The 55,676-nt window shown below is 68.7% G+C and carries 54 protein-coding genes (1 of these 54 running past the window's edge); 42 read left to right on the top strand and 12 right to left on the bottom strand.

Translation table 11 applies throughout. From position 1 onward, the window contains the following. From AC1D2O_RS14555 to AC1D2O_RS14460, 20 genes are all read left to right on the top strand, one after another. Window positions 1-1,156 carry the 3' portion of an aromatic ring-hydroxylating dioxygenase subunit alpha gene (locus AC1D2O_RS14555; RefSeq protein WP_478089412.1) on the top strand. 158 nt of this gene lie to the left of the window's left edge, so the window shows 1,156 of its 1,314 coding nt (coding positions 159-1,314); its start codon lies beyond the left edge, outside the window; the stop codon is at window positions 1,154-1,156. Beyond that, entirely contained in the window at window positions 1,156-1,641 is a 486-nt protein-coding gene (locus AC1D2O_RS14550) for an aromatic-ring-hydroxylating dioxygenase subunit beta (protein ID WP_478089411.1), read from the top strand. The genes AC1D2O_RS14555 and AC1D2O_RS14550 overlap by 1 nt, the downstream gene beginning before the upstream one ends. Before the next feature lie 7 nt (window positions 1,642-1,648). Beyond that, entirely contained in the window at window positions 1,649-3,280 is a 1,632-nt protein-coding gene (locus AC1D2O_RS14545; RefSeq protein ID WP_478089410.1) for an AMP-binding protein, read from the top strand. After that, window positions 3,277-4,446 carry a thiolase family protein gene (locus tag AC1D2O_RS14540; protein ID WP_478157264.1) on the top strand — a complete coding sequence of 390 codons (1,170 nt, stop codon included), beginning with the start codon at window positions 3,277-3,279 and terminating at the stop codon, window positions 4,444-4,446. The genes AC1D2O_RS14545 and AC1D2O_RS14540 overlap by 4 nt, the downstream gene beginning before the upstream one ends. Next, window positions 4,443-5,693 carry an SDR family NAD(P)-dependent oxidoreductase gene (locus tag AC1D2O_RS14535; protein ID WP_478157262.1) on the top strand — a complete coding sequence of 417 codons (1,251 nt, stop codon included), beginning with the start codon at window positions 4,443-4,445 and terminating at the stop codon, window positions 5,691-5,693. The genes AC1D2O_RS14540 and AC1D2O_RS14535 overlap by 4 nt, the downstream gene beginning before the upstream one ends. Before the next feature lie 16 nt (window positions 5,694-5,709). Beyond that, a complete protein-coding gene (locus AC1D2O_RS14530) occupies window positions 5,710-6,522 on the top strand; it encodes a cyclase family protein (RefSeq protein WP_478093785.1) in 813 nt (270 codons plus the stop codon). Continuing rightward, complete coding sequence (locus AC1D2O_RS14525; RefSeq protein ID WP_478093783.1) at window positions 6,519-7,244, top strand: SDR family oxidoreductase; 726 nt, start codon at window positions 6,519-6,521, stop codon at window positions 7,242-7,244. The genes AC1D2O_RS14530 and AC1D2O_RS14525 overlap by 4 nt, the downstream gene beginning before the upstream one ends. 147 nt (window positions 7,245-7,391) lie before the next feature. Then, window positions 7,392-8,549: an ABC transporter substrate-binding protein gene (locus tag AC1D2O_RS14520; RefSeq protein WP_478093782.1), complete on the top strand. Its 1,158-nt coding sequence runs from the start codon at window positions 7,392-7,394 to the stop codon at window positions 8,547-8,549. 153 nt (window positions 8,550-8,702) lie between these two features. Beyond that, complete coding sequence (locus AC1D2O_RS14515; RefSeq protein ID WP_478157260.1) at window positions 8,703-9,845, top strand: ABC transporter substrate-binding protein; 1,143 nt, start codon at window positions 8,703-8,705, stop codon at window positions 9,843-9,845. Next, window positions 9,846-11,171 carry an aromatic ring-hydroxylating dioxygenase subunit alpha gene (locus AC1D2O_RS14510; RefSeq protein ID WP_478092047.1) on the top strand — a complete coding sequence of 442 codons (1,326 nt, stop codon included), beginning with the start codon at window positions 9,846-9,848 and terminating at the stop codon, window positions 11,169-11,171. Further along, a complete protein-coding gene (locus AC1D2O_RS14505; protein WP_478092048.1) occupies window positions 11,168-11,638 on the top strand; it encodes an aromatic-ring-hydroxylating dioxygenase subunit beta in 471 nt (156 codons plus the stop codon). Before AC1D2O_RS14510 ends, AC1D2O_RS14505 begins: the two co-directional genes overlap by 4 nt. Before the next feature lie 39 nt (window positions 11,639-11,677). Further along, complete coding sequence (locus AC1D2O_RS14500; RefSeq protein WP_478092050.1) at window positions 11,678-12,835, top strand: ABC transporter substrate-binding protein; 1,158 nt, start codon at window positions 11,678-11,680, stop codon at window positions 12,833-12,835. A 147-nt stretch (window positions 12,836-12,982) separates the two neighbouring features. Further along, window positions 12,983-14,038 (top strand): branched-chain amino acid ABC transporter permease, encoded by a 1,056-nt coding sequence (locus AC1D2O_RS14495; protein ID WP_478092052.1) that lies wholly within the window; start codon window positions 12,983-12,985, stop codon window positions 14,036-14,038. A gap of 56 nt (window positions 14,039-14,094) precedes the next feature. After that, a complete protein-coding gene (locus AC1D2O_RS14490; protein WP_478092054.1) occupies window positions 14,095-15,879 on the top strand; it encodes a branched-chain amino acid ABC transporter ATP-binding protein/permease in 1,785 nt (594 codons plus the stop codon). Next, window positions 15,876-16,607: an ABC transporter ATP-binding protein gene (locus AC1D2O_RS14485; RefSeq protein ID WP_478157258.1), complete on the top strand. Its 732-nt coding sequence runs from the start codon at window positions 15,876-15,878 to the stop codon at window positions 16,605-16,607. The genes AC1D2O_RS14490 and AC1D2O_RS14485 overlap by 4 nt, the downstream gene beginning before the upstream one ends. Next, entirely contained in the window at window positions 16,597-18,192 is a 1,596-nt protein-coding gene (locus tag AC1D2O_RS14480; RefSeq protein ID WP_478157257.1) for an ATP-dependent acyl-CoA ligase, read from the top strand. Before AC1D2O_RS14485 ends, AC1D2O_RS14480 begins: the two co-directional genes overlap by 11 nt. A 3-nt stretch (window positions 18,193-18,195) precedes the next feature. Then, window positions 18,196-18,945, top strand: a complete 750-nt coding sequence (locus tag AC1D2O_RS14475; RefSeq protein ID WP_478087174.1) for an SDR family NAD(P)-dependent oxidoreductase — start codon at window positions 18,196-18,198, stop codon at window positions 18,943-18,945. Window positions 18,946-18,993: 48 nt separating this feature from the next. Then, window positions 18,994-19,767 (top strand): SDR family NAD(P)-dependent oxidoreductase, encoded by a 774-nt coding sequence (locus AC1D2O_RS14470; RefSeq protein ID WP_478087176.1) that lies wholly within the window; start codon window positions 18,994-18,996, stop codon window positions 19,765-19,767. Then, window positions 19,764-20,303, top strand: a complete 540-nt coding sequence (locus AC1D2O_RS14465; RefSeq protein ID WP_478087178.1) for a MarR family winged helix-turn-helix transcriptional regulator — start codon at window positions 19,764-19,766, stop codon at window positions 20,301-20,303. Before AC1D2O_RS14470 ends, AC1D2O_RS14465 begins: the two co-directional genes overlap by 4 nt. Then, window positions 20,300-20,734, top strand: coding sequence for an acyl-CoA thioesterase (locus tag AC1D2O_RS14460; RefSeq protein WP_478087180.1), 435 nt, complete (start codon window positions 20,300-20,302; stop codon window positions 20,732-20,734). The genes AC1D2O_RS14465 and AC1D2O_RS14460 overlap by 4 nt, the downstream gene beginning before the upstream one ends. Before the next feature lie 8 nt (window positions 20,735-20,742). On the opposite strand, the gene AC1D2O_RS14455 is transcribed toward AC1D2O_RS14460, so the two are convergent. Together AC1D2O_RS14455 and AC1D2O_RS14450 are read right to left on the bottom strand one after the other, a co-directional pair. Continuing rightward, window positions 20,743-21,804, bottom strand: coding sequence for a phenylacetaldoxime dehydratase family protein (locus AC1D2O_RS14455; RefSeq protein ID WP_478087182.1), 1,062 nt, complete (start codon window positions 21,802-21,804; stop codon window positions 20,743-20,745). 25 nt (window positions 21,805-21,829) lie between these two features. Continuing rightward, on the bottom strand, window positions 21,830-22,879 hold the full coding sequence (locus AC1D2O_RS14450; RefSeq protein WP_478087183.1) for a carbon-nitrogen hydrolase family protein: 1,050 nt from the start codon (window positions 22,877-22,879) through the stop codon (window positions 21,830-21,832). A gap of 162 nt (window positions 22,880-23,041) precedes the next feature. Between AC1D2O_RS14450 and AC1D2O_RS14445 the strand changes: the two genes are divergently transcribed. The 5 genes from AC1D2O_RS14445 (at window position 23,042) to AC1D2O_RS14425 (ending at window position 26,834) form a co-directional block, all read left to right on the top strand. After that, window positions 23,042-24,007, top strand: a complete 966-nt coding sequence (locus AC1D2O_RS14445; RefSeq protein ID WP_478087184.1) for an AraC-like ligand-binding domain-containing protein — start codon at window positions 23,042-23,044, stop codon at window positions 24,005-24,007. 68 nt (window positions 24,008-24,075) lie between these two features. Further along, a complete protein-coding gene (locus AC1D2O_RS14440; RefSeq protein WP_478087186.1) occupies window positions 24,076-25,530 on the top strand; it encodes a DUF2252 domain-containing protein in 1,455 nt (484 codons plus the stop codon). Window positions 25,531-25,568: 38 nt separating this feature from the next. After that, window positions 25,569-26,030 carry an N-acetyltransferase family protein gene (locus tag AC1D2O_RS14435; RefSeq protein ID WP_478087187.1) on the top strand — a complete coding sequence of 154 codons (462 nt, stop codon included), beginning with the start codon at window positions 25,569-25,571 and terminating at the stop codon, window positions 26,028-26,030. A 136-nt stretch (window positions 26,031-26,166) separates the two neighbouring features. Beyond that, window positions 26,167-26,598, top strand: coding sequence for a hypothetical protein (locus AC1D2O_RS14430; RefSeq protein ID WP_478087189.1), 432 nt, complete (start codon window positions 26,167-26,169; stop codon window positions 26,596-26,598). A gap of 8 nt (window positions 26,599-26,606) precedes the next feature. Further along, window positions 26,607-26,834 carry a toxin-antitoxin system YwqK family antitoxin gene (locus AC1D2O_RS14425; protein ID WP_478087191.1) on the top strand — a complete coding sequence of 76 codons (228 nt, stop codon included), beginning with the start codon at window positions 26,607-26,609 and terminating at the stop codon, window positions 26,832-26,834. A gap of 103 nt (window positions 26,835-26,937) precedes the next feature. Here the strand turns inward: AC1D2O_RS14425 and AC1D2O_RS14420 are convergent, their stop codons facing one another. Both AC1D2O_RS14420 and AC1D2O_RS14415 read right to left on the bottom strand, forming a co-directional pair. Further along, window positions 26,938-27,855, bottom strand: coding sequence for an N-acyl homoserine lactonase family protein (locus AC1D2O_RS14420; protein WP_478157255.1), 918 nt, complete (start codon window positions 27,853-27,855; stop codon window positions 26,938-26,940). Between the two features lie 141 nt (window positions 27,856-27,996). Continuing rightward, window positions 27,997-29,427 carry a mannitol dehydrogenase family protein gene (locus AC1D2O_RS14415; protein ID WP_478157253.1) on the bottom strand — a complete coding sequence of 477 codons (1,431 nt, stop codon included), beginning with the start codon at window positions 29,425-29,427 and terminating at the stop codon, window positions 27,997-27,999. A gap of 126 nt (window positions 29,428-29,553) precedes the next feature. On the opposite strand from AC1D2O_RS14415, the gene AC1D2O_RS14410 reads away from it, so the two are divergent. From AC1D2O_RS14410 to manD, 8 genes are all read left to right on the top strand, one after another. Beyond that, a complete protein-coding gene (locus tag AC1D2O_RS14410) occupies window positions 29,554-30,294 on the top strand; it encodes a FadR/GntR family transcriptional regulator (RefSeq protein ID WP_478157251.1) in 741 nt (246 codons plus the stop codon). 132 nt (window positions 30,295-30,426) lie between these two features. Continuing rightward, on the top strand, window positions 30,427-31,197 hold the full coding sequence (locus tag AC1D2O_RS14405) for a substrate-binding periplasmic protein (protein WP_478087217.1): 771 nt from the start codon (window positions 30,427-30,429) through the stop codon (window positions 31,195-31,197). Window positions 31,198-31,302: 105 nt separating this feature from the next. Further along, complete coding sequence (locus AC1D2O_RS14400; protein ID WP_478087199.1) at window positions 31,303-32,142, top strand: transporter substrate-binding domain-containing protein; 840 nt, start codon at window positions 31,303-31,305, stop codon at window positions 32,140-32,142. A 29-nt stretch (window positions 32,143-32,171) separates the two neighbouring features. Beyond that, window positions 32,172-33,209: an L-idonate 5-dehydrogenase gene (locus AC1D2O_RS14395; protein ID WP_478087201.1), complete on the top strand. Its 1,038-nt coding sequence runs from the start codon at window positions 32,172-32,174 to the stop codon at window positions 33,207-33,209. A 17-nt stretch (window positions 33,210-33,226) separates the two neighbouring features. Beyond that, on the top strand, window positions 33,227-33,892 hold the full coding sequence (locus AC1D2O_RS14390; RefSeq protein ID WP_478087203.1) for an amino acid ABC transporter permease: 666 nt from the start codon (window positions 33,227-33,229) through the stop codon (window positions 33,890-33,892). A 15-nt stretch (window positions 33,893-33,907) separates the two neighbouring features. Beyond that, window positions 33,908-34,567 carry an amino acid ABC transporter permease gene (locus AC1D2O_RS14385; protein ID WP_478087205.1) on the top strand — a complete coding sequence of 220 codons (660 nt, stop codon included), beginning with the start codon at window positions 33,908-33,910 and terminating at the stop codon, window positions 34,565-34,567. Then, on the top strand, window positions 34,564-35,358 hold the full coding sequence (locus tag AC1D2O_RS14380; protein ID WP_478087207.1) for an amino acid ABC transporter ATP-binding protein: 795 nt from the start codon (window positions 34,564-34,566) through the stop codon (window positions 35,356-35,358). Before AC1D2O_RS14385 ends, AC1D2O_RS14380 begins: the two co-directional genes overlap by 4 nt. 31 nt (window positions 35,359-35,389) lie before the next feature. Continuing rightward, window positions 35,390-36,601 (top strand): D-mannonate dehydratase ManD, encoded by a 1,212-nt coding sequence (gene manD / locus AC1D2O_RS14375; RefSeq protein ID WP_478087209.1) that lies wholly within the window; start codon window positions 35,390-35,392, stop codon window positions 36,599-36,601. A gap of 57 nt (window positions 36,602-36,658) precedes the next feature. Here the strand turns inward: manD and AC1D2O_RS14370 are convergent, their stop codons facing one another. The 3 genes from AC1D2O_RS14370 to AC1D2O_RS14360 are packed head-to-tail and all read right to left on the bottom strand — an operon-like array spanning window position 36,659 to window position 41,556. Further along, window positions 36,659-38,149 (bottom strand): class I adenylate-forming enzyme family protein, encoded by a 1,491-nt coding sequence (locus tag AC1D2O_RS14370; protein ID WP_478087210.1) that lies wholly within the window; start codon window positions 38,147-38,149, stop codon window positions 36,659-36,661. Between the two features lie 4 nt (window positions 38,150-38,153). After that, window positions 38,154-39,176 carry a Bug family tripartite tricarboxylate transporter substrate binding protein gene (locus tag AC1D2O_RS14365; protein ID WP_478087211.1) on the bottom strand — a complete coding sequence of 341 codons (1,023 nt, stop codon included), beginning with the start codon at window positions 39,174-39,176 and terminating at the stop codon, window positions 38,154-38,156. A 37-nt stretch (window positions 39,177-39,213) separates the two neighbouring features. After that, window positions 39,214-41,556, bottom strand: a complete 2,343-nt coding sequence (locus AC1D2O_RS14360) for an acyl-CoA dehydrogenase (RefSeq protein WP_478087213.1) — start codon at window positions 41,554-41,556, stop codon at window positions 39,214-39,216. Window positions 41,557-41,718: 162 nt separating this feature from the next. Between AC1D2O_RS14360 and AC1D2O_RS14355 the strand changes: the two genes are divergently transcribed. The 9 genes from AC1D2O_RS14355 (at window position 41,719) to AC1D2O_RS14315 (ending at window position 51,051) form a co-directional block, all read left to right on the top strand. After that, window positions 41,719-42,501, top strand: a complete 783-nt coding sequence (locus tag AC1D2O_RS14355; protein WP_478157250.1) for a citryl-CoA lyase — start codon at window positions 41,719-41,721, stop codon at window positions 42,499-42,501. 32 nt (window positions 42,502-42,533) lie between these two features. Continuing rightward, window positions 42,534-43,394: an HTD2 family dehydratase gene (locus tag AC1D2O_RS14350; protein WP_478092400.1), complete on the top strand. Its 861-nt coding sequence runs from the start codon at window positions 42,534-42,536 to the stop codon at window positions 43,392-43,394. Window positions 43,395-43,429: 35 nt separating this feature from the next. Further along, window positions 43,430-44,590 (top strand): acyl-CoA dehydrogenase family protein, encoded by a 1,161-nt coding sequence (locus AC1D2O_RS14345; protein WP_478092401.1) that lies wholly within the window; start codon window positions 43,430-43,432, stop codon window positions 44,588-44,590. After that, window positions 44,590-45,780, top strand: coding sequence for a CaiB/BaiF CoA transferase family protein (locus AC1D2O_RS14340; RefSeq protein ID WP_478092403.1), 1,191 nt, complete (start codon window positions 44,590-44,592; stop codon window positions 45,778-45,780). The genes AC1D2O_RS14345 and AC1D2O_RS14340 overlap by 1 nt, the downstream gene beginning before the upstream one ends. A gap of 88 nt (window positions 45,781-45,868) precedes the next feature. Beyond that, window positions 45,869-47,224: an MmgE/PrpD family protein gene (locus AC1D2O_RS14335; protein WP_478092404.1), complete on the top strand. Its 1,356-nt coding sequence runs from the start codon at window positions 45,869-45,871 to the stop codon at window positions 47,222-47,224. Between the two features lie 9 nt (window positions 47,225-47,233). Continuing rightward, the gene (locus AC1D2O_RS14330) at window positions 47,234-48,085 is read left to right on the top strand and encodes an HpcH/HpaI aldolase/citrate lyase family protein (protein ID WP_478092406.1); all 852 of its coding nucleotides are present in this window, start codon (window positions 47,234-47,236) and stop codon (window positions 48,083-48,085) included. Window positions 48,086-48,184: 99 nt separating this feature from the next. Next, window positions 48,185-49,177 carry a TRAP transporter substrate-binding protein gene (locus tag AC1D2O_RS14325; RefSeq protein ID WP_478092409.1) on the top strand — a complete coding sequence of 331 codons (993 nt, stop codon included), beginning with the start codon at window positions 48,185-48,187 and terminating at the stop codon, window positions 49,175-49,177. Between the two features lie 27 nt (window positions 49,178-49,204). Beyond that, window positions 49,205-49,774, top strand: coding sequence for a TRAP transporter small permease (locus AC1D2O_RS14320; protein WP_478157248.1), 570 nt, complete (start codon window positions 49,205-49,207; stop codon window positions 49,772-49,774). Further along, complete coding sequence (locus AC1D2O_RS14315; protein WP_478092730.1) at window positions 49,771-51,051, top strand: TRAP transporter large permease; 1,281 nt, start codon at window positions 49,771-49,773, stop codon at window positions 51,049-51,051. Before AC1D2O_RS14320 ends, AC1D2O_RS14315 begins: the two co-directional genes overlap by 4 nt. A 119-nt stretch (window positions 51,052-51,170) precedes the next feature. Here AC1D2O_RS14315 and AC1D2O_RS14310 read toward each other — a convergent pair whose 3' ends face one another. The 5 genes from AC1D2O_RS14310 to AC1D2O_RS14290 form a co-directional block, all read right to left on the bottom strand. Continuing rightward, a complete protein-coding gene (locus AC1D2O_RS14310; protein WP_478092728.1) occupies window positions 51,171-51,671 on the bottom strand; it encodes a hypothetical protein in 501 nt (166 codons plus the stop codon). A 557-nt stretch (window positions 51,672-52,228) separates the two neighbouring features. Beyond that, a complete protein-coding gene (locus tag AC1D2O_RS14305) occupies window positions 52,229-52,936 on the bottom strand; it encodes an arylmalonate decarboxylase (RefSeq protein ID WP_478092726.1) in 708 nt (235 codons plus the stop codon). A gap of 2 nt (window positions 52,937-52,938) precedes the next feature. Then, on the bottom strand, window positions 52,939-53,955 hold the full coding sequence (locus AC1D2O_RS14300) for a Bug family tripartite tricarboxylate transporter substrate binding protein (RefSeq protein ID WP_478092723.1): 1,017 nt from the start codon (window positions 53,953-53,955) through the stop codon (window positions 52,939-52,941). 44 nt (window positions 53,956-53,999) lie between these two features. Continuing rightward, the gene (locus AC1D2O_RS14295) at window positions 54,000-55,154 is read right to left on the bottom strand and encodes a mandelate racemase/muconate lactonizing enzyme family protein (protein ID WP_478092721.1); all 1,155 of its coding nucleotides are present in this window, start codon (window positions 55,152-55,154) and stop codon (window positions 54,000-54,002) included. Window positions 55,155-55,437: 283 nt separating this feature from the next. Beyond that, window positions 55,438-55,676 (bottom strand): IS30 family transposase (locus tag AC1D2O_RS14290; protein WP_478157247.1); only part of this gene is annotated, 239 nt, incomplete at its 5' end.

The raw sequence follows: 55,676 nt of genomic DNA, 5'->3' as shown, positions 1-55,676 counted from the left end.
GAAGTCCGGCGATTACCTCCACACCGAGCTCGCGGGGCGTCCGCTGATCATCGTGCGCCACACCGACGGCTCGGTGCGCGCGATGATGAACCGCTGCGCGCACAAGGGCTCGCGCCTGGTGACCGCGCCCTGCGGCAACACCGGCAAGTTCTTCCGCTGCCCCTACCACGCCTGGACCTTCAAGACCGACGGCTCGCTGCTGTCGATCCCGCTCAAGAACGGCTACGAAGGCACGCAGCTGCACGAATGCGAATCGGCCAAGGGACTGACCACGATCCGGAACGTGCGCAGCCATCGCGGCTTCATCTTCATCAAGATCAACGACGTCGGACCCGACTTCGAGGAGTTCTTCGGCGACTCGCTGAGCTCGATCGACAACATGGCCGACCGCTCGCCCGAGGGCGAACTCGAGATCGCCGGCGGCTGCCTGCGCTTCGTGCACCAGTGCAACTGGAAGATGTTCGTCGAGAACCTCAACGACACCATGCATCCGATGGTGGCGCACGAATCCTCCGCCGGCACCGCCAAGAGCATGTGGGCCGGCAAGCCCGAAGACGAGCCCAAGCCGATGGCGATCGAGCAGTTCGTGCCCTTCATGTCGGACTACAAGTTCTTCGAGGACATGGGCGTTCGCACCTACGACAACGGCCACAGCTTCACGGGCGTGCACTTCAGCATCCACAGCAAGTACAAGGCGATCCCCGCGTACGACGACGCAATGAAGGCCAAGTACGGCGAGGAGCGCACCGCGCAGATCCTCGGCATGGCGCGGCACAACACCGTGTACTACCCCAACCTCACGATCAAGGGCGCGATCCAGGCGATTCGCGTGGTGCGGCCGATCGCGGTCGACAAGACGCTGGTCGAGAGCTGGACCTTCCGCCTCAAGGGCGCGCCGCCCGAGCTGCTGCAGCGCACGACCATGTACAACCGGCTGATCAACTCGCCGTTCTCGGTGGTGGGGCATGACGACCTGCAGGCCTACCGCGGCATCCAGGCCGGGCTGCACGCGAGCGGCAACGAATGGGTGAGCCTGCATCGCAACTTCGACCCTTCGGAAACCAAGGGCGGCGAGATCACGACGGTCGGCACCAGCGAGCTGCCGATGCGCAACCAGTACCGCGCCTGGGCCAAATTCATGACGGAGACGATGTGATGCCGGACGACGTGACCCGCCAGGACCTGATCGACTTCGTGGTGAACGAGGCGCGCCTGCTCGATGCCAGGCGCTACGAGGAATGGAACGCGCTCTTCACCGACGACGGCTTCTACTGGGTGCCGCTGGTGCCCGACCAGGAGGACGGCCTCAACCACACCTCGCACATGTACGAGGACAAGTTGCTGCGCGAGCTGCGCATCGAGCGGCTCAAGAGCCCGCGCGCCTTCTCGCAGCTTCCGCCCAGCCGTTGCCACCACCTGCTGCAGACGCCGACGGTCGAGAGCTTCGATCTCGAGGGCAAGCGCTTCGTGGTGCGCAGCGAGTTTCACTACACGGAGTCGCAGGGCGACGAACTGCAGTTCTACGTCGGCACCTTCTTCCACCACCTGACGCTGCAGGATGGCGCGCTGCGCATGACGCTGAAGCGCGTGAATCTGCTCAACTGCGACGCCGCGCTGCCCGCGGTGCAGCTGTTCATCTAGGGACGCCATGCCTTACGCCACCGTCCACGATGCCTTCCGTGCGAGCGCCCGGCGCACGCCCGACGCCGAGTTCCTGTTCACCGAGGCGGTCACCGCTGCGGCCTACGGCATGGCGCCGGGTGCGATTCACTGGGGCGAAGCCGCCGCACGGGTGGAGCGCCTGCGCACTGCCTTCGCCGACGCCGGCTACGGGCACGGCCACCGCGTCGGCCTGCTGCTCGAAAACCGCCCGGAGTTTCTCCTCCACTGGTTTGCGCTCAACGCACTGGGCGTGAGCGTGGTGCCGATCAACGCCGACATGCGTTCGGCCGAACTGAGCTACCTGATCGGCCACAGCGAGATCGCCCTGGTGGTGACGCTGCCTCACCGCGCGGCCGACCTGCGGGCCGCGGCCGAAGCCGCGGGCCGGCCTTTCGAGACGATGGGGCCTGATGAGCTCGACGCCGTGCCGCCGTCGAAGACGCCGCCGCCGCGTGTCGCCGAGCCGATCGGCCTTGCGACCGAATGCGCGCTGCTCTACACGTCCGGCACCACGGGCCGCCCCAAGGGCTGCATGCTGGGCAACGAGTACTTCCTGCGCGCGGGCCAGTGGTACGCGGAGCTCGGCGACCTCTGCCCGGTCCGGCCCGATGCCGAACGCATCATCACGCCGCTGCCGCTCAACCATGTGAACGCGATGGCGTTCTCCACCATGGTGGTGCTGGTCGCGGGCGGCTGCCTGGTGCAGCTCGACCGCTTCCATCCCAAGACCTGGCTCCAGAGCGCGCGCGAGAGCCGCGCCACCATCGCGCACTACCTCGGCGTGATGCCGGCGATGCTGCTGTCGGCGCCCGCATCGGCGTCGGACCGCGAGCACGCCATCCGCTGGGGCTTCGGTGCCGGCGTCGACCGCAAGAACCATGCGCCGTTCGAGGCGCGCTTCGGCTTTCCGCTGGTCGAGGCCTGGGCCATGACCGAGACCGGTGCCGCCGCCTGCGTGATGGCCAACCACGAGCCGCGGCACGTCGGCACCAGCTGCTTCGGCCGCCGCGAGGATTTCGTCGAGATCCGCCTGGTGGACGACGAAGGCCGCGAGGTCGCCGACGGCACGCCGGGCGAACTGCTGGTGCGAGCCAGCGGTGCCGATCCGAAGCGCTATTTCTTCTCCGGCTACCTGAAGGATGCGGACGCCACGCGCGAGGCCTGGGCCGACGGCTGGTTCCATACGGGCGACATGGTGCGCCGCGATGCCGGGGGCAACTTCTACTTCGTCGACCGCAAGAAGAACGTGATCCGGCGCAGCGGCGAGAACATCTCGGCGGTGGAGGTCGAGAGCGTGCTGAACCAGCATCCGGCCGTGAAGACCTCCGCCGTGGCCGCCACGCCCGATGCGGTGCGCGGCGACGAGGTGCTGGCCTGCATCGTCATGCGCGAGGACGCCGATGCCTCCGAGCCGGAGCAGCTGGCGGCCAGCATCGTCGCGCATGCGCTGGCGCAGCTGGCCTACTACAAGGCGCCGGGCTACGTGGCTTTCGTCGATGCGCTGCCGCTCACGGCTTCGCAGAAGATCCAGCGCGGGCAGCTGCGCGAGATGGCGCATGCGCTGCCGGGCCAGGCACACTGCATCGACACGCGTGCGATGAAGAAGAGGCAAGCATGACACGTCGAATGTCCTATGAAGGCGTGGCGGTTGCCGTGCCCATCACCGTGCCCTACCAGCGCTATTCGACGCTCGGCGCCCACTGGTTCCTCGGCCAGGCGATGGAGGCGCTGGTCCAGGCCAGCGGCCTGAAGAAGGAACAGATCGACGGCCTGTGCGTCAGCAGCTTCTCGCTGGCGCCCGACACCGCCGTCGGCGTGACGCAGCACCTGGGCCTGTCGCCGCGCTGGCTCGACCACATGCCGACCGGCGGCGCCTCGGGCGTGATGTGCCTGCGGCGCGCGGCGCGCGCGGTGCAGGCCGGCGATGCCGACGTGGTGGCCTGCGTCGCGGCCGACACCAACCATGTGGATTCGTTTCGCCAGACGCTGGGCGCCTTCAGCAACTTCGCGCGCGACGCCACCTATCCCTACGGCTCGGGCGGGCCGAACTCGATCTTCGCCTTCATCACGGCGCACTACATGCGCACCTTCGGCGCGACGCGCGAGGACTTCGGCCGCATCGCGGTCGACCAGCGCAGCAACGCCCTGAAGAATCCGAACGCGATGTTCAAGAAGCCGCTCGGCCTCGACGAGTACATCGCCGCCAGGCCGATCTCCGACCCCATCCATCTGTTCGACTGCGTGATGCCCTGTGCCGGCGCCGAGGCCTTCCTGGTTATGAGCGAGGAGCGCGCGCGCGACCTCGGCCTGCCGCATGCGGTGATCCGCGGCGCGATCGAGCGCCACAACGCCTACTCGGAAGACCCGGTGATGGTGCGCGGCGGCTGGCGTGTCGATCGCGATGACCTCTACGCGCAAGCCGGCGTGCAGCCTACCGACATCGACTTCGTTCAGACCTACGACGACTACCCCGTGATCGTGATGATGCAGTTCGAGGACCTCGGCTTCTGCGAGAAGGGCGAGGGGTCGGCCTTCGTGCGCTCGCACACCATGACCCACGACGGCAGCTTCCCCAACAACACCAGCGGCGGTCAACTCTCTGCAGGACAGGCCGGTGCCGCCGGGGGCTTCCTCGGCATGACCGAGACGATCAGGCAACTGACGGACACAGCTGGTCCTCGTACCGTGCCGGATGCCAGGTTGGGCCTGGTCGCCGGCTTCGGCATGGTGACTTACGACCGCTGCCTGTGTACGGGCGCCGTGATTCTTGGGAGACCTTCATGACCATGCCGCTCATGCGCCCCAAGCGCAAGAACCCGGTGCTGCGCACCCGGCAGATGAACCTGCCGCCCTGGGCGCGCGGCCGTGTCGCCCTCGGCATCACCGCGGCCGCCGCCGAGGGTCGCTTCGAACTGCAGACCTGCGAGGACTGCGGCACGGTGCAGTACCCGCCGCGCGAGGCCTGCCACAAGTGCCTGTCGCCGCACCTGCACTGGCGCGAGCAGGGCGGCGAGGGCGAGCTGCTCAGCAGCACCACGCTGCATCACAGCAACGACCTGTTCTTCCGCGAGCGGCTGCCCTGGCGGCTGGGCCTGGTGCATCTCGATGCCGGCCCGACGCTGATGGTCCACCTGCACGGCGAGGTCGGCGAGGCGCCGTCGCGGGTGCGCGTGGGTGCCCGGCTCGACCGCGCGGGGCAGGCGGTATTGATTGGATTTCCGAACGAAGGGAGCGCCCACATGGCCGACGACAAGATGCTCAGAGAAATGACCAGCGATCCGAAGTTCCGCAAGGTGCTGGTCACCGACGGCAAGACCGAGGTGGGCCAGGCGATCGTGCGCGCGCTGGTCAAGGCCGGCGCCGACATCGTCTGGGTCGGCCATGCCGAGCCCTGGAAGAAGATGGGCGGACTGGACGACATCACGGCGCTGCCGCAGGTCACGCTGGTGCCGCTCGACCTGACCAACGGCCGCTCGGTGACCGAACTGGCCGGCGAGATCGGCGGCAAGGTCGACATCGTGATCAACAACGCCGAGGTGCATCGCAGCTTCGGCATCGGCGCGCGGCGCGGCACCGATGTCGCGAAGGCCGAGATGGACATCAACTATTTCGGGCTGCTGCGGCTCGCCCAGGAGTTCGGTCCGGCGCTCAAGGGGCGCTCGGCCGACGGCGTGACCGGCGCCACCGCCTGGGTCAACCTGCTGTCGGTCTACGCGCTCAGCAACTTTCCGCCGCACGGCACCTTCAGCGCCTCGAAGGCGGCGGCACATTCGCTCGCGCAATGCCTGCGCGCCGAGATGCGGCCGGCCGGCATTCGCGTGATCAATGTGTTCCCGGGTCCGATCGACGACGAATGGAACCAGCACACGCCGCCGCCCAAGCTCGGCGCCGGTGCGCTGGCGAACGCCATCGTGAAGGCGCTGCGTGACGGCATCGAGGACGTGTACCCGGGCGACGTGGCACAGGAATGGCTGGAGCGCTGGCGCGACAACCCGAAGATCCTTGAACGCGAACTCGCGGCGGGCGGCTGAAAGCAGGAGCAACACGATGACGACGACAACCGAACTGATGTCCGCCGCCGAGATCCTCGGCGGCCTGGTGAGCGCGATGGCCAGCGGCCGCATCCGCGTGGTCGACCTCACGCAGACCCTGACGCCCGAGTTCCCGCAGATCGCGCTGCCGCCCGAGATGGGCCAGTGCTGGCCCTTCCGGATCGAGGAGGTGTCGAAGTACGACGAGCGCGGGCCGGGCTGGTACTGGAACAACTTCTCCTGCGGCGAGCACACGGGCACCCACTTCGACGCGCCGATCCACTGGATCTCGGGCCGCGACCTGCCGAACAATTCGGTCGACACGATTCCGGTGCAGCACTTCGTCGCGCCGGCCTGCGTGATCGACTGCTCCGAACAGGTCAAGGCCGACGACGACTACCTGCTGAGCATCGCGGACATCGAACGCTACGAGAGCCGCCATGGCCGCATCCCGAAGGGCGCCTGGGCGCTGATGCGCACCGACTGGTCGAAGCGCCAGGACCCCGAGGCCTACCAGAACTTCGACGAGACCGGCCAGCACACGCCGGGCCCAAGCACCGAGGCGGTGCGCTTCCTGGTCGAAGAGCGCGACGTGATCGGCTTCGGCTCCGAGGCCATCGGCACCGATGCCGGCCAGGGCTACCACCTGCGGCCGCCGTATCCGTGCCACTACTACATGCACGGGGCCGGGCGCTACGGCCTGCAGTGCCTCAGCAACCTCGACCTGCTGCCGCCCGCGGGCGCGGTGCTGATCTGCCCGCCGCTCAAGATCGAGAAAGGCAGCGGCAGCCCGCTGCGCGTGCTGGCGCTGGTTGGAGCCTCGGCATGACGGCCCGGGTCGCGGCCGTCACCGGCGGCAGCGCCGGGATCGGCAAGGCTATTTGCGAGGACTTGCTCGCGCAAGGCTACGAAGTCGTCTCGCTCGCGCGCCGTCGCAGCGACGTCGAGCATCCGAAGCTGCACAGCATCGAGGTCGATCTCGCCGATCGCGCGGCCACCGCGCAGGCCGCGGCCGAACTGGTGCGGCGCTTCGAGGTGACCACCGTGGTGCACAACGCCGGCGTGATCCGGCCGGCGCTGATCGCCGACGTCAAGCTCGACGACCTCGATGCGCTGGTCGACCTGCACCTGGGCTGCGCGATCCAGCTGGTGCAGGCGGCGCTGCCGGCGATGCGCGCGCAGCGCTTCGGTCGCGTGGTGCTGCTGTCGTCGCGCGCGGCGCTGGGTCTCGCCTCGCGCACCAGCTATTCGGCCACCAAGGCCGGCATGCTGGGCATGGCGCGCACCTGGGCGCTCGAACTCGCGCCCGAGGGCATCACGGTGAACGTGGTCGCGCCGGGCCCGATCCGCACCGACATGTTCTACGACGTCGTCGAGGCCGGCAGCGACAAGGAGCGTGCGCTCGCGGCCTCGGTGCCGGTCAGGCGGCTCGGCGAATCGGCCGACGTGGCACGGGCCGTGCGTTTCTTTGCCGACCCCGCGAACAGTTTCGTCACGGGGCAGGTGCTGTACGTGTGCGGTGGCACCAGCGTCGGCAGCCTGGCCCTTTGACGCCAAGCACCCGCCACTCATCGTTCCCACCCTTGTCAGCGCGCCACAGCTTCACTAGCATTATTGACACTTAAACATTTCACAAATCATGTTTTTGTTCGACGCCCTCGGTTCTTCTTCGTTTGGCTCCAACCTCAGGAGGTTTGCATGAAAGTCTTGACCCGAATCTGCGCACTGGCGGGCCTTGTGGCCGGCTTCAGCGCCCTGACCGCCGCCAGCGCGCTGGCGGCCGATCTCAAGGTGGGCTTCATCACCTCGCTGTCGGGGCCGGTGTCCTCGCTGGGCATCCCGTACGAGAAGGGCATGAAGGCCGCGCTGGCCTACAAGTCGGAGCTCAACGGCCGCAAGATCCAGCTGGTGCAGCTCGACGATGCCTCGGACCCGTCGACCGCCGCACGCAACGCGCGCAAGATGATCGACGAGGACAAGGTCGACGTGATCATCGGCACCGCGGGTTCGCCCGGCGCGCTGGCCATCGCCGCGGTCGCGCGCGAGACCAAGACACCGCTGATCTCGATCGCCAACGCCAACCTGCCGGGCGACGACGGCGCCTGGATGGTCACCTTGCCGCAGCCGGCGCCGCTGATGGTCAGCGCAGTGGTCGAGCGCATGAAGAAGTCGGGCGTGAAGACGGTCGGCTACATCGGCTTCTCCGACGCCTGGGGCGACCTGGTCTACGACGCGCTCAAGAAGAGCGCCGAGCCGGCCGGCATCCAGGTGGTGTCGAACGAGCGCTATGCGCGCGCCGACACTTCGGTCACCGGCCAGGTGCTGAAGATCGTGGCGCTGAAGCCCGACGCGGTGATCACCGGCACCTCGGGCACGCCCGGCGCCTTGCCCTACCTGGCGCTGGCCGAGCGCGGCTACAAGGGCCAGATCTACGGCATGCACGCGCTGATCAATCCCGACTTCGTGCGCGTGGGCGGCGCGTCGGTCGAAGGCCTGCTGGCGCCGACCGGCCCGGTGATCGTGGCCGAGCAGCTGCCCGATTCGAACCCGATCCGCAAGGTCTCGATGGACTTCCGCGCGGCCTACCAGAAGGCCAACGGCGCGCCGCCGACCGATGCCTTCTCGGCCTACACCTTCGACGCCTGGCTGCTGTTCCTCGACGCCGCCGCGCGCGCCAAGGGCGAACCCGGCACGCCGGCCTACCGCGTGGCGCTGCGCGACGCGATCGTGAGCACCAAGGAGCTGACCGGCACGCACAGCGTCTACAACTTCAAGCCCGACGACCGCTATGGCTCGGACGAGCGCTCGCGCGTGATCGTCAAGCTCGAGAAGGGTCAATGGAAGCTGGTGCCATAGCTCGCCCCCAGGTTGGCTCACTTCGTGTAGCCGCCCACCCCCTACCGGGGGCAATACCAGCGGCCCGGCGGAGCCGGTTCCGCGGTATTCCTGAAATGTCCCTTGCATCTGGTGCGGGACTTTGATCGCATCGCCTTTCGGAACTCATTGATCATGCGCACATCCATTCGAACCCTCGCCGTCGGCGCCGTGGCTTTTGCCGCAGCGCAGGCCATGGCCGCCGACCTCAAGGTCGGCTTCATCAGCTCGCTCTCGGGCCCCGTGTCGGCGCTGGGCATTCCCTACGAGAAGGGCATCCGCGCCGCCATCGCCGAGCATCCGACGCTGGCCGGCCACAAGGTCGAGCTGATCGTGCTCGACGACGCCTCCGACCCGACCACCGCCGGGCGCAATGCCCGCAAGCTGGTGGTCGAGGACAAGGTCGACGTGCTGATCGGCACTTCGGGCGTGCCCGGTGCGATGGCGATCGCGGCCGTGGCGCGCGAGCTCAACACGCCGCTGATCTCGCCGACGCCGGTCACCATCCCGGGCCCCGAAGGCGCCTGGACCGTGACCGTGTCGCAGCCCTTTCCGATGATGGTCGCGGCGGTGGTCGAGCGCATGAAGAAGTCGGGCGTCAAGACGGTGGCCTTCATCGGCTTCTCGGACGCGCTGGGCGACCTGGCCTACGACTCGCTCATGAAGAGCGCCGAAGCCGCCGGCATCAAGGTGGTCGCCAACGAGCGCTATGCGCGCAGCGACTCGTCCGTGGCGGGCCAGGTGCTCAAGATCATCTCGGCGCGGCCGGATGCCGTGTTCGCCGGCAACTCCGGCACGCCGGGCGCGCTGCCCTATCTTGCGCTCGCCGAACGCGGCTACAAGGGCCAGATCTACGGCACGCACGGCCTGATCAATGCCGACTTCGTGCGCGTCGGCGGCGCGTCCATCGAGGGCCTGCAGGTGCCCAGCGGCCCGGTGCTGGTGGCCGACCAGCTGCCCGACAGCAATCCGATCAAGAAGGTCTCGATGGCCTTCCGAAGCGCCTACCAGAAGGCCAACGGCGCGCCGCCGAACGACGCCTTCTCGTCCTACACCTACGACGCCTACCTGCTGCTGGCCGACGCCGCCTCGCGCACCAAGGGCGAGCCCGGCACGCCGGCCTACCGGACGGCGCTGCGCGACGCGATCGTGAGCACCAAGGAGCTGACCGGCACCCACGGCATCTACAACTTCAAGCCCGACAACCGCTATGGCTCCGACCAGCGCGCGGTGGTGATCGTGCGCAGCGAAAAAGGCCAGTGGAAGCTGGTTCCGTAGATGACCACCTATCGCGACCGACCGGATGCGATCCGCGCGCTCGTCCAGGACGATCGCGTGCACCGCGACCTCTACCTGAGCGAAGAGCTGTTCGCGCTCGAGCAGGAGCGGTTCTTCGCCAACACCTGGCTCTACGTGGGGCACGCGAGCCAGGTGCCGAACACCGGTGACTTCTGGTCGCTGGATCTCGCGGGCCGGCCGGTGATGATGGTGCGCCAGCCCGACGGCGCGGTGCGCGTGTTCTACAACCGCTGCGCCCACAAGGGCAGCCGGCTGGTCACGGACGAGAGCGGCAACACGGGCAAGTTCTTCCGCTGCCCGTACCACGCCTGGACCTACAAGCTCGACGGCGCGCCGCTCGCGATCCCGCTCAAGAGCGGCTATGAAGGCACGCGCCTGAGGGAATGCGAATCGGGGCAGGGGCTCACGGAGCTCAAGCACGTGGCCGTGTACCGCGACTTCGTGTTCGCGCGGCTGGCCGATCAGGGTCCGGGCTTCGAGGACTATTTCGGCGAGGTGCTGCAATCGATCGACAACATGGTCGACCGTTCGCCCGAGGGCCGGCTCGCGGTCGGCGGCGGCGTGCTGCGCAACATCATCCATTGCAACTGGAAGATGTACCTCGAGAACATCAACGACACGGTGCATCCGATGTCGACCCACGAGTCGGCCACGCAGGCGGCCGATGCGCTGTGGCAGGGCCGCGAACCCGACGCGCCCAAGCCGATGGCCATGGAGCAGATCCTGCCCTTCGGCTCCGGCTATGACTTCTTCGACCGGATGGGCGGCCGCGTGTTCGCCAACGGCCACAGCGTGCTGGGCGTCAACTTCAGCATCCATTCGAACTACGCGCAGCTGCCGGACTACGAGCAGGCGATGCGCGATGCGCATGGCGCCGAGCGCGCGATCGAGATCCTGCAGCGCTCGCCGCAGAACTCGGTGTTCTTCCCCAGCCTGTCGGTCAAGGGCTCGCCGCAGGCGATCCGCGTGATCCGGCCGCTGGCCGCCGACCGCACGCTGGTCGAGGCCTGGAGCTTCCGTGCCGCCGGCGCACCCGATCTGCTGTTCGAGCGCGCGATGACCTACAACCGGCTGGTCTTCTCGCCGATGTCGGTGGTGGCGCATGACGACGTGCACCTGTTCGAGAGCATGCAGCAGGGCCTGCGCGCCGAGGGCAACGAGTGGGTCAGCCTGCATCGCAACTTCGATCCGTCGGAGCTGCAGCAATCGACGATCACCACCAACGGCACCAACGAGCTGTTGATGCGCAACCAGTTCCGCGCCTGGAAGAAGTTCATGGCGGACGACGTGGAGACGAGCGCGTGACGACCCCCGAAGACTTCGTGGCCGCCGAGGCCGCCCTGCTCGACGCCGGCCGTTTCGACGACTGGCTGGCGCTGTTCGCCGAGGACGGCCACTACTGGGTGCCGCTGCAAGGCGCGGCGCAGGCCGATCCCTTCTCGCACAACTCGATCGCCTACGAGGACCGGCTGCTGCTGCAGCTTCGCATCGAGCGCCTGAAGAACCCGCGCGCGCATTCGCAGCATCCGGCCAGCCATTGCCAGCACGTGCTGCAGCTGTCGCGCATCGAACACCAGGACGATGCCGCCGGCGAGGTGTCGCTCAGCACGCCCTTCATCTATGTCGAGGCACGCGGCGAGCAGCAGCACCTGCTGGCCGGCACCTGCCGCCATCTGCTCCTGCGCACGCCCTCCGGCTGGGCGATCCGGCAGAAGCGCGTCGACCTTCTCCAGGCCGGGCGCGCGCTGCCGGCGATCCAGTTGTTCATCTGAGCGACCCGCTCATCTATTCCATCCACCAGGAGTCCCGACATGAAGAGCTTGATGCAGACCTTGACCCGCAGCGCACTGGCGGCCGCGCTGGGCGCCGGCCTCACGGCAGCGGCGTTCGCGGCCGACCTCAAGGTCGGCCTGAGCGTCTCGCTCTCCGGCCCCAACTCCTCGCTCGGCGTGCCCTACGCCAAGGGCATGCAGGCCGCGCTGGCCTACAAGCCGGAGGTCAACGGCCGCAAGATCCAGCTGATCGTGCTCGACGACGGCTCCGATCCGACCACCGCGGGCCGCAATGCGCGCAAGCTGGTCGAGGAGGACAAGGTCGACGTGCTGATGGGAACCTCGGGCGTGCCGGCCGCGATCGCGATGGCGCAGGTGGGCCGCGACGCCAAGGTGCCGATGATCGGCCTGACCCCGATCCAGCTCGACGCCGCCGAGAACGCCTGGGTGTTCACGGTCGCGCAGCCGACCCAGCTCATGATCGACGCGGTGGTCCAGCGCATGAAGAAGGACGGCGTCAAGACGGTGGGCTACATCGGCTTCTCCGACGCCTGGGGCGACCTGGTCTACAACGCGCTGATGAAGTCGGCGCCCGAGGCCGGCATCAAGGTGCTGGGCAACGAGCGCTATGCGCGCGCCGACGCCTCGGTCACCGGCCAGGTGCTCAAGCTGGTCGCGATGAAGCCCGATGCCGTGATGACCGGCGGCGCCGGCACGCCGGGCGCGCTGCCCTTCCTGGCGCTGACCGAGCGCGGCTTCAAGGGGCCCGTGTACGGGCAGCACGGCCTGATCAACCCCGACTTCGTGCGCGTCGTCGGCGCCTCCGGCCAGAACGCCCTGATGCCCACCGGCCCGGTGATCGTCGCCGAGCAGCTGCCCGACGGCTACCCGACCAAGAAGATCGCGATGGACTTCCGCGCCGCCTTCCAGAAGGTCAACAACGCGCCGACCAGCGACGCCTTCTCGGCCTACTCCTTCGACGGCTGGCTGGTCTTCACCGATGCCGCCGCGCGCGCCAAGGGCGAGCCGGGCACGCCCGAGTTCCGCCTGTCGCTGCGCGACGCCATCGCCAGCACCAAGGAAGTGGTGGGCACGCATGGCGTCTACAACTTCAAGCCGGGCAATCTCTACGGCGTCGACGAGCGCGCCCGCGTGATCGTCAAGCTCGACAACGGCCAATGGAAACTCGCCCCCTGAATGTGGCCCCCACGCTCCCTCACTTTGTGTGGTCGCTGCCCCCCGAGGGGGCCGCAGGCCGCCTTGGGAGCGGCCCGGCGGCGGCCTGATCCTCACGCACCTTTTCTTCAATAGCAACTTCAGGACGATCATGCGAAGGGCATTTCAATGACATGGGACGTGGCGCTCATCCTGGGCATCGACGGGCTAGCCAATGGCGCGGTCTATCTGCTCGCAGGGCTCGGGCTGGTGCTGATTTTTTCCGTCACGCGGGTGGTGTTCGTGCCCTTCGGCGACATCGCGGCCTTCGCGGCGCTGACGCTGGCGGCCTTCGAGACCGGCCGCCTGCCGCCGACGATCGGCCTGGTCATGGTGCTGGCCGCGCTCGCGGTGCTGACCGAGGTCGGCAGCCTGCTGCGGCGCGGCGAGGGCCGCAAGGTGCCCAAGGCCATCCTGGCCTGGGGCGTGCTGCCGCTGCTGCCCTGCCTGCTGGCCTGGGCGACCGCGCGGCCGGGCATGCCGGCGGCGGTGCAGATCGCGGTCACCGTGCTGCTGGTGGTGCCGATCGCGCCGCTGCTGGCGCGCGTGGTGTTCCAGCCGATCGCGGATGCCTCGGTGCTGGTGCTGCTGATCGTCTCGCTGGCGCTGCACTTCCTGCTGTCGGGCCTGGGTCTGCTGTTCTTCGGCCCTGAGGGTTCGCGCACCCAGCCGCTCGCCGGCGGTAGCATCGCGCTCGGCGACGGCTTCTCCGTGAGCGGGCAGGTGGTGCTGATGGTCGGTGCGGCCATCGTGCTGAGCGGCCTGTTCTTCCTGGTGTTCGAGCGCACGGTGGCCGGCAAGGCGCTGCGCGCCACCGCAGTCAACCGCGTCGGTGCGCGGCTGGTCGGCATCCGGCCGGCGCGCACCGCCTTGCTGGCCTATGGCAGCGCCTCGCTGCTGGCCGGCCTGATCGGGGTGCTGATCGCGCCCGTGACCACCATGTACTACGACTCCGGCTTCATCATCGGCCTCAAGGCCTTCGTGGCCGCGATCATCGGCGGCCTCGTGAGCTACCCGATGACCGCCATCGGCGCGCTCGCGGTGGGCGTGGTCGAGAGCTTCGCCTCGTTCTGGAGCGGCGCGCTGAAGGACGTGATCGTCTTCAGCCTGCTGATCCCGGTGCTGATGCTGCGCTCCTTCATGAGCGTGCATTCCGAAGAGGAAGAAGACGAGGTGGACCAATGAGCCGCCGGGCCGCTCCCAAGGCGAATACCGAAGCGCTGCCGCGCGAAGGTTTTTCAATGAGCCTCGTTCGGACTCGCAACTTCTGGATCGGCCTGGTGGTCGTGGTGCTGGCCGTCGCACCGATGCTGGCCGGCAATTTCACGGTCTCGCTGCTCAACGACATCGGCATCGGCGCGCTGGTCGCGCTGGGCCTGGTGATGCTGACCGGCATCGGCGGCGCCACCTCCTTCGGGCAGGCGGCCTTCGTCGGCATCGCGGCCTATGCGACCGCGTGGCTCACCACCGCCCAAGGCCTGTCGCCGTGGCTCGGGCTGCTGTTCGCACTGCTGCTGACCGGGCTCTCGGCGCTCGCCATCGGCATGCTCACGCTGCGCCTGGGCGGCCACTTCCTGCCGCTCAGCACCATCGCCTGGGGGCTGTCGATCGCGATGCTGTTCGGCAACGTCGATGCGCTGGGGCGGCACACGGGGCTGTCGAACATCCCGCCGCTGACGATCGGGACCTGGTCGCTGGCCGATCCGCGCGCCATCTACTACCTGATCTGGGCGCTGGTCGGGCTGGCCTTCCTGTTCAGCCACAACCTGCTGCAGTCGCGGCCGGGCCGCGCCATCCGCAGCCTGCGTGGCGGCGCGACCCTGCTCGCCAGCGTGGGCGCCGATGCCTATCGCGTGCGACTCTCGCTGTTCGTCACGGCGGCGCTGTTCGCAGGCCTCGCGGGCTGGCTCTATGCGCACATGAACCGCTTCGTGAGCCCGTCGCCCTTCGACGTCCGCGCCAGCATCGAGTACCTGCTGATGGCGGTGGCGGGCGGTCTCGGGCAGCTGGCGGGCGCGCTGGTCGGCTCGGCGCTGGTGCTGATCCTCAAGAACGGCCTGCAGGACGTGCTGCCGATGCTCACGCAGCGCGCCGGCCAGCTCGAGGCGGTGGCCTTCGCGACGATCTTCATCCTGCTGCTGCACTTCGCCCGCGGCGGCCTGATGGGCTTCGTGCGGCGCTGGACGCGCGGGCGCTTCGCCGCGGCGCCGTCGCGCGAGCCCGCGGTGCCGGTGGAGCCGCTGCCGCATCGCAGCCTGCCCGACCGCGGCTCGCCGATCCTCTCGGTGACCGGTGCGGTCAAGCGCTTCGGCGGCCTGGTGGCGGTCAACGACGTGAGCTTCGATGTCAAGGCGGGCGAGATCGTCGGACTGATCGGGCCCAACGGCGCCGGCAAGTCGACCATGTTCAACCTGCTGACCTGCACGCTGCCGATGACCGCGGGCCAGGTGCGATTCCTGGGCCAGGACATCGCGGGCCTGCCGCAGCGCACGGTGGCGCGGCTCGGTCTGGCGCGCACCTTCCAGCACGTGAAGCTGCGCCCGCACATGAGCCTGCTCGACAACGTCGCGCTCGGTGCCCACTCGCGCACCACCTCGGGCGTGCTCAAGGCCGGCCTGCGGCTGGACCGCACCGAGGAGCGCCAGATCCTGCAGGAAGCGCAGCGCCAGCTCGACCGCATCGGCCTCGGCGACCGCGCCCACGAGCTCGCCGGCAGCCTGCCGCTGGGCACGCAGCGCATCCTGGAGATCGCGCGGGCGCTCGCTGCCGACCCGGTGCTGCTGGTGCTCGACGAGCCCGCCGCCGGCCTCAGGCGCAAGGAGAAGATGGCGCTCGGCGACCTGCTGCGCAAGCTGCGCGACGACGGCGTGACCATCCTGATCGTCGAACATGACATGGACTTCGTGATGAAACTGGTGGACCGGCTGGTGGTGATGAACTTCGGCTCCAAGCTGGTCGAGGGCGTGCCCTCGGCGGTGCGCGCGGACGAACGGGTGCAGGCTGCTTACCTGGGGAGCGTCGTATGACCGCGATGCTGGAAATAGGCGACCTGCACGTGTCCTACGGTCAGGTCGACGCCGTGCGCGGCGTCTCGCTCAACCTGGAACACGGCCAGATCATTTCCGTGATCGGCCCCAACGGCGCCGGCAAGACCACGCTGCTGGCCGCGGCGATGGGCCTGTTGCCGAGCAAGGGCCTTCTGCGCTTCGAAGGCGAGGACCTGCACGGCCTCGACGTCGAGGCGCGCGTGGAGCGAGGGCTGTGCCTGGTGCCCGAGAAGCGCGAGCTCTTCGGCGAGCTCAGCGTGCTCGACAACCTGCAGCTCGGCGCCTTTTCCAAACGGCTGGGGAGCGCCGCGCTGAAGCGCCAGCTGCAATCGGTCTACGAGCGCTTTCCGCGGCTGGCCGAGCGGCGTGCGCAACGCGCCGATACCTTGTCGGGCGGCGAGCGGCAGATGCTCGCGGTCGGCCGCGCACTGATGTCGGCGCCGCGCCTGCTGATGCTCGACGAGCCCAGCCTGGGCCTGGCGCCGCTGATCGTGCGCGACATCCTCATGATCGTGCGCAAGCTGCGCGAGGACGGCGTGTCGATCCTGCTGGTGGAGCAGAACGCGCGCGCCGCGCTCGAGAGTTCCGACCATGGCTACGTGCTCGAGACCGGCGAGATCGCGCTGTCGGGCGCCTCGCAGGAGCTCGAGAGCGACCCGCGGGTCCAGGCCACCTACCTCGGCGGAGGCACCCACGATGATGAATGAGGTCCGCGCGCTGCCCGCCGCCGGGCGCACGCTGCCCGCGATGCTGCAGCGCCAGTCGGCCTTGTTCGCCCAGCGTCCGCTGCTGCGGGTGGCGGGCCGCGCGTGGTCRCATGCCGATGCGGCCGCAGCCGCCGCGGCGCGCGCCGCGGCCCTGGCGCAATCGGGCGTGGCGCGCGGCGACCGCGTGGCCCTGATGTGCGGCAACCGCATCGAGTTCCTCGAGGCCTTTCTCGGCGCCGGCTGGCTCGGCGCCGTCGCGGTGCCGGTCAACACGGCGTCGATGGGTCCGCAGATCGAGTACTTCCTCGCCAACAGCGAGGCGAAGCTGCTCGTGATCGAGGCGGATTGGCTGGAGCGTCTGCAGACCGCGGACCTGGCCCGAACCGCGCTGCGCGAGATCTGGGTCATCGGTGACGCGCAGGCCGCCTGGCAGCCGCCCGCGGGCATCCGGCTGGTGCCGTACCCGCTCGGCGGCGAGCCGATCGCGCCGGCGGCGGTCCAGCCCGGCGACCCGCTCGCGATCCTCTACACCTCCGGCACCACCGGCCCGGCCAAGGGCGTGATCTGCCCGCATGCCCAGTATTTCTGGTGGGGCGTGAACAGCGCCGAGGTGCTCGGTGTCGGCGCCGACGACGTGCTGTGCACCACGCTGCCGCTGTTCCACATCAATGCGCTCAACACCTTCGCTCAGGCCGCGCTCACGGGCGCCGAGGTGGTGTTCGAATCGCGCTTTTCGGCCTCGGGCTTCTGGCCCTCGATGCGCGCCAGCGGCGCCACCGTGGTCTACCTGCTCGGCGCGATGGTGCCGATCCTTCTGGCCCAGCCCGAAGGGCCCGGCGAGCGGGAGCACCGGGTTCGCACCGGGCTCGGCCCGGGCGTGCCGGCGGCGGCGGCCCAGGCCTTCCTGGCGCGCACCGGCGTGCGGCTGCTCGAAGGCTACGGCTCGACCGAGACCAACTTCGCGATCGCCACCGCCCCCGATTCGCCGCGCGGCGGCGTGATGGGCTGGCTGCGGACGGGCTTCCAGGCGCGGGTCGCCGACGAGGACGACGCCGAGCTGCCGCCGGGCGAGGCCGGCGAACTGCTGCTGCGCGCCGACGAGCCCTACGCCTTCGCGAGCGGCTACTTCAACATGCCGCAGAAGACCGTCGAGGCCTGGCGCAACCTGTGGTGCCATACCGGCGACCGCGTGCTGCGCGACGCCGACGGCGCCTTCCGCTTCGTCGACCGCATCAAGGACGCGATCCGGCGCCGGGGCGAGAACATCTCCTCCTTCGAGGTCGAGCAGGTGCTGCTGAGCCATCCGTGCGTGGCCGCCTGCGCCGTCTACCCGGTGCATTCCGAACTGGCGGAGGACGAGGTGATGACGGCGCTGGTGGCCCGGCCCGGCAGCCGCGTCGATCCCGACGAACTCATGCGCTTCTGCGAGGGGCGACTGCCTTACTTCGCCGTGCCCCGCTATGTCGACCTGCTGGACGACCTGCCGCGCACCGAGAACGGCAAGGTGCAGAAGTACAAGCTGCGCGAGCGCGGCGTGTCGGCCGCGACCTGGGACCGGGGGCCGGCCGCGCGGGCCAGGGGCTGAGCGATGTTCTCCCTCGACGGTCGTACGGCTTTCGTCACCGGCGCAGGGCAGGGCCTCGGGGCCGCGATCGCGCGCGGGCTGGCCGAGGCCGGCGCCAGCGTGGTGCTCGCCGATATCGACGGCCCGGGCGCCGATGCCGTCGCGGCGAGCCTGCGGGACGCCGGCCACGCGGGCTTATCGATGGTGCTCGACGTGCGCGACGAGGCCGCCTTCGTCCGCTGCTTCGAAGCGGCGGTGCAGCGCTTCGGCGCGGTCGACGTGATGGTCAACAACGCCGCCTCGACACCCGCCACCTCGCTCTGGGACATCACGGCCGGCGAGTGGGACGAAGTCATGGCGGTGAACCTGCGCGGCAGCTTCTTCGGCTGTCGCATCGCCGGGCGCCACATGCGCGCGCGAGGCTCGGGACGCATCATCAACCTGAGCTCGATCGCGGGCCAGCAGCCCAGCGCCGCGACCGGTGTTCACTACGCGGCCTCCAAGGCGGGCCTGATCGCGCTGACGCGTTCGTTCGCGCAGGCCCTGGCGGCCGATGGCGTGACGGTCAACGCGATCGCCCCGGCGGCGATCCGCAGCCCGCTGCTCGACGCCATGGACGCCCCGCACCGGCAGGCGCTGCTGAGCGGCATTCCGCTCGGCCGTTTCGGCGAGGCGCAGGAAGTGGCGGCGGCCGTGGTGTACCTCGCTTCGGCGGCGGGGGCCTTTGCGACCGGCACGACGCTCGACCTCAACGGCGGCCGCTCGATGCGCTGAAAAAGCACCGGTGGTTAAAATGTTTAGTTGTCAACGATTTATCCAGCCATGAAGAATGCACTGAATGGGCGCCACGCGGTCGTGACCGGCGCCGCACGCGGAATCGGCGCCGAGATCGCGCGCACCCTGGCGGCCGAGGGCGCACGCCTCGGCCTGATCGGCCGCGATCGCGCCGCGCTGGAGCGTGTACAGAGCGAACTGCCGGGCACGGGACACGCCGTGGCGGTGGCCGATGTCGGCGACGCCGACTCGGTGCGCGCCGCCTTCGAGGCCCTGCGCGCCGCGTCGGGCCCGGTCGCCATCCTGGTCAACAACGCGGGCCAGGCCGAGAGCGCGCCCTTCCTCAAGACCTCGGTCGAGCTCTGGCAGCGCATGCTGGGGGTCAACCTCACGGGCAGCTTCCTGTGCGCCCAGGCCGCGCTGCCCGACATGCTCGAGCTCGGCTGGGGCCGCATCGTCAACATCGCGAGCACCGCGGGCCAGAAGGGCTACGCCTATGTTTCGGCCTACACGGCGGCCAAGCACGGCGTGATCGGCCTCACGCGATCGCTGGCGCTCGAAGTGGCGCGCAAGGGCATCACCGTGAATGCGGTCTGCCCGGGCTACACCGACACCGACATCCTGCGCGCCAGCGTCGCCAACGTGGTCGGCAAGACCGGCCGCAGCGAGGCCGATGCGCTGGCGGAATTCGCGGGCGTCAATCCGCAGCGCCGCATCGTGCAGCCGGCCGAGGTGGCGGACGCGGTGCGCTGGCTGTGCGGCGAGGGGGCGGCTTCGGTCACCGGCCAGTCGATCTCGGTGTCGGGAGGAGAAGTGACATGATCGACAGCACCAACGACCCCTCGCACGCGGCGCTCAGCGACGCCGAGGAACTGGGCCACGAGGCCCGCGCGGGCAACGACGACCACGCCGTGCTCAAGCTCTGGCTGCGCATGCTGGCCAGCACCACGCAGATCGAGGCCGAGATCCGCAAGCGGCTGCGCGAGCGCTTCGACATCACGCTGGCGCGCTTCGACTACATGGCGCAGCTCTACCGCTACAAGGACGGCCTCAAGATGCGCGTGCTGTCGCGCTACCTGATGGTCACCGGCGGCAACGTGACCGGCCTCACCGACGAGCTGGAGCGAGAAGGCGTGGTCTCGCGCACCGCCAGCCCGGACGACCGCCGGGCCTGGATCGTGAGCCTCACGCCCAAGGGCCGCCGCAGCTTCGAGGCCATGGCCAGCGAGCACGAGCAATGGATCCTCGAGATGTTCTCGGGGCTGGACATGAAGACCGTGAAGCAGCTGCACAGCCAGCTGGGTCTGTTGCGGGTGCATGTGATGCGCAACGAGGCGGCAGGCGAGGAGTCGCCGTGAGCGAGTCGTTGGCCGGCGCGTTCCGCCGCGAGCGGCTGATCCGCTTCTCCGACTGCGATCCGGCGGGCATCGTCTTCTACCCGCAGTATTTCGTCATGTTCAACGGCCTGGTCGAGGACTGGGTCGACGCGCTGGGCATCGGCTATCAGCGGTTGATCGTGCAGCAGCGCATCGGCCTGCCGACGGTGCGTCTGGAGGCCGACTTCCGCGCCGTGAGCCGCTTCGGCGACCGCGTGACGCTGGCGCTCGCAGTCGAGCGCCTGGGCACGCGCTCGCTGACCCTGGCACTGCAGTGCGTCGACGCCGAAGACGAGCTTCGCATGCAGATGCGCCAGGTGCTGGTGACGACCTCGCTCGAGAGCCATCGCGCGCTCGAGATTCCCGCGGCGCTGCGCGATGCGATCGTGCGCGGCGTGCCCTCCGAGGGCTGAGCCTCCGCTCAGGCCGCCAGGCCGTTCATGAGCCCGGTGCGCGGGTGGCAGTTGATGTACTCGTAGCTCTGCGCGTCCGCCTTCAGTACCGACACCTCGTGGTACACGCGCAGCTGCAGCTCGAAGTTGAGCTCCTGCACATAGCGCATGAAACTGCCGAAGATCGCCACGTGCGTGGGGTGCGACTCGGCCCAGCGCTCCATGTCCGCCAGCGAGCGCCAGAAGCTCAGGCCGAAGGACTTCTGAAGCGGCGCGCCGCTGCCGTCGATGTGGTGCATGTAGCGGTTGCTGTAGCAGCCGATCGCGAGGCCCTGGTCGCGCAGGAAATCCATGCCCTCGCGCAAGGTCGGTTCCATGTCCTCGAGGTAGAGCGTGCGCTCGCGGCCGCTGGTGTCCGTCCATTCCTGGCCCGAGCGGATCATCGCCACGTTCTCGTGGCCGGCGATGCGCACGCGCCGCCCCGGCGCCGGCGCGCCCGAGATCGCGCTGCGGGCTCCCGAGGGCGCCATCGCGTCGGTCTGCGACAACGGGATCCGGTCGCGCATCGAACCCCAGTAGCCGTGCTCCTGGATCTCGCCGCTGACCCCGCCGCCCAACACGACGCCCACGCCTTCGAAGCGGTCGGGCGTGCTGAACATGGTCTCGTAGTGCTCGGCCCGCGGCGAGGCGATCTCGCGGAAGTAGCCCAGCCCGTCGTCGAGCCGCGCGGGCGAGCGCCACCAGTCGTCGATCTCGGGCGTGGCGCACCAGCGCGCGAAGGCCGCCGGGTCGCTCCAGTACGCGATCGCGATCATGTTGTCGAAGCCCTCGGCGTCGACGAAGTGCGCCAGGTCATGGTGGCCCGGCCCGTCGGCGAGGCCGAAGCTGCGCGCGATCTTCATCAGGGCGGCGCAGGCGCGGCCCTGCAATCCGGGCCCGCGCGACTGCACGCCGAAGTAGCCCATCACCACTTGGCCCACATCGGCGGCTGCGCGGGCCGACCAGACGGGGTAGGGCGGCGTGTAGTCGTCCTCCACCCGGCGGTGCCGGGTGCGCGGACATTTCAGATGCTCGGCAATGGCGGATTCCATGGCGCTTCCCCCGTGACGTGGCGGCTCAGGCCACGACCGGCTGGCGGGCGGCAGCCGCAGCCGGTTCGACCGGCGTGGACACCGGCTCGGCGACAGTCTTCTCGGGTTCGGCCGGCCCCTGCAGAACCACAGGCTCGCGCCGCTTCCTGTTGAACAGAAGCTGCGTCACGTCGGGCCGCGAATAGTGGCCGGCCGGGTCGCCCGCAGCCTTGGCCAGCGAGATCATGCCGAGGTCGATGTCGGCCACCACCAGGCCTTCCTCGTCCTCGGCCAGGTTCTTGCCCAGCGGCGATCCGTCGGGCCCGTAGATGCGCGCGAAGCCGCCGCCCACCAGCAGCATCTGCTGCTTGCCGGCGTCGGTGCACAGCATCTCGTGCATCGACTTCGAGACCGTGGCGCAGGGCGCGACCACGAAGCACTGGCCCTCGGCCGCATACACCTGGCTGGCCGCGTTGTTGACTTCGGCACCGAGCGCGTAGGCGGCGCCGCGGTAAAGCGAGAAGCTGGGCCAGGCGCCGCAGTGGATCTGCTCGTTCTGCGCGTACATCGCGTACTTGCTGAGCGGCTGCAGGTGCTCCCAGCACGACAGCGAGCCGATGTTGCCGATCGGCGTCTCGACCACGCTCAGATCCGAGCCGTCGCCCTCGCCGAACACGGTGCGCTCGACATGCGTCGGCTTGAGCTTGCGGCGCGTCTGCAGCGTGTGGCCCTGGTCGTCGATCAGCGCCTGGGCGATGTAGAGGCTGCCCGCGGCCTTCTCGCTGTAGCCGAGCGAGACCCAGATGCGGTGCTTGCGCGCGGCCTCTCGGATGCGGTCGAATTCGGCCGAACCGACCACCAGCGCGTTGTCGTGGTAGCGCTGCACGAACTGCATGCCCCAGGCCGGCGAATCGAGCCAGATCCACCACGGATAGCCGGGCACCCAGGTTTCGGGGAAGGCGATCAACTGCACGCCCTGGCCGGCCGCCTGTGCCATGAGTTCGATGGTCTTGTCGATGGTGCCGTCGAGGTCGAGGAAGACGGGCGCGGCCTGCACCGCGGCGACGCGCAGGCGGGGATGGGTGGTGCTGGACATGGTGTTTCTCCAAAGGGGTGGAAAGGAACCCGCGGCCTCCGGGTTAGCGCGGTGGCACACGGGTTGCTTGAAGCGTAAGTTCGCCGCCTGGAATCAGCTTGTCCGGGCTTCGCGGCGTTCTTGATCCAGCGTCGCAAGCCGCATGTCCCCGGAAGGACCCCCATGACACAACTGCTCACCACTGCCGTCGTCCCGCGCGAGCAGCGGCTCGCCTACTGGACCGACATGATCTGCAACGTCTATGTCCAGCTCGGCTGCGATCCGGTCGCAGGGGATCGCTCCAAGGGTGATTTCGAGGGCAGCATCCGCCAGCACACGCTGCCCAGCCTCGATGTCTCGGTCGTCAGCTCGGGGCCGCAGAAGGTGATGCGCACCGCCGGCCATATCGCGCGCTCGTCGGACGACTATTTCCTGGTCAGTATCCAGGCCCGCGGTCAGGGCGTGGTGCGGCAGGACGGGCGCGACGCCGTGCTGTCGGTGGGCGACTTCGCGCTCTACGACAGCACACGGCCCTACCAGCTGCTGTTCGACGATGCCTTCGAGCAGATCGTGCTCAAGCTCCCAGGCGAGCGCCTGCGCAGCGAGCTGCGCGAGACCCAGACCCTGACCGCCACCACGGTGTCGGGCCGCGAGGGTGCTGGCCACCTGCTGCTGGGCATGATCCGCACGCTGCACGAGGACATCGACGCGCTGCAGCCGGCCTCGGCGCTGGCGGTCGCCAACGGCGTGCTCAACATCCTGGTGGCCGGCCTGCAGACGCTGCCGGCCGCGCGCTCGCCGGGCCTGAGCAACCTGACGGCCTTCCACCTCGCGCGCATCAAGCGGCGCATCGACGAGCGGCTGGACGATCCGGCGCTGTCGGTCGGCACGCTGGCGGCCGGTCTCGGCCTCTCGGTGAGCCAGATCCACCGGGTGTTCAAGAGCGAGCCGGTGACGCCGGCGCAGTACATCTGGGAGCGCCGGCTCGAGGCCTGCAGCCGCGACCTGCTGGACCCGCGCGCGGCCGGCCGCACGGTCGGCGAGATCGCCTATGGCCGCGGCTTCAGCGATGCCGCGCACTTCAGCCGGGCGTTCCGCGACCGCTTCGGCTGCTCGCCGCGGGACTGGCGCCAGCGCGTCGCGCATTGATCTTCCGCGGCTGCCGCCACGGCGCGGGTTCCGGCATGATGTGCGGCGCAGCCCCACCGGAGAGAAGCATGGCACGTGCCGACAGAGCCGAACCCGAGAACGCGAACGAGAGCGAAGACACGACGCGAGCGCAGGCGCTGGCGAGCGCGTTCACCGCCGTGAGGCCGACCGTCGAGGAGCGCATGGCCGCCGGCAAGGCCTTGCGCGAGCGCGTGCCCCGGGCCAGCCACGGCGCCTTCGAGCGCCAGCCGGAGGTCGACCCCGTGGCCATCCTGAAAGCGCAGGCGGCCACCCGGCTGCAGGAGCTGGTGCCGGTGCGGCACGCACGCATGCTGCAGTCGCCGTTTGCCTTCCTGCGCGGCTCGGCGGCGGTGATGGCGGCCGATCTGGCCCCGAGTCCGACCACCGGGCTCCAGGTGCAGGCCTGCGGCGACATGCATGTGGCGAACTTCGGCGTCTTCGCGTCCGCCGAGCGGCAACTGGTGTTCGCCATCAACGATTTCGACGAGACCCAGCCCGGGCCCTGGGAATGGGACGTCAAGCGGCTGGCGGCCAGCGCCTTCGTGGCGTCGCACCATCTGGGCGGCGACCGGTCCGAGCGCGAGGCCGCGGCGCGCGCCGCGGTGGAAAGCTACCGCAGCCGCATGCGCCGCTACGCGGGCATGGGCGAGCTGGAGACCTGGTACGACACCATCCACAGCGCGCGGCTGATCGACTCGCTGCCGCCCGCCATGCGCCCGAGTGCGGAAGCGGCGCTGGACAAGGCGCGCAAGCGCACCCACATGCAGGTGCTCGACAAGATGACCGACCTGGTGGACGACCAGCACCGGATCGTCGAGCAGCATCCCTTCATCGTGCGTTCGCCCCTGACCTCGATGGGCCGTCCGGTGGGCGAGGCGATCGGCCATTGCCTGGCCCACTACCTCGATTCGCTGGCGCCCGAACGCCGGCTTCTGCTGTCGCGCTACCGGGTGGTCGATGCCGCGCAGAAGGTGGTCGGCGTGGGCAGCGTCGGCACCCGCTGCTGGATGGTCCTGATGCAGGGGCGCGACGAGGACGACCCGCTGTTCCTGCAGCTCAAGGAGGCCCAGCCCTCGGTGCTGGCGGGCTACGCGGGCGGCCCTGTCGCGGCCGACGGCCCGGCCAACCATGGCGAGCGTGTCGTCCGGGGACAGCGGCTGATCCAGGGTTCGCCCGACATCTTCCTGGGCTGGGGCGAGATCGACGGCGTGCACTTCTACATCCGGCAGCTGCGCGACATGAAGGGCGGCATGGACCTGGAGCCGGGCGGGACCACGCCGGGCGGCTTCGTCGAATACTGCCGGCTCTGCGGCTGGGCACTGGCGCTGGCGCACGCCAAGTCGGGCGATGCGGCAATGATCAGCGGCTACCTCGGCAAGTCGGATGTGTTCGACGACGCGCTGGTGAACTTCGCGGCCGCCTATGCGGTGCAGACCCGGGCCGACCACGAGCGCTTTGCTGCGGCGGCGAAGGAGGGGATGGTGGAGGTGGCTGCCGTGTAAACCTTGCGGTCTCCCCAAACCCAAGTTCACATCTTCCTATGCCCGAACAAATCCGCATCCGCCCGGCCGTTGAAAGCGACTTCGATGCCTGGCTGCCCCTCTGGGACGGCTACAACTCGTTCTACGGCCGAAGCGGAACGACGGCATTGCCGGTCGACATCACACGGACGACATGGTCGCGCTTCCACGACGTTGGCGAGCCCATGCATGCGCTGGTGGCTGAAGGCTCATCGGGCCTTCTCGGTCTGGCCCACTTTCTTTTCCATCGAAGCACGACTCAGCTCGGGCCGAGCTGCTACCTGCAGGACCTTTATACGGTCAAAGCCGCCAGGGGGAGGGGCGTCGCACGCGCGCTCATCGAGGAAGTCTATCGGCGGGCGAAGGCGGGCGGTTCCCCGAGGGTGTACTGGCAGACCCAGGAGACCAATGCCACCGCGATGATGCTCTATGACAAGGTTGCCGAGAAATCGGGTTTCATTGTCTATCGAAAGATGCTCTGACGAAGGACAGGCGCAGCGCATGGGAATCTGCTTCAGAATTCGGCCCATGAGCGGTCCTCCGAGACGGTCACCCAGTTCACCCGCAAACGGACCCCCGGGGGCACAGGTTTCGTTCAACTTCTCCGCTTGGCACACCATGCACTTCATGCACAAGAGGTCACTTTTGCCCACGCATATGTGGGTGCTGGTCGCGGTGTATTTCGTCGCAAGCCTGGCGCACTTCGCCCACAACGCCGAGTTCATCGCCTTCTATCCCAACATGCCAAGTTGGCTTACCCGGGAGTACGTATACCTTGCTTGGTTGTCCGTCACCAGCCTGGGTGTTGCGGGTCTCATCGTCGTTCGCCTCGGTCTTCATGCGTTGGGCGTGTTTGCTGTCGGCGCGTACGGGGCATTGGGCCTTGATGGCCTCGCTCACTACAGCCTTGCCCTTTGCTCCGCGCACACGTTCGCAACGAATGTCACCATTTGGTGTGAAGCGATCAGCGGACTTGTGCTGATGCTCGCGTCGGCAGTCTTGCTTGCTCGTCGCATTGCCCATGTCAGGCACGGCCATCAGCGGACCTAGGAGGCCCGATGCCAGTGCCGGAAGAACGAGTTGAGTACTTCAAGGACGGTACGGTCCGCGCGCGGGGCCAGATGGTCGACGGCTTGTTGAGCGGCTACTGGGAATGGTTCCGCAAGGATGGCGTTCGAATGCGCTCGGGCTACTTCGAGCTTGGAGCTCAGGTAGGAACGTGGACGACCTACGACAAGCATGGTGCGGTGCACAAGGTCACCACGATGAAGCCAAAGGGCAAGTGACGGCCATTCACAGTCCTTCGCGACCGGGCAGTCGGCGGTGACGTTCGCGATCCCGGGGAACGTCGAGCCCGGAACATGCGCACGAGAACGCGCCCATGTCGCCCTACTCGTAGAACGCGGGCGACAGCTTCTGTCCGTCGCGCTGCGCCTTGTCGTGGTTGATCCAGAGCTGGGCGTTGTCCCTGGCCATGATGTTCGCGATCCGCTGCATCGAGGCGGCAGTCTGCTCCGCGTTGAAGTTGATCGAGGGAACGCGTCTGTGGTCCCAGTTGCCCTTGAAGTGGACGGCATCGCCGGAAAGCAGGACTGCGCCGGTTCGGGGTAGCTTCACGACCAGCGATTGGTGCCCCACAGTGTGCCCGGGCGTCGAGATGATGGTGACACTGCCGTCGCCGAACACGTCGCGGTCGCCTTCGAATGCGGTCACCGTTGTGCTGGGCCGGGCCCGAAGGGAGCTTCCGTTCGGGGACTCGTATTCGGCTTTTTGCACCAGCAGCATCGAGTTCGGGAACATGTCGACATTGCCGATGTGATCGGGGTGGCCATGAGAAACCGCGACGAACTTGATGTCCGACGGCGACAACCCGAGTTCGTCAATCTGCGCCGCGAGCTTCTTCGGCAGGTGCCAGGTGATCGCGCGCGGATCCGAGGGTCGCAAGCCCTCGGGCATGGCCGCGACTGAGTCGGCGAGGCCCGTGTCCCACAGCAGCCAGCCCTGCGCGTGCTTGATGAGGTAGCAGCTGCCGGCGAACGGCATCGACTTGCCCACATCGACGCCCGGCGACCAGCGCGAGATGTCTCCCGCGACGCCTTCGCCACAGTTCAGGATGTAGAGGCGCTGAACGCCGGACGGCCGCGTTTGTGAAACGATGGGCTGCGCGCACGCCTGCAAGAGGGACAGGGCCGCTGCGAGACTGGCCACCATCAGCCCGAGGCGCCTGATACAGGACATCATGCTGTTCCCTTTCGTTTGACGCGACGAGGAGGGAACGCTTGTAGCAGTTCGCCAGCGAAACGGCAACGAAGTGCGCAGAAGGCGCAGTGTGACTCTCCTCCTTCTGGCCAGGGTGCGACGATCGGCTGCCAGGCCTCGAAACCGAGGATCGGAGGAGCCAGACGGCAAGCTCGACGCTTCGCACCGAACAGGCCATGGTGCAAACGATCAAGGTGAAGCCGTGATGTCGTCGAGCGCCGCTGCCAGGCCGGCAGACTCGATGCGACGCAGCCAATGGACCACGCGCGGCGCCCAGCGCGCATCGTCCGCACAGCCGGACGGCCAGATGGATGCGACCGACAGCAGCGCGCGCACGGTGCCTTCGGCATCACCCGCATGCTGGCGGGCCATCGCCTGCAGGGCAGCCGCCTGTGGGTCCGACATGTCGTAGGCACGCCCGGCTTCGTCTTCGCCGCGCAAGTAGCGCATCCAGGCCGCGCAGGCCAGCGCCAGGGGCTCCAGCTCGCGTCCCGCCGCCAGGGCATCGACGAGCGGCGGTCCCCAGCGCAGCGGGATCTTCAATGAACTGTCGCTCGCGATCTGGTGCACGCGGTGACGCAGGTGCGGATTGGCAAAGCGCTCGATCAGCGCGTCGCGGTAGGCGGGCAGCCCGGGCCGGCTCAGGCTGGGCATGGCCACGCGCGACATGAAGGCGTGCACGAAGCGCCGCACGCCGGGCTGCGCGATGCCGTCGGCCACGGTGGCCCAACCCTGCACGGCTCCGATCATGGCCAGCGCCGTGTGGCTGCCGTTGAGCATGCGCAGCTTGGCATCCTCGAAGGGTTTGACGTCCTCCACCACCGTCACGCCGGCCCCGGCCAGCAGTTCAGCGTCCGATGGGTCGGCCATGCGCCGCTCGATCACCCATTCCCAGAAGGCCTCGGTGCTCAGAGCGCCGCGGTCCTCCACCCCCAGCGCGGCCGCGGCCGCGTCGCGCTGCGCGTCGGTGGCGGCGGGGACGATGCGGTCGACCATGCTGTTCGGGAATGCGCATTGCGCCTCGATCCAGGCGGCCAGCGCGGGGTCTCGCGCGGCGGCATCCGACAGGCACAGCGCCTGCAGCTTGCGGCCGTTGTCCGAGAGGTTGTCGCACGAGGCCACGGTCACGCCGGGCAGGCCCGACTTCAAGCGCTGCGCCAGGCCGTCCACGATCAGCGCCGCCAGATCCGGCGTGTAGCCCTTTTCAGTCACGGTCAAGGTGATCCAGCGGGTCTGCGGCGCCGCCATGGCGTCGACGACCTGCTGCCGCTCGCGCGCGGCGACGCAGGTGCGCAGCAGAGCGCCGGGGATCTGCCAGCGCACCGAAGCGGCGTCCGCGATCTGCACCGCGTAGAGGCCGTCCTGCGCCGCCAGTGCATCCGCGGGCTGCGTGCTTCGCATGGCCACGCCGACCACCCCCCAGCGCGGATCGCCGCCCGCGATCAGGCGTTCGTAGACCAGCGCCTGGTGCGCCCGATGAAAGGCGCCCAGGCCCAGATGCACCACACCCGGCTGGGCGCTGTCGCGCCCGACATCTGGTAAGACCACCTGGGCCCCCGTGTCGAGCGCGCGCGCGGGCAGTGAGCCGAGAAGACGAGATCCAAGAGAGGGGAGGGACATGGGCGGAAGCAGGCGGCAGAATGGAAAACGGGAATTAGATCTCTGGATAGACCAATCCCTATTCTGGTAAACCACTATGGGCCATACGGCTCACCAATCTAATAATTGGTCCAACCACTTTCAGCCATGAACCTCAAGCTCATTTCCGGTAACGCCCAGGTCGAAGGCTCTTCCAAGGTCGCGGAGCGCTCCTACATGCGTCTGGCCGCGCAGATCATGGAGCTCATCCAGCACGGCGAGATCAAACCCGGCGAACGCCTTCCCGCAGAGCGCGTGCTGGCGGAGCGTTTCGACGTGAGCCGCACCGCCGTGCGCGAGGCAACGATCTCCCTGGAAATCCAGGGCGTGGTCGAAGTGCGCGGCGGCTCGGGCGTGTACGTCACGCAGACGCCGACGCCAATCAGGAACGTGGTCGTCTCCCCCTTCATGCCTGCGTCCGAGCCCGGCCCCTTCGAGCTTCTGCGCGCGCGCTGCCTGATCGAGGCCGAGATCGCCGGCCAGGCAGCGCAGGTGCGCAAGGACTCGGACCTCGACCGCATCTTCTCGGCGCTGACCGAAATGCACGAGCAGATGGACAACAAGGAGGCCAATGCCGAAGCTGACCGCCTGTTCCATGTGCGCATTGCCGAATCCACCGGCAACAGCGTGCTCATGCAGATGGTCACCGCCCTCTGGGCACAGGCCCGGGGACCGATCTGGACCAAGATCGAGCACCACTTTCACACGCCCGAACTGCGCCTGGCCTCGCATGCGGACCACCAGCGCATCTTCAACGCGCTGCTCGCGCGCGACGCGGATGCTTCGCGTGCTGCGATGCGCGCGCACATCGAGCGCGTGATCACCGAATTCACCCAAGCCTGGCGCTAAGACCAGGTCCATCCGTCAACAGCAGGAGACAAGCCCGTGCATTCCATTTCTCAGCCTGACCTCGGTGCGAATCTGCGCCGCGTCCTTGCCTGCGCCGCCGTCGCCATCGCAAGCTCCGTGCCCCTCCTTGCCATGGCGCAGACACCACCGGCCCAAGGCGTCAGCCCGCGCATCGACGCCATCCGCAAGTCGGGCGAACTGCGCGTGGGCGTGCTGCAGAACGCACCCTGGCTGCTGGAGAACACCAGCGGCACCGGTGAGCCCTGGAGCGGCCCGGCCTGGCTGCTGGCCAACGAATACGCACGCCTGCTCGGCGTGAAGCTGCGCACGGTGGCCGTGTCGCACGAGACCAAGGTGCCGGTACTGGCGGCCAACCAGGTCGACATGACGCTCAGTCCGCTGGGCGAAACGCCGGAGCGGCTCAAGGTGGTGGACTTCGTTCTTTACTCGAGCACCAGCATCTGCATGTTCGGGCGGGCGGACAACGCGCGCTTCTCCAAGGCGACATCGGTCGACGACCTGAACAATCCCGAGGTGACCATCGCCTACTTCACCGGCGGCGCCGAGGAGAACTGGGTCAAGGAGCGCTTTCCCAAGGCCCGCCTGCGCGCGGTGGCCAGTTCGGGCGCCACGGCGCCGGTCGAGGAAGTCATGGCCCGCCGCGCCGATGCAGCACCGATCAACCGCGTGCCGTGGGTCGGCCTGCAGCGCAAGGTGAAGGGGCTCGCGGTCCTGCCGAGTGCCGACAACTGCCAGCACAGCACCGAGAAGGCATCGCCGGTCGGTCTGGCCATCGACAAGAACCAGGCGCCTTACCTCGACTGGCTGCGCCAGGTCGCAAAGACCGTGAAGCCGAAGCTCGATGCCGACGAAGCGCGCGTGATCCAGGCTCAGCAGCCCTGACGGGCCCGGGCCCACCCCAACCTACCTCGCAAGACAAGCCAATCAACGCCGCGTGGCGGCGTTGGGGAATACCTCACCCATTTTTTTCCAGAACGGGAGACACACATGAAGACACTCGGCAGCACCGCCCTGCGCGGCATCGTCTCGGTCGCGCTTGCATTCGCCGCCACGGCGGCCCTGGCACAGACGCCACCCCCGCCCGGCGCCAGTGCGCGCATCGACGCCATTCGCAAGGCCGGCGTGCTGCGCGTGGGCGTGGTCAACAACCCGCCCTGGCTCTCGCAGAACACGACTGGCAGCGGCGAGCCGTGGTCGGGCCCTTCCTGGACGCTGGGCAACGAGTTCGCCAAGCTGCTGGGTGTGAAGATCGAGCCGGTGATGGTCAGCCATGAAACCAAGGTGCCGTCGCTGGTGGCCAACCAGATGGACATCATGATCGGCCCGCTGAACGAAACGCCCGAGCGCGCCAAGATCATCGACTTCGTCACCTTCTCCAACACCGGCGTGTGCATGTTCGGCCGCGCCAACAATCCGAAGTTCACCGCCGCCAAGTCGCTCGAGGACTTCAACAAGCCGGACATGACGCTCGCCTACTTCTCGGGCGCAGGTGAAGAACCGCTGATGAAGCAGACCTTTGCCAACGCCAAGCTGCGCGGCGTGACCAACTCCGGGTCGGTGGCGCCGATCGAGGAAGTGATGGCCGGCCGCTCCGATGCGGCACCGCTCAACCGCATGCTCTGGCCCAACATCAGCAAGAAGGTCAAGGGCCTGGCGGTGTTCCCCTCCGAGAACGATTGCCAGGACAGCAAGATCTTCCAGCTCGAAACCGGCATGGGAGTGGCCAAGGACCAGAAGGTCTATCTGGACTGGCTGCGCGCCGTCGCGCAACGCATGCAGCCCGCGCTCTCGCAGGAAGAGCGCGAAGCGACCAGGAATCTCAAGTAAGCCCGAGCGCGCCGCTCCGAGGAAACGCCATGTTGAACTGTGCCATCCACGGCGCGCGCGATTTGCGCGTGGCCGATCTCGCGCCCGAAGCGATCTCTCCCACGCAGGTCCGGGTGGCGGTCAAGGCCGTCGGCATCTGCGGCTCCGACCTGCACTACTTCCAGCACGGACGCGTGGGCGACTTCGTGATCCGCGCGCCGCTCACGCCGGGGCACGAGGCGGCCGGCCAGGTGCTGGAAGTGGGCGCGCAGGTGGCGCACGTCAAGCCGGGCGACCGTGTCGCCCTGGATCCCGCGCGCACCTGCGGCACTTGCCGCTTCTGCCGGATGGGCGCATCCAACCACTGCGAGAACGTGCACTTCTTCGGCAGTGCGAGCCGCTGGCCGCACATGCAGGGCGCGATGCGCGAGCAGGTCGTCGTCGAGGGTTTTCAATGCATGCCGGTGCCGGCGGACCTGCCTTTCGAGATCGCCGCCTTCGGCGAGCCGCTGGCGGTGGCGCTGCACGCGGTGCATGCCGCGGGCTCGCTGCTGGGCAAGACCGTGATGGTGGTGGGCGCCGGGCCGATCGGCGCGCTCACGCTCATGGCCGCCAGGCTGGCGGGTGCCAGCCGCCTGATTGCGGTGGACATCGTGGACCACACGCTGGCCGCATGCGCGCAGGTGGGCGCGACCGAGACCATCAACATCGCCAAGGACCCGCAAGGCCTGGATGCGCTCGCCGCTGGCAAGGGCCAGGTCGACGTGAGCTTCGAGGCGGCCGGCCACTACAGCGCGCTGGGCAACTGCATCCGCGTGACGCGCCCGCGCGGCACGGTGGTGCAGATCGGCACGCTGGGCGGCAGCAGCGAGGGATGTCCCTTCAGCCAGATCATGGTCAAGAGCCTGTCGTACGTGGGCACCTTCCGCTTCGTGGACGAGTACGCCTGGTCGGTGGACTACCTCGCGCGCGGCGTGCTCGACGTGTCGCCCCTGCTCACGGCCGCCGTGCCCGTGGCGCAGGTGCACGAGGCCTTCGAGCTCGCGGCCGATCGGCATCGGGCCATGAAAGTCATGGTCACCTTCTGAACGAGGTAGCAGACGACATGGAATTCGACTTTTCCCCGATTGCCGACAACTGGCGCTTCTTCGCCAGCGGGCTGGGCGTGACGATCGCGCTGAGCATCGTCAGCGCGGTCACCAGCATCCTGGCCGGCCTCTTCATCGCGCTGCTTCGCCTGTACGGGCCGCCCTGGCTGCGACCGCTGCTGGTGTTCTACATCGACACCATGCGTGCCATCCCGGTGCTGGTGGTGCTGGTGTGGATGTACTTCGCCTTTCCCATCCTGGTGGGCGTCACGCTGCCGCCTTTCTGGGCCGCACTGGTGGCGCTGACGCTGCACATCGCCGCCTACTCGGCCGAGGTGATGCGCGCGGGCATCGAGTCGGTGCGACCGGGCCAGACACGCGCCGCACTGGCCCTGGGCATGTCGCGGGCCCAGCTGCTGCGCAAGGTGGTGCTGCCGCAGGCCACCATCCGGATGTTGCCGGCCTTCGGCTCCATTCTCACCATGGCCATCAAGGACACCGCCATCGCCACCGTGATCGCCGTGCCCGAGCTGATGCACAGCGCCGAGACCGTGGCCGGCCAGAGCTACCGCCCGGTGGAGGTGTTCACCGCGGTCATGGTCGCCTTCTTCTGCATCCTGTTCCCGGTGACCCGGGGCGTGGACCGCCTCTACCAACGGGTGGCCCACCTGGGCCGCTCCTGAGCGGGAGGGGACATCATGCAATTCGACTGGTCCGTCATCTGGACGCACCGCGAGGCCCTGCTGCACGGCGCCGCGCTGACCGTGGGCCTCACTGTCGTCACCATGCTGCTGGCCGTGCCGGGCGGCATCGTGCTGGCGCTGATGCGCCTGTCGTCCAACCGGCTGCTGAGCAATCTGTCGCTGGCCTTCGTGGAGTTCTTCCGCAACCTGCCGCTGATCCTGGTCATCTACTGGGTGTTCTACGTGATGCCCATGGCGGCCGACGTGCAGTTCTCGCCGCTCACCACGGCGCTGGTGGCGCTGGTGTGCAACGTGTCGGCCTACAACGCCGAGACTTTCCGCGCCGGCATCAACTCGATCCGCAAGGGCCAAATGGAAGCGGCCCTGGCCATCGGCATGTCGCGCCGGCAGGCGATGTTCAAGGTGGTGATCCCGCAGGCGGCGCGCCGCATCCTGCCGGTGCTCGCCAGCACCTGGATCTCGCTGTTCAAGGACACCTCGCTGGTCTCGGTGATCGCTGTCAGCGAGCTGGCCTACAGCGCCATGCAGGTGCGCGCGCAGACGTTCCGCGTGCTGGAGATGCTCACCGCCATGGCCGCCCTCTACTGGCTCATGGGTTACCCGCAGGCCAAGCTGGTGGACTGGATCCACCGCCGTTATGGAGTGAAGGAATGAACCAAACCGATGCCGTCGCCGCCGCTGCCGCGGCCCGCAAGAATGCCGACCAGCCGCCGGTGCTGGTGTACGACCAGGTGCGCAAGCTCTACGGCGACTTCGTCGCCCTGCAAGGCGTGTCGCTGCAGGTGCACAAGGGCGAGGTCATGTGCCTCATCGGTCCCTCGGGGTCGGGCAAGTCCACGCTCCTGCGCTGCACCAACGCGCTGGAGACGATCGACGGCGGCCAGGTCCTGGTCGACGGCGTGCCGCTGCCCAAGCGCGAGTCCGAGGTGCGCCAGGTGCGCCGCCGCATGGGCATGGTGTTCCAGAGCTTCGAACTGTTCCCGCACAAGTCGGCGCTCGACAACGTGGCGATGGGCCCCATCACCGTGCTCGGCATGCGCGAGGACGAGGCCCGCCGGCGCGCCCAGGCCCTGCTGGAGAAAGTGGGCCTCGGAAGCAAGGCCGCCAGCTACCCGGCCAATCTCTCGGGCGGGCAGCAGCAGCGCGTCGCCATCGCCCGCGCGCTGGCCATGGAGCCCGAGGTGATGCTGTTCGACGAGCCCACCTCCGCGCTCGACCCCGAGACCGTCGGCGAAGTGCTCAGCGTGATGCAGAAGCTCGCGCAGGAGGGCATGACCATGATCGTGGTCACGCACGAGATGGGCTTCGCGCGCCGCGTGGCGGACTGGGTGGTGGTGTTCGAGTCCGGCGCCATCATCGAGCAGGGACCGCCCTCGCAGATCTTCGACAACCCCACGGTCGAGCGCACCCGAGACTTCCTGGGCCACCTCGGCTGGCACGGCTGAACACATCCACCCCCCACACACGCAAGCTCCCATGAAGATCACCAACGCCCGCGTCATCGTCTGCAGCCCCGGCCGCAACTTCGTGACCCTCAAGATCGAGACCGACGAAGGTCTCACCGGCATCGGCGATGCCACGCTCAACGGACGCGAGCTGTCGGTCGCGTCCTATCTCACCGACCATGTCATTCCCTGCCTGATCGGGCGCGATGCGCACCAGATCGAGGACATCTGGCAGTTTCTCTACAAGGGCGCCTACTGGCGGCGCGGCCCGGTCACCATGAGCGCCATCGCCGCGGTCGACACGGCGCTGTGGGACATCAAGGCCAAGGCCGCGGGCCTGCCGCTCTATCAGCTGCTGGGCGGCAAGAGCCGCACCGGCGTGATGGTCTACGGGCATGCCAACGGCAGCGACATCGAGCACACCGTGGACGAAGTGCTGCGCTATGCCGATGCCGGCTACAAGGCCATCCGCGCGCAAAGCGGCGTGCCGGGCCTGGACAAGGTCTATGGCGTCGGCAAGGGCACGCTGTTCTACGAGCCGGCCGATGCCGACCTGCCCTCGGAACACGACTGGTCCACCGAGAAGTACCTGCGGCACACGCCCAAGCTGTTCGAGCGCATCCGCGAGAAGCTGGGCTTCGAGCATCACCTGCTGCACGACGTGCACCACCGCCTCACGCCCATCGAGGCGGGCCGCCTGGGCAAGGACCTGGAGCCCTACCGCCTGTTCTGGATGGAGGACGCGACGCCGGCCGAAAACCAGGACGCCTTCCGCCTGATCCGCCAGCACACCACCACGCCGCTGGCGGTGGGCGAGATCTTCAACAGCATCTGGGACTGCAAGGGCCTGATCGAGAATCAGCTGATCGACTACATCCGCGCGACGGTGGTCCATGCGGGTGGCATCACCCAGCTTCGCCGGATCGCGGACCTGGCGTCGCTCTACCAGGTTCGCACCGGCTGCCACGGTGCGACCGACCTGTCGCCCGTGTGCATGGGCGCGGCGTTGCACTTCGACCTGTGGGTGCCGAACTTCGGCATCCAGGAGTACATGCGCCACACCCCGGAGACCGACGCGGTGTTCCCGCATGCCTACACCTTCCAGGACGGCATGCTGTATCCGGGCGACGTGGCCGGCCACGGGGTGGAGATCGACGAAGACCTGGCGGCCAAGTACCCCTACCAGCGCGCCTATCTGCCGGTCAACCGGCTGCAGCACGACGGCACGCTGTGGAACTGGTAAGCGGCCGCTGCTAACTCCGCCCCCTGTTCGAGCCGCATCCGATCGAGATCGAGGCCGTCAAGCGGGCGGCGCCAGCGCCCGCTTGAGGATCTTCCCAGTCGACGTGGTCGGCAGCGCATCCAGTACCGTGATGCGCGACGGCCGCTTGTACGGCGACAGATGCTGCCGCAGATGCGCTTGCAGGGCGCCCTGGTCGAGCGCGGCGCCGGGCTCGAGTTCGACGAAGGCTGCAATCGCCTCGTTGCCATCGGCCTCCGGCACACCCACCACGGCACTCAGGTGCACGCCCGGAAAGCGATTCAACACACCCTCGACCTCGGCCGGGTACACGTTGAAGCCCGAGCGGATGATCATCTCTTTCAGTCGACCGACGACGAACAGCGCACCGTCCGCATCGAGCCGGCCGAGATCCCCCGACGCGTACCAGCCGCCGGGGCGCATGACCTGCGCGGTGGCGGCTGGATCTCGGAAGTAGCCCAGCATCAAGCCGGCGCCACGCAGCCAGATCTCGCCGACCTCGCCGGGCGCGGCGTCGCTGCCGCCCGAGGTGACGATGCGGGCGTCGCCACCGTCGACGAGGTAGCCCGCCGAGGTGTCGTCGCGCGCCACGCCGCGCCGGGTCAGGAACACCGAGCCGGCGTATTCCGACAAGCCGTAGCCGTAGTGCAGCGGTTGCCCGAACATCGTCTCGACGCGCTGCTTGAGCGCCAGGTCGAGCGGTGCCGAGCCGGTGTAGAGGTAGCGCAGCTGCGGGAAGGCCGGCTTCGCGCGCGTCTCTTCCACGTGCGCCAGAAGCCGCGCGTACATGGTGGGCGGACCTTGCAGGTTCGACACCCCTTCATGCGCCAGCGCCTGCAGCATGTCCGCGGGCGAGAAGCTGCTGCGCAGCACCAGCGACGCCGCGCCGCTCAGCGAGGCCATCAGCACCGTCCCGAGCCCGAAGATGTGCGTCATCGGCAGGAAGGCGTAGGCGCGGTCGTCGGCCGTGAGGGCCCGCGAGGCCGCCGACACGCGGCCGAAGTGCAGCAGGCCGCGATGCGACACCATCACGCCCTTGGGCGTGCCCGACGTGCCCGAGGTGAAGATGATGGCCGCGGTATCGGCCAGCGCCGCGTCGGGCTCCGGGGTGGCGCCGGCGCGCAGCGGCGAACGCAGCACGCCGGGCAGGGCGCTCGGCACCGCGTGGGCTTGCTGCGCATGCTGCAGCGCCGCGGATGACACCTCGCTCGTGAAGTAGCAGAGCCGGGCGTCGGCACGCTCGACGATGGCGGCGACCTCGCCCGGCGACATGCGCGCGTTGACGCCGCAGGACCAGGCGCCCACGCGGCTGCAGGCCATGATCAGCGCGATGTGCGCGGCGCAGTTCTCGGCCACCAGCAGCACGCGGTCGGTGGGCCGCACGCCGGCGCCGCGCAGGTCTTCGGCGGCGGCGTCGACCATGGCTTGCAGCGCGGCGTACGAGGTGTTGCCGGCGGGCTCGTGCAGGAAGATCGCATCGGGCGTCTGCGCCGCACGCAGCGCCAGCAGCTCGTGGATTCGAGACGGCACCACGCTATTCCGCCTCGATGCCCTTGGACACCGTGGCCCACAGCTTGCGGTCGGATTGCCCCTTCTGGTCGAGCACCGCGGGCGCCCCGGACCAGACCTCGTAGCCCTGGTCGAGCAGCCGCGCCGCCACCGCCTCGCGCGCCAGCACCTTCACGGCCGCCGCGTTGATGCGCGCCACCAGCGCCGGGTCCATGCGGGCCGGCCCATAGAGGCCGAACCAGCCGCCGACGTCGAAGTCGGCAACGCCGGATTCGATCATGGTCGGCACCTCGGGCAGCATGCGGTTGCGCTGGCGCGAGGTGACTGCCAGCGCGCGCACCTTGCCCGATTCGATGAAGGGCCGCGAGGTGGCGATGATGTCGAACATCATCGCCAGCGTGCCGCCCATGACGTCGGACAGCGCCGGCGCGCTGCCCTTGTAGGCCACGTGCGCCATCGGCGCGCCGGTCATCTTCTCGAGCAGCGCACCGCTCAGGTGGTTCGAGGAGCCGACGCCCGCCGAGCCGTAGAACACCTTCTGCGGATTGGCCTTGGCGTAGGCCAGCAACTCGGCCACGGTGCGCACCGGCAGGTCCTTGTTGACCACCAGCACGTTGGTGTAGGCCACCAGCGGCGCGATCGGCGTCAGGTCCTTCATCGGGTCGAAGGCCATCTTGCGCTGCACGTTCGGGTTGATCGTGATCGTCGGGCTGGCGCCGAAGAACAGGGTGGCGCCGTCGGGCGCCGCCTTGGCGACCACATCGCCGCCCATCGAGCCGCCCGCGCCGGGCCGGTTCTCCACGATCACCTGCGTGCCCAGCTCCTGCGCCAGCGCAGGCGCGAGCAGGCGCGCGGCGCCGTCGACCGGACCGCCGGGCGTGTAGCCGACCACCAGCTTGACCAGCGTCGGCAGCGGCGCGGAGCCGGCGGTCTGCGCGGGCGCCAGCAACGGCCACAGCGCCGTGCCGGCCAGCAGCGCCAAGGTGCGCCGCCGGGGCAGAGGAGGGGTCGAGAGGTCGATGTTCGATGCGGTCTTCGGCTGGCTCATGGTCTGGTCTCCCTGTGTGTGCTCTTGCTTGCGGAACTCAGCCCGGCAGGTTCAGGACCTGCCGCGCGAGGATGTTGCGCTGGATCTCGTTGGTGCCGCCGTAGATCATGGCGGAGGTCGATCCGATCAACGGCGACAGCGCGTTGAAAGGCTGGCCATCGAGGTCCTGGTCGCCCGCGATGGCGCCTTGCTCTTCGCTGGCCTCGACCAGCAGCGCGCCGATGCGGTGATAGGTTTCGCTGGCCCAGATCTTGAGCAGCGAGACCGAGGCGGGCAATGGCTTGCCGGCCTTCACGAGGTTGGCAAACCCTGTATAGGCGGCGGAAAGATCCGCAACGTCGAGCTTGAGCGCCGTGTAGCGCTGCGCGAACACCGCATCCGCGAACAGCCGCCGCGACTGCGCCAGGCGCGCCAGCTGGCCCAGCGCGTACTGCGCCTGCTTGGGGCTGCCCAGGAAGATGCGCTCGAAGCCCAGCAGCGCCTTGGCGATGGTCCAGCCGCCGTGCAGCTTGCCCACCAGGTTCTCGGCCGGCACCCGCACCTGGTCGAAGAACACCTCGCAGAACTCGGGTTCGCCGGCCAGCGTGTCGATGGGCCGGATGGTGATGCCCGGCGTGCGCAGGTCGCACAGCAGGAAGCTGATGCCTTCCTGCTTCTTGGCCTCGCGGTCGGTGCGCACCAGCAGGAAGATGTGGCTGGCGTCCTGCGCCAGCGTGGTCCAGATCTTCTGGCCGTTGACGATGAAGTGATCGCCCTCGGCATCGCGCGCCTGCAAGGCCTCGGTGCGCAGGCCCGCGAGGTCGGAGCCGGCGTTGGGTTCGGAATAGCCCTGGCACCAGACGTGATCGCCGGCCAGGATGCGCGGCAGGAAGCGCTGCTGCTGCTCGGGCGTGCCGTGCTGGATCAGCAGGGGGCCGATCATCACGATGCCCTGGTCCGGCGCGCGCGCCACGCCATGCTGCTCGAGCTCCTCGATCCAGGCGATCATCTTGTCGGCCGCGAGGCCCATGCCGCCGTGCGCCTGCGGCCAGGCCGGCGCGACCCAGCGCTGCGCCGACAGCGTGAGATACCACTCGCGCATCTCGCTCCAGCGCGCGCGGTGCGACAGGTAGCGCAGCGCGGCCGGATAGCGCTGCTGCAGGAAGGCGCGCACCATGCGGCGGAACTCGGCCTCCGGCATCGCGCTCCAGTCGGCGCTCTGCGGAAACTCGCCGTGCCAGGCCGCGGCCTCGTCGGTGCGCGATCCGGCGTCGGCCAGCGCGGCATAGCGGCGCTGGTGCGCCGTGACATTGCCGAGCCAGGCCGAGAGCCGCAGCGTGCGCTTGTAGAAGAGGCTGAGGTCGCACTCCTGCGTGTAGCCGATCGCGCCGTGCAACTGCACCGCCGAGCGCGAGGCCTGCAGCGCGGCCGCCGTGCAACGCGCATTGACACGGCTGGCCTCGGCCTCGAGCCGTTCGATGGCGACGCCGGCCGGATCGCCGGCCAGCGCCAGCACCTCGTCGAGCGTCGCGCGCGCGATCTCGAGGTGGATGAACATGTCGACCGCGCGGTGCTGCAGCGCCTGGAACGCGCCGATCGGCTTGCCGAACTGCGTCCGGGTGCGCAGGTAGGCCAGCGTCTGCTCGAGCATCGCCCGGCCGGTGCCGAGCAGCTCGGCGGCCTGCAGGATCTGGCCCGCGGCGAGCGCATGCCGCAGCGCATCCCGCGCCGACGGACCCTGCGCCAGCACGGCGCCGGCGGGCAGCGCCACGCGATCGAAGCGCAGCGTGGCGGCCTCGCCGCCGTCCACCAGCGGCACCAGGGTCTCGGTCACGCCGGTGGTGCCGCGTGGCACCCACAGCAGCACGGTGTCGTCGTCGCCGCGGGCCGACACCAGCCAGCCGCTGGCGGCCGCGCCGGGCAGCACCATCTGCTTCTCGCCCTGCAGCAGCACGCCGCCTTGCGGACCGGCTTCGCAGCCGCAGTCGAGCGGTACGTCGCTCAGGTCGCCGGCGCTCTCCTGCCAGGCCAACGCGGGCAGGCTGCGGCCCGCCACCAGTGCGGCCAGCAGCGCTGCGGCGGGCGCGCCGTCGAGGCGGGCCAGCAGCAGGGCGCCAAGGCCGGCCACGGCCAGCAGCGGCTCGGGGGCCACGTGCTCGCCGGCGGCGTGCAGGATCTCTGCCGCGCCCGCCAGGTCGAGGGCCATGCCGCCGGCCGATTCGGGCGCCAGCATGCCGGGCCAGCCCAGTTCCGCCAGTTCGGCCCAGCCGGCGGCCGCGGCGCGTGCGCGGTCGCCCGCAGGCTGCGGTTCGGTCAGCGCGCGGCAGCGGCGGATGCTGTCGCTGCGGGTGAAATAGTCCAGCGCCGCTTCGCGGATCGCTGACAGGGAATCGGAGTCCATGGGGGCTTGGGTGAGCAGTGGAGGGCGAGGGCAAGCGTGCCAGAAGCACCCCGCGAGCGGCATTCGCCTTTGCCAAAGGCAGGGTTCGGCAATGACTGACCCAGGGCGGCCGCCAAGGACTAGATTCGCAGCATTGCCGTTTTGCTGAATGCCTGCCCACCCATGACCAAGATCAAGAAATCCCTGCACACCGAACTCGGCCACAGCACGCCCGACCGCATCACGGTGCGCGGGCGCGACCTGCCGTCCGAGATCCTCGGCCACCTGAACCTCGGCGACATGGCCTTCCTCGAGCTCACCGGCCGCATCCCGACGCCGCAGGAGTCCGTGACCTTCAACGCCATCGTGGTCACGCTGGTCGAGCACGGCATCACGCCGAGCGCGCTGGTCGCCCGCCTGACCTATGCCGGCGCACCGGAAGCGCTGCAGGCCGCGGTGGCGGCCGGGCTCTGCGGGCTCGGCACGGTGTTCGTGGGCAGCACCGAGGGCGCGGCCCGCATGCTGTACGAGGCGATCCCGCCCGGCACCCAGCCGACCCGGCCGCTCGAGGACATGGCGCGCGAGATCGTCGCCGCCTTCCGCGAGCGCAAGGAGATCGTGCCGGGCCTGGGCCACCCGCTGCACAAGCCGATCGACCCGCGCACGCCGCGCCTGTTCCAGATCGCGGCCGAGAACGGCCTGTCGGGCCACTACGTGGCGCTGATGCAGGCGGTGCAGGCGGAAGCCGAACGGGTGTCGGGCAAGTCGCTGCCGATCAACGCCACCGGCGCCATCGGTGCGATCGCCTCCGAGTTCGGCTTTCCGTGGCGCATCATCCGCGGCTTCGGTGTGATGGCCCGCGCCATCGGCCTGGTGGGCCACATCCTGGAGGAGATCGACGACCCGATGGGCGTCGAGATCTGGCAGCGGGTCGAGCGCGAGGCCGGCGGTCCGCGACAGGAATGAGCGGCAACCCACTCCATCGAACGAGCGCCGCCATGACCGAAGAAGCCCTGGACATCGACCACCTGCGCAGCTGGATCGGCCGCAGCGAGACCCACGACGACCTGATGTCGCCCTGGACCGCGAGCGCGCTCGCGGCGACCTTGCGCAATGAAGATCAGCCCTGGCCGGCCGGCCGGGCACTGCCGCCGCTTTGGCATTGGTGCTATTTCCTGCCGACCGCGCCCGAGAACCGGCTCGGCCCCGACGGCCATCCGGCGCGCGGCGGCTTCCTGCCGCCGGTGCCGCTGCCGCGCCGCATGTGGGCCGGCAGCCAGCTCGAGTTCTTCGCCCCGGTACCGCTGGCGGCGCCCGCGCGCAAGACCTCGCGGGTGGTCGACGTCAGCCTGAAGCAGGGCAAGGCCGGCGCGCTGGTCTTCGTCAAGGTCGAACACGAGGTGCATGCCGGCGCGACGCTGCTGCTGCGCGACCGTCACGACATCGTCTACCGCGAAGCCGCCAAGCGCGGCGAATCGGCGCCGCCGCAGGCACCGCCGGCCGATGCGCTCTGGACCGTCGAACACCGGCCCGACGCGCCGCTGCTGTTCCGCTACTCGGCGCTCACCTTCAACAGCCACCGCATCCACTACGACCATCCCTACGTGACCCAGGTCGAAGGCTACGACGACCTGGTGGTGCACGGCCCGCTGATCGCCACGCTGCTGCTCGAAGCGGCGCAGCAGCACAACCCGGGCCGCGGCGTGCGGGCCTACAGCTTCAAGGCCGTGCGCCCGCTGACCTGTGGCCGCCTGCTGCGCGTTCGCGGCCATGCGGCCGATGCCGATGGCAAGGCCGTGCTGTGGGCCGAGGACGAGCAGGGCGCGCTGCTGATGCAGGCCACTGCACGCCTGGGCTGAGCCGTCCGACCCTTTCAATCAACTTCACGAGCCCCATGATTTCCTCCATTTCTCGTCACCAGGACATCCGCGACGCCGTGCGCGACCTCTGCGCCCAGTTCCCCAACGAGTACTTCCGCAAGGTCGACGAAGCGCGCGCCTACCCGGCCGAGTTCGTCGACGCCTTGACCAAGGCCGGCTGGATGGCCGCGCTGATCCCGCAGGCGTACGGCGGCTCGGGCCTGGGCCTGACCGAGGCTTCGGTGATCATGGAGGAGATCAACCGCGCCGGCGGCAACTCCGGCGCCTGCCACGGCCAGATGTACAACATGGGCACCTTGCTGCGCCATGGCTCCGAGGCGCAGAAGCGGCTGTACCTGCCGAAGATCGCGTCCGGCGAGCTGCGCCTGCAGTCGATGGGCGTGACCGAGCCCTCGACCGGCACCGACACCACCAAGATCAAGACCACCGCCGTGAAGAAGGGCGACCGCTACGTCATCAATGGCCAGAAGGTCTGGATCTCGCGCATCCAGCACTCCGACCTGATGATCCTGCTGGCGCGCACCACGCCGCTGGCCGATGTGAAGAAGAAGTCCGAAGGCATGTCGATCTTCATCGTCGACCTGCGAGAGGCCATCGGTCACGGCCTCACCGTGCGGCCGATCCTGAACATGGTCAACCACGAGACCAACGAGCTGTTCTTCGAGAATCTGGAGATCCCGGCCGAGAACCTCGTCGGCGAGGAAGGGCAGGGCTTCAAGTACATCCTCGACGGCCTCAACGCCGAGCGCACGCTGATCGCGGCCGAATGCATCGGCGACGGCTACTGGTTCATCGACAAGGTCACGGCCTACACCAAGGAGCGCATCGTGTTCGGTCGCCCGATCGGCCAGAACCAGGGCGTGCAGTTCCCGATCGCCGAGGCCTTCATCGAGATCGAGGCCGCCGACCTGATGCGCTACGAGGCCTGCCGGCGCTTCGATGCGCACGAGCCCTGCGGCGCCCAGGCCAACATGGCGAAGTACCTCGCGGCCAAGGCCTCGTGGGAAGCGGCCAATGCCTGCCTGCAGTTCCACGGCGGCTTCGGCTTCGCCTGCGAGTACGACATCGAGCGCAAGTTCCGCGAGACCCGCCTCTACCAGGTGGCGCCGATCTCGACCAACCTGATCCTGAGCTACGTGGCCGAGCACATGCTCGGGCTGCCCCGGAGCTTCTGATGCGACCCCTCGAAGGCATCACCGTGCTCACGCTCGAGCACGCGATCGCGGCGCCGTTCTGCACCCGCCAACTGGCCGACCTCGGCGCCCGGGTGATCAAGGTCGAGCGGCCGGGCAGCGGCGACTTCGCGCGCGCCTACGACCAGCGCGTGCACGGACTGGCTTCGCATTTCGTCTGGACCAACCGTTCCAAGGAGAGCCTGACCCTGGACGTGAAGCACCCCCAGGGCCAGGAGATCCTGCAGCGCCTGGTGGCCGAGGCCGACGTGCTGGTGCAGAACCTCGCGCCCGGCGCCGCGGCACGGCTGGGCCTGTCGTTCGAGGCCTTGTTGCCGCTGCACCCGGGACTGGTCGTCTGCGACATCTCGGGCTACGGCGACGATGCGGCGGCGCCCGGACCCTATCGCGACAAGAAGGCCTACGACCTCCTGATCCAGAGCGAATCGGGCTTCCTGTCGGTCACCGGCACGCCCGACGAGATGGCCAAGGCCGGCTGCTCGATCGCCGACATCTCGGCCGGCATGTACGCCTACAGCAACATCCTGGCGGCGCTGCTGCAGCGCGGCAAGACCGGCAAGGGCTGCCGCATCGATGTCTCCATGCTCGAGAGCATGGCCGAGTGGATGAGCTTCCCGATGTACTACGCCTTCGAGGGCGCGCCGCCGCCGCCGCGCGCGGGCGCGGCGCACGCCACCATCTATCCCTACGGGCCGTTCGCCGCCGGCGACGGCAAGCTGGTGATGCTGGGGCTGCAGAACGAGCGCGAGTGGCAGGCGTTCTGCGCGAAGGTGCTCGAGCAGCCCGGCCTGGCGACCGACCCGCGATTCGCGTCCAACACGCTGCGCACCGCTTCGCGCGATGCGCTGCGCGAGATCATCGTCCAGGCCTTCTCGGCGTTCACCGCGGCGGGCATCATCGAGCGGCTCGACGCGGCGCAGATCGCCAACGCGCAGGTCAACACGATGCAGGACCTGTGGAACCACCCGCAACTGCAGGCGCGCGATCGCTGGACCGACGTCGGTACGGGTGCCGGCGCAATCCCCGCGCTCTGGCCGCCCGGCATGCCGCGCGAGTGGGATCCGCGCATGGATGCGGTGCCGACGCTCGGCCAGCACACCGATGCGATCCTGGCCGAGGTCGGCTACGACGCCGCCGCCATCGCCGCATTGCATGCCGAAGGTGCAATCTGAGACCTTGCGGGACAGACCAAGAAACTGCGCAGCAGTTTTTGCTCTGTCCTCAACTGATCAGATCTTTATGAACAAGCAGGCTCTCACCATGAACAACCACCCCAGCCAGACCCTCGCCACCTTCGCCGCCGAACTCTCGTTCGCCCAGATTCCCGATCCGGTGCTGCGCCGCGCCGAGGACCTGATGCTCGACTGGCTCGGCTCCGTGCTCGCGGCCCGCTCGGCGCGTCCGGTGCGCAGCATCCAGCGCTTCGCCGAGATGATGGGCCCCGCCGACGGCCCCAGCGAGGTGCTGATCTCGCGCCGCACCACCTCGCCGCTGTTCGCGGCACTGGTCAATGCCGCGGCCTCGCACTACGTGGAGCAGGACGACGTGCACAACGGCTCCGTGTTCCATCCGGCGGCGGTCGTGTTCGCGCCGGCGCTGGCGACGGCCCAGGCGCTGGGTGCGAGCGGCGCGCAGCTGCTGACCGCCGTGGTGGCGGGCTACGAAGTCGGCATCCGTGTCGGCGAGTTCCTCGGCCGCTCGCACTACCGCACCTTCCACACCACGGCCACGGCGGGCACGCTGGCCGCCGCAGCGGCGGTGGGCCGGCTGCTCGAACTGTCGCCGGCCCAAATGCTGGATGCCTTCGGCTCGGCCGGCACGCAGTCGGCGGGTGTCTGGGAGTTCCTGCGCGACGCGGCCGATTCGAAGCAGCTGCATTGCGCGCACGCCGCGGCCAGCGGCCTCATGTCGGCCTACCTCGCGAAGGATGGCTTCACCGGTGCGCAGCGCGTGCTCGAAGGCGCGCAGGGCCTGGGCGTCGGCATGTCGACCGACGCCGATCCCGGGCGCCTGGTCGATGGACTGGGCAGCCGCTGGACGCTGGCCGAAACCTCGTTCAAGTACCACGCCTCCTGCCGCCACACGCACCCGGCGGCCGATGCGCTGCTGCAGGTGATGACCGACAACCGCCTGACGCACGGCGACATCGCGCGCGTCGTGACCCATGTGCACCAGGGGGCCATCGACGTGCTGGGCCGCGTGGTGGTGCCCGCCACGGTGCACCAGGGCAAGTTCTCGATGGGCACGGTGCTGGGGCTGATCGCGGTGCACGGCCGCGCGGGCCTGACCGAGTTCGACCGCGACTACCTCGCGCCCGAGGTCGCGGCCTTCCGCGACAAGGTGATGATGGAACTCGACCGCGAGGTCGACACGGCCTACCCCGCGCGCTGGATCGGCAAGGTCAGCGTCACGACCACCGACGGCCGCAGCTTCTCGGGCCGCGTCGACGAACCCAAGGGCGACCCCGGCAACACGCTGAGCCGCGCCGAGATCGAGGACAAGATGAAGCGGCTCACGCAGTACGGCGAGGCCGCTACGCCCCAAGAAGCAAAGGCACTTTGTCAGCGTATCTGGCACCTGGCCGAAGCGCCGCGCGTCAAGCGCTTGCTGGCCTGAGGGATCCGGATGTCTTCCGCTTCGACGCCGCGTCCGCCTGCCCGCAGCCTGCTGTTCGTGCCGGGCCACCAGCCCGCACGCTTCGACAAGGCCTGCGCCAGCGGCGCCGATGCGGTTGTCCTCGACCTCGAGGACGCCGTGCCGCCGGAACGCAAGGACGAGGCGCGCGCCCAGGTCGGCGAGTGGCTGGCCGCGCGCCGCGATGGCGCTGCAGCGCCGGTCATCGGTGTGCGCATCAATGCGGCCGACACCCCGTGGCACGCCGCCGATGTCGAGCTGTGCGCCCGCGCGGGCATCGAGGCGCTGATGCTGCCGAAGGCCGAGGATGCGGCCGTGCTGCGGGCGATCGCCACCGCGCTGCCGGCCGCGGCCTTGTGGCCGCTGATCGAGACCGCGCGCGGCATCGATCGCCTGGCCGGCATCGCTAGCGCGATGCACGTGCAGCGCCTGGTGTTCGGCTCAATCGACTTCCAGGCCGACCTCGACATCGAGGCGGACGACGAGGGCGACGGCCACGAGCTTCTCTTCTACCGCTCGCAGATCGTGCTGGCCTCGCGCCTGGCGGGGCTGCAGGCGCCGGTGGATGGCGTCAGCACGGCGATCGACCAGAGTTCGCGTCTCGAGGCCGAGGCGCGCCGGGCGCGCGCCCTCGGCTTCGGCGCCAAGCTGTGCATTCATCCGAAGCAGGTGGCGTCGGTCAACCAGGGCTTCTCGCCCGTGCCTGAACGCGTCGCCTGGGCGAAACGGGTTCTTGCGGCCGATGCCGCAAGTGGGGGAGCGCCGGTCGCGGTCGACGGCAAGATGGTCGACCGGCCGGTGGTCCTCAAGGCGCAGGCGGTGCTGCGCGCAGCGTCACGCTGAAGCACCGCAAGGGGGAGCGACACGGAGTGCGTCAAAAAAAAACGGCGCAGCGGGTCGCAGATCGAAAAACAAGACAGGGAGACATTCATGAGCCATTCCATGACTCGGCGTGCCGTATGGGTCGGCGCGTCCGCATTCGCAGTCCCGAGGGTGTTCGCACAGCCGGCGCCGATCGTCCTCAAGTTCAGCCACGTGGTGGCGCCCAACACGCCCAAGGGGGCCGCGGCCGATTACTTCGCGAAACGGGCCGCCGAACTGACCCGGGGCCGGGTCAAGGTCGAGGTCTATCCGAACAGCCAGCTCTACAAGGACAAGGAAGAACTCGAGGCGCTGCAACTCGGGGCCGTGCAGATGCTGGCGCCATCGCTCGCCAAGTTCGGGCCGCTGGGCGTCAAGGAGTTCGAGGTCTTCGACCTGCCCTACATCTTTCCGGACAAGGCGGCGCTGCGCACCATCACCACCGGGCCGATCGGCACCCGGCTGCTGGCCCGGCTGGAGCCCAAGGGCTTCAAGGGGCTGGCCTACTGGGACAACGGCTTCAAGATCATGACCGCCAACAAGGCCGTCCGGCGGCCCGGCGACATGAAGGGCCTGAAGCTGCGCATCCAGTCGTCCAAGGTGCTCGAGGCGCAGATGCGCGCGCTCGGCGCGATCCCGCAGGTGATGGCCTTCTCCGAGGTCTACCAGGCGCTGCAGACCGGCGTGGTCGACGGCACCGAGAACACGCCGTCCAACATCTACACGCAGAAGACGCACGAGGTGCAGGCCCATGGCGCGCTCACCGACCATGGCTATATCGGCTATGGCGTGATCGTCAACAAGAAGTTCTGGGATGCGCTGCCGGCCGACATCCGCAGCGCGCTCGAGGTGGCCATGAAGGAGGCCACCGAGCGCAACGACACCATCTCGCAAAAGGACAACGACGACGCGATCGCCGCGATGCAGGCCAGCGGCAGGATCAGGCTGCATGCGCTCACGCCGCAAGAACGGGCGGCCTGGATCGCGCAGCTCAAGCCGGTGCACCAGGCCATGGCCTCGCGCGTGGGCCCGGAGCTGATCCAGGACATCCACAAAGCGCTCGGAACCTCGTGAACCTCTGAAGCACTTTTCGGAGGCACGATGAACGTACTCAACAAGCTCGAGGAGTGGCTGATCGCCAGCCTCATGGGCGGCGCGACCCTGCTGATCTTCGTCGCCGTGGTCCACCGCTATCTGGCGGGATTGCCCATGGCCGGCCTGCAGGACTGGCTGCTGCAGGTCCACCTGGGCTGGGCCCAGGAGCTGTGCATCTTCATGTTCGTCTGGATGGCCAAGTTCGGCGCCGCCTATGGCGTGCGCACCGGCATCCATGTCGGCGTGGATGTGCTGATCAACCGCCTCGAGGTGCCGATGCGGCGCCGGTTCGTGCTGTTCGGCCTGTTCGCCGGCGCCCTGTTCACCGCGGTGGTCGGGGCGCTCGGCGCGCGGCTGGTCTGGGGCCTGGCGCAGAGCGACCAGACCACGCCCGACCTGGAGCTGCCGAGCTGGCTCGCCTACCTGGCGATCCCGCTGGGGTCGTTCCTGATGTGCTTTCGCTTCCTGCAAGTGGCCGTGACGTTCTGGCGGACCGGCGAACTGCCGCGCCACGACCACGGCCATGTCGAAGGCCTGGACGCTGCCGGCACGCCGGCCCTGGAGGCGCGGCCATGAACAGCCTGATCATCTTCTCCCTGCTGGTGCTGCTGATGCTCAGCGGCATGCCGATCTCGATCGCGCTCGGACTGACGGTGCTGACTTTTCTGTTCACCATGACCGAGGTGCCGCTCGAGGCAGTGGCGCTGAAGCTGTTCACCGGCATCGAGAAGTTCGAGATCATGGCGATCCCGTTCTTCATCCTGGCCGGCAACTTCCTGACCCATGGCGGGGTGGCCAGGCGGATGATCCACTTCGCCTCGGCGATGGTCGGCCACTGGCACGGCGGCCTGGGCCTGGGTGGCGTGCTGGCCTGCGCGCTGTTCGCCGCGGTGTCGGGGTCGAGCCCGGCCACGGTGGTGGCGATCGGCTCGATCCTGCTGCCGGCGATGGTCGCGGCCGGCTTTCCAAAGCGCTTCGGCGCCGGCGTGATCGCCACTTCGGGCGCGCTCGGCATCCTGATCCCGCCGTCGATCGTGATGGTGATGTATGCGGTGGCCACCAACACCTCGATCAGCGCGCTGTTCATGGCCGGCGTGGTGCCCGGCATCGCGCTGGCGCTGCTGCTCGGCGTCGTGACCTGGTACCGGGCCTGGAAGAACGATTACCCACGCTTGCCGAAGATGGGCTGGGCGGTGCGCCTCAAGGCCTTTCGGGAGGCGATCTGGGGCCTGCTGCTGATCGTGGTCGTGATGGGCGGCATCTACACCGGCATCTTCACGCCCACCGAGGCGGCCGCGATGAGCGCGGTGTATGCCTTCGTGGTCGCGGTCTTCGTCTACAAGGACCTGGGCCTGAAGGACGTGCCGCGGGTGCTGCTGAACTCCGCCAACATGAGCGCGATGCTGCTCTACATCATCACCAATGCGGTGATGTTCTCGTTCATCCTGGCCAACGAGAACATCCCGCAAGACCTGGGCCACTGGATGATCGCGCAGGGCCTGGGGCCGATCGGCTTCCTGCTGGTCTGCAACCTGGTGCTGCTGGTGGCGGGCAACTTCATGGAGCCCTCGTCGATCGTGCTGATCCTGGCGCCGATCCTGTTCCCGGTGGCGATGCAGCTGGGCATCGATCCGGTGCACTTCGGCATCATGATGGTGGTCAACATGGAGGTCGGCATGTGCCATCCGCCGGTCGGCCTGAACCTCTACGTGGCCAGCGGGATCACGAAGATGGGCATCGCCGAGCTCACCGTGGCGGTCTGGCCCTGGCTGCTGGCGATGCTGGGCTTTCTGGCGGTCGTGACCTACTGGCCGGGGCTGTCGCTGTGGCTACCGGGGCTGTTGCTCAAGTAGCCGGCGGCCGGTGGCCCGCGGGCGAGATCGAGGCCATGGGCATTGCGAACTGTGTCGGCGAGCGTCTTGAATGCGCCCCATCTGAAAGATGGCGCGCGTCAGCAAGCTCCGCCAGGAGATCAGGGAAATGACGCAGCGGCCTTCCAAAGGTCGAGGTACGCAGCCGCCTTCTCCTTCGCAATGGCGGCGCTGCTGCGTTCAATCGATGCGGGTGATTTCTTCGCAAAGTCCGCGATCGACTGGGACAGGTTCCAGACCTCCGCACGATCGATCAGCAGCAGGCGGTCGTGCAGCGACCTGTCGCGTGCGAGGCGGACTTCCAGGGGGCGCGATGCCTTGTACTGCGCCTGCCAGCGACTGACTGCTGGCGCGAGGCTCGACTTGCTCCCGGCGCGATCGCCGAGGATGCGGATTTGAACGCCTTCCCGCGCGGAGATCGCGATGTCCGTCAGGGCCGTCGCGTTGACATAGGGATCGACGATCAGGATCTCGCTCCGGGCCGAGCCAACGACCTTCGCCAGCTCGACAAACACCTGGAAGGGCGAGTGGGTGGCGATGAATGCGCCGCCTGCCACCTCGGCGCTGGACGGCTCGGCGCGCGGCAAGGCGCGATCGAGCATCGATGCGAGGCCATGCCTGGGCGCGATACCAGGAAGTCCGGGTCGCTGGGCCGCCGGGCGGCGGCGGTTCGATCTCGTTGCGTCGAGGGTGACCCGGTGGGCCGGGCCGTTACGGGAGTCCACGAAGACCTGCACCGTCCCGCCGTAGACGGCGATGGCGATGCTGGAGGGTTGACTATGATTCGAAGTAGCCATGATGTGCGTTTCCTTCCAAGGTGTGTGCACGTTGTGGTCAGAGCCTCGTTGGTGTTGACGCACCTTCGGGGCTCGTCTTTTTGCCTCAGATGGATGTTCTGGAACTGCAGGACATCCCGCCCTGAGGCGCGGCATTGTTCGCTCGGTGCTCTGGGGGTGGCAGCGGATCTCCTTTCCTGCATGGGTGTGGCGTGAGCACAGCCATTTCACCGCGAGCGATTGCAGAACGAACTGAGACCGTTCGGAAGGAGGGATGTGAATGATCCGAAAGTGTCGTCGCTTGCTTCGCAACGCATCGGTGATTTCAGCGGGCGCAAGGCACAGAGCGTGCTGCGCGCCGCCGGCGCATCGATCCGCCTCGCTCAGGCGAACAGGCGCCCGTGGCCTGGCGAGCGCGCATCCAGACCGGCACTGCGCACCAGCTCCCGGAAGCCCGCGGGCGAGCTCGAGACCACGGGCACGCCGTGCCGTGCCTCGACTTCGCGCACCGCGTCGAGCGTGACCAGCCCGCCGCACGAGATCAGGATGCCGTCGGCGCCCGGGCTGGCCTCGAAGACCGTCGTGCACAGGTCGACCAGCACCTGGGTCGGCACGGCGCCGACCGCCTGCACGTCGGAAATCGACAGCCCCTGCAAGGCCAGCGGCTCGAAGTCGCTGTCCTGCAGGTAGCGGCGCAGCTGCAGGTTGACCTCGTCGATGTAGGCGGTGGCCACCGCGACCCGCCGCACGCCCAGGCTGCGCAGGCCGCCGACGATGGCATCGCTCATCGTGCTGCAGGGCAGGCCGGTGGCGCGCGCCATTTCGGCCTGCAGCTGCCGGTTGAAGGCAGCGCCGCGGAAGAAGCTCAGCGAGGTGCCCATGAGCGAGACGGCGCCGACGCCGAGGGCGGCGAGCTCGACGGCCTTCTCGATCACCGAATCGATCACCTCGGTGTAGCCGCGCGTCGAGATCTCGCCCAGGCCGAGCCCGCGCGCGCTGAAGCGGATGCGCTCGCCGTACAACAGCGGGCCGTCCACCGGCACCGCGCCGGCGGCAGGCGGCACGATCAGGCCCAGGTGGGGTTGCGCCATGGTCAGGTCCCTTCCGCGACGATGCGCTGCTCGGTGATGATGCGTTTCCAGCGCGCGTTCTCGTCGACCAGTTCCTTGCGCAGCTGCGCGGGCGTGGCGAAGGCCCGCAAGGTGCCTTGGGCGGCGGCCGCGGTGGCGGCCTCGGGGGTGTCGAGCACGGTCTTCACCGCGGCCGCGAGCTTGTCGACGATCTCGTCCGGCGTGCCGGCCGGCGCCAGCAGGAAGAGGCGCGGCGCGACATCGAAGCCCGGCAGCGCATCGGCCAGCGGCGCCACGCCGTCCGCGGCTTCGAGCCGCGCGGTGTTCATCAACGCCAGCGCGCGCAGCTTGCCGGCCTTGGCTTGCGCCATGCCGGCCGTGGCGCTGACGACGCCGATCGGCACCTGCCCGCCGACCACGTCGGGCACGATCTGCGCGGCGCCGCGGTAGGGCACGTGCACCACGAAGCTGCCGGTGGCCTGCTTGAGCATCTCGAAGCCCAGGTGCTGCACGGTGCCGACGCCCGAGGTCGCAAAGGAATAGCGGCCCGGATGGGTCTTGAGTTCGGTCACCAGCTCGGCCGGCGTGCGGGCCGGGAAGTCGTTGCCCGTGACGATCATCAGCGGCGAGACGAAGGCGCCGGCCACCGGCTTGAAGCTGGTCAGCGGATCGATCGCGATCTTCGGCTGCAGCAGCTTGGCAATCAGCATCGCGCTGTCGCCCATCATCAGCGTGTAGCCGTCGGGCGCCGCCTTGGCGACCAGGTCGGCCGCGATCATGCCGGTGGCGCCGGCGCGGTTCTCGACCACCACCTGCTGGCCGAGCACCGCCGGCAGGCGCGCGCTCAGGATCCGCGCCGCCGCATCGACACCGCCGCCCGCCGAGTAGCCGACCACGAGGCGGATCGGCTTGTCGGGGTACTTCTGCGCCCAGGCGGCGGTCGTGCCGAATGCGCCCGCCAGGGCGAGGGCCAGTGCCAGGGTTCCCGTACGCAGTGCATGCCGGCGTGAGGGCCGAATCGCTTGTTGTCTCTGTTTCATCGTGTCTCCGTTGTTCTTTCTAACCCGATGCTTGTGCGGGCGCTTCAGGCTTTGCCCTTGCCGTGCGAGGTCGGGAGTTTCGCCAGTTCGCGCACCCGGTCCGCATTGGGCGCGAAGCCCAGCCCCGGCGTCTCGGGCAGCGTGAGCCAGCCCTGGTCGGGCACCGGCAGGCCGTCGAAGATCTGCTCGAGCATCTTCACCGCCACGTAGTGGTATTCGACCATCCCGCCGTTGGCGACGCCCGCATGCAGGTGCATGTTGTGGAAGGGCCAGGCCCCGCCGTTGTCGATCGGCACGTTGAAGGCCTGCGCCATGCCGGCGATCTTCAGGCACTGCGAATAGCCGCCCGAGATGGTCACGTTGGGCTGCAGCACGTCGGCCGCCTGGTTCACCAGCAGGTCGCGAAAGCGGAACGACAGGCCCTCGTTCTGGCCGCAGGCGAGCGGGATCGTGGTGCGCGTGCGCAGCTGCGCCATCTGGCGCACGTCGTTCTGCGTCAGCGGCTCCTCGAAGAAGCTGATGCCGTAGGGCTCGATGCGCCGTGCCAGGTCGCTCGCATGGAACAGGTCGAGGCCGCAGTTGGCGTCCACGTAGAGCTTCACGTCGGGGCCCGCGGCCTCGCGCACCGCCGCCACGCGGCGCACGTCTTCGTCGATCACTTCGTCGATCGGCCGCGGCTCGTCGCGGCGCGCCAGCGCATGGCCGCCGACGGTCATCTTGAGGCGCCGGAAGCCCTGCGACACCCAGAGCTTCGCGGCCGCGGCGAGCTCGTCGCGCTCGAAGAAGCCGAAGCCGAAGGTCGCGTAGACCGGGACCCGCGAGCGCGCGCCGCCCAGCAGGCGCCACAGCGGCTGGCCGAGCGCCTTGGCCTTGAGGTCCCACAGCGCGATGTCGAGTGCGGCGATGGCATGGCTGGCGTAGCCGGTCTGCCCGCGCGGCGACAGCAGCCAGTAGAGCTTTTCCCAGAGCCGCTCGGTGGCCATCGGGTCTTCGCCGATCAGCGCCGGTCCGGCCACTTCGCGCACCGCGGCGGCGATGATTTCCTCTTCGGTGATGGCGGTCATGCCATGGCCGACGAGGCCGGTGTCGGTCTCGATCTCGGTCAGGCAGAGCGACAGCGAGGTCTTTTTGTCGAGGCCCAGCACGTCGATGGTGACCGGGATGTTCAGCGGCGTGGCGCTGACGCGGATGATCTTCAAGAAATGTCTCCTTGGCGGGTTCGGCTTCGCGATTCTTGACGCGTGGGCCGAGGAGAACAATTCGTTTGTGGCGGGCGCGAGGCTTCGCGAATCACGAAGGCTCAGGCCGGCGCCGGGCCGCCAGCGCGGCGAAGTCGGCGCCGCCGAGATCGGGGGGCGGAAACGCCTTGAGGCCGTTGCTGCGGGCGGTTCCCCGCGGAAATGCGGCTTGGCGGGGCAAGCACCTACTAGGCCCGAATCTGGGCCAGGATGTAGGGATCAAGGTCGTCTGTCGGCTGCAGATTCAACCGATCGATGCAACGATCTGACTGAACATCTCAGCCGGTGTTTGGAAGTCGAGAGTCTTCCTGGGTCGCTCGTTCAACCTGCGCGCCAACGCGTTGAGCTTGGCTTGTGAGTAGGTCGAGACATCGATGCCCTTGGGAAGGTACTGCCTCAGCAGGCCATTCGTATTCTCGTTGGTTCCGCGCTGCCACGGGTTCTGAGGGTCGCAGAAGTACACCTTGATGTCGGTCGCCAAGG

This window comes from Variovorax sp. P1_G12, assembly GCF_056405555.1.
The sequence above is the reverse complement of the archived record's forward strand: the minus strand, read 5'-3'. Positions and strand labels throughout refer to the sequence as shown.

Bases quoted from the DNA above. Each gene is read 5' to 3' on its own strand.
- AC1D2O_RS14550 (WP_478089411.1), top strand. From the start codon at position 1,156: ATGCCGGACGACGTGACCCGCCAGGACCTGATCGACTTCGTGGTGAAC.
- AC1D2O_RS14545 (WP_478089410.1), top strand. From the start codon at position 1,649: ATGCCTTACGCCACCGTCCACGATGCCTTCCGTGCGAGCGCCCGGCGC.
- AC1D2O_RS14540 (WP_478157264.1), top strand. From the start codon at position 3,277: ATGACACGTCGAATGTCCTATGAAGGCGTGGCGGTTGCCGTGCCCATC.
- AC1D2O_RS14535 (WP_478157262.1), top strand. From the start codon at position 4,443: ATGACCATGCCGCTCATGCGCCCCAAGCGCAAGAACCCGGTGCTGCGC.
- AC1D2O_RS14530 (WP_478093785.1), top strand. From the start codon at position 5,710: ATGACGACGACAACCGAACTGATGTCCGCCGCCGAGATCCTCGGCGGC.
- AC1D2O_RS14525 (WP_478093783.1), top strand. From the start codon at position 6,519: ATGACGGCCCGGGTCGCGGCCGTCACCGGCGGCAGCGCCGGGATCGGC.
- AC1D2O_RS14520 (WP_478093782.1), top strand. From the start codon at position 7,392: ATGAAAGTCTTGACCCGAATCTGCGCACTGGCGGGCCTTGTGGCCGGC.
- AC1D2O_RS14515 (WP_478157260.1), top strand. From the start codon at position 8,703: ATGCGCACATCCATTCGAACCCTCGCCGTCGGCGCCGTGGCTTTTGCC.
- AC1D2O_RS14510 (WP_478092047.1), top strand. From the start codon at position 9,846: ATGACCACCTATCGCGACCGACCGGATGCGATCCGCGCGCTCGTCCAG.
- AC1D2O_RS14500 (WP_478092050.1), top strand. From the start codon at position 11,678: ATGAAGAGCTTGATGCAGACCTTGACCCGCAGCGCACTGGCGGCCGCG.
- AC1D2O_RS14495 (WP_478092052.1), top strand. From the start codon at position 12,983: ATGACATGGGACGTGGCGCTCATCCTGGGCATCGACGGGCTAGCCAAT.
- AC1D2O_RS14490 (WP_478092054.1), top strand. From the start codon at position 14,095: ATGAGCCTCGTTCGGACTCGCAACTTCTGGATCGGCCTGGTGGTCGTG.
- AC1D2O_RS14485 (WP_478157258.1), top strand. From the start codon at position 15,876: ATGACCGCGATGCTGGAAATAGGCGACCTGCACGTGTCCTACGGTCAG.
- AC1D2O_RS14475 (WP_478087174.1), top strand. From the start codon at position 18,196: ATGTTCTCCCTCGACGGTCGTACGGCTTTCGTCACCGGCGCAGGGCAG.
- AC1D2O_RS14470 (WP_478087176.1), top strand. From the start codon at position 18,994: ATGAAGAATGCACTGAATGGGCGCCACGCGGTCGTGACCGGCGCCGCA.
- AC1D2O_RS14465 (WP_478087178.1), top strand. From the start codon at position 19,764: ATGATCGACAGCACCAACGACCCCTCGCACGCGGCGCTCAGCGACGCC.
- AC1D2O_RS14455 (WP_478087182.1), bottom strand. From the start codon at position 21,804: ATGGAATCCGCCATTGCCGAGCATCTGAAATGTCCGCGCACCCGGCAC.
- AC1D2O_RS14450 (WP_478087183.1), bottom strand. From the start codon at position 22,879: ATGTCCAGCACCACCCATCCCCGCCTGCGCGTCGCCGCGGTGCAGGCC.
- AC1D2O_RS14445 (WP_478087184.1), top strand. From the start codon at position 23,042: ATGACACAACTGCTCACCACTGCCGTCGTCCCGCGCGAGCAGCGGCTC.
- AC1D2O_RS14440 (WP_478087186.1), top strand. From the start codon at position 24,076: ATGGCACGTGCCGACAGAGCCGAACCCGAGAACGCGAACGAGAGCGAA.
- AC1D2O_RS14435 (WP_478087187.1), top strand. From the start codon at position 25,569: ATGCCCGAACAAATCCGCATCCGCCCGGCCGTTGAAAGCGACTTCGAT.
- AC1D2O_RS14430 (WP_478087189.1), top strand. From the start codon at position 26,167: ATGCACTTCATGCACAAGAGGTCACTTTTGCCCACGCATATGTGGGTG.
- AC1D2O_RS14425 (WP_478087191.1), top strand. From the start codon at position 26,607: ATGCCAGTGCCGGAAGAACGAGTTGAGTACTTCAAGGACGGTACGGTC.
- AC1D2O_RS14415 (WP_478157253.1), bottom strand. From the start codon at position 29,427: ATGTCCCTCCCCTCTCTTGGATCTCGTCTTCTCGGCTCACTGCCCGCG.
- AC1D2O_RS14410 (WP_478157251.1), top strand. From the start codon at position 29,554: ATGAACCTCAAGCTCATTTCCGGTAACGCCCAGGTCGAAGGCTCTTCC.
- AC1D2O_RS14405 (WP_478087217.1), top strand. From the start codon at position 30,427: ATGGCGCAGACACCACCGGCCCAAGGCGTCAGCCCGCGCATCGACGCC.
- AC1D2O_RS14400 (WP_478087199.1), top strand. From the start codon at position 31,303: ATGAAGACACTCGGCAGCACCGCCCTGCGCGGCATCGTCTCGGTCGCG.
- AC1D2O_RS14395 (WP_478087201.1), top strand. From the start codon at position 32,172: ATGTTGAACTGTGCCATCCACGGCGCGCGCGATTTGCGCGTGGCCGAT.
- AC1D2O_RS14390 (WP_478087203.1), top strand. From the start codon at position 33,227: ATGGAATTCGACTTTTCCCCGATTGCCGACAACTGGCGCTTCTTCGCC.
- AC1D2O_RS14385 (WP_478087205.1), top strand. From the start codon at position 33,908: ATGCAATTCGACTGGTCCGTCATCTGGACGCACCGCGAGGCCCTGCTG.
- AC1D2O_RS14380 (WP_478087207.1), top strand. From the start codon at position 34,564: ATGAACCAAACCGATGCCGTCGCCGCCGCTGCCGCGGCCCGCAAGAAT.
- manD (WP_478087209.1), top strand. From the start codon at position 35,390: ATGAAGATCACCAACGCCCGCGTCATCGTCTGCAGCCCCGGCCGCAAC.
- AC1D2O_RS14365 (WP_478087211.1), bottom strand. From the start codon at position 39,176: ATGAGCCAGCCGAAGACCGCATCGAACATCGACCTCTCGACCCCTCCT.
- AC1D2O_RS14360 (WP_478087213.1), bottom strand. From the start codon at position 41,556: ATGGACTCCGATTCCCTGTCAGCGATCCGCGAAGCGGCGCTGGACTAT.
- AC1D2O_RS14355 (WP_478157250.1), top strand. From the start codon at position 41,719: ATGACCAAGATCAAGAAATCCCTGCACACCGAACTCGGCCACAGCACG.
- AC1D2O_RS14350 (WP_478092400.1), top strand. From the start codon at position 42,534: ATGACCGAAGAAGCCCTGGACATCGACCACCTGCGCAGCTGGATCGGC.
- AC1D2O_RS14345 (WP_478092401.1), top strand. From the start codon at position 43,430: ATGATTTCCTCCATTTCTCGTCACCAGGACATCCGCGACGCCGTGCGC.
- AC1D2O_RS14340 (WP_478092403.1), top strand. From the start codon at position 44,590: ATGCGACCCCTCGAAGGCATCACCGTGCTCACGCTCGAGCACGCGATC.
- AC1D2O_RS14335 (WP_478092404.1), top strand. From the start codon at position 45,869: ATGAACAACCACCCCAGCCAGACCCTCGCCACCTTCGCCGCCGAACTC.
- AC1D2O_RS14330 (WP_478092406.1), top strand. From the start codon at position 47,234: ATGTCTTCCGCTTCGACGCCGCGTCCGCCTGCCCGCAGCCTGCTGTTC.
- AC1D2O_RS14325 (WP_478092409.1), top strand. From the start codon at position 48,185: ATGACTCGGCGTGCCGTATGGGTCGGCGCGTCCGCATTCGCAGTCCCG.
- AC1D2O_RS14320 (WP_478157248.1), top strand. From the start codon at position 49,205: ATGAACGTACTCAACAAGCTCGAGGAGTGGCTGATCGCCAGCCTCATG.
- AC1D2O_RS14315 (WP_478092730.1), top strand. From the start codon at position 49,771: ATGAACAGCCTGATCATCTTCTCCCTGCTGGTGCTGCTGATGCTCAGC.
- AC1D2O_RS14310 (WP_478092728.1), bottom strand. From the start codon at position 51,671: ATGCTCGATCGCGCCTTGCCGCGCGCCGAGCCGTCCAGCGCCGAGGTG.
- AC1D2O_RS14305 (WP_478092726.1), bottom strand. From the start codon at position 52,936: ATGGCGCAACCCCACCTGGGCCTGATCGTGCCGCCTGCCGCCGGCGCG.
- AC1D2O_RS14300 (WP_478092723.1), bottom strand. From the start codon at position 53,955: ATGAAACAGAGACAACAAGCGATTCGGCCCTCACGCCGGCATGCACTG.